Source organism: Thiothrix lacustris DSM 21227 (genome assembly GCF_000621325.1).
Lineage (GTDB): Bacteria > Pseudomonadota > Gammaproteobacteria > Thiotrichales > Thiotrichaceae > Thiothrix > Thiothrix lacustris.
The window spans coordinates 1-41,919 of the sequence record NZ_JHYQ01000036.1; the positions used below are offsets into that span (position 1 = coordinate 1).

35 protein-coding genes and 2 pseudogenes are annotated in these 41,919 nt (G+C 48.5%); 18 read left to right on the forward strand and 19 right to left on the reverse strand.

The genetic code is table 11. The features are described 5' to 3' along the window. Window positions 1-320: pseudogene (locus Q394_RS20620) on the reverse strand (hypothetical protein); the annotation flags it as partial. 366 nt (window positions 321-686) lie between these two features. On the opposite strand from Q394_RS20620, the gene Q394_RS0114815 reads away from it, so the two are divergent. Next, window positions 687-2,231 (forward strand): AmpG family muropeptide MFS transporter, encoded by a 1,545-nt coding sequence (locus Q394_RS0114815; RefSeq protein WP_028489945.1) that lies wholly within the window; start codon window positions 687-689, stop codon window positions 2,229-2,231. Here the strand turns inward: Q394_RS0114815 and Q394_RS20625 are convergent, their stop codons facing one another. Then, window positions 2,232-3,311: an EndoU domain-containing protein gene (locus tag Q394_RS20625; RefSeq protein ID WP_169735907.1), complete on the reverse strand. Its 1,080-nt coding sequence runs from the start codon at window positions 3,309-3,311 to the stop codon at window positions 2,232-2,234. A 149-nt stretch (window positions 3,312-3,460) separates the two neighbouring features. On the opposite strand from Q394_RS20625, the gene Q394_RS0114825 reads away from it, so the two are divergent. Continuing rightward, window positions 3,461-5,686, forward strand: a complete 2,226-nt coding sequence (locus Q394_RS0114825; RefSeq protein ID WP_028489946.1) for an NADP-dependent isocitrate dehydrogenase — start codon at window positions 3,461-3,463, stop codon at window positions 5,684-5,686. On the opposite strand, the pseudogene Q394_RS20630 reads toward Q394_RS0114825, so the two are convergent. The 6 genes and pseudogenes from Q394_RS20630 to Q394_RS0114855 form a co-directional block, all read right to left on the reverse strand. Then, window positions 5,683-6,316, reverse strand: a pseudogene (locus Q394_RS20630) (nucleotidyl transferase AbiEii/AbiGii toxin family protein). The gene Q394_RS0114825 and the pseudogene Q394_RS20630 sit on opposite strands and share 4 nt — an antisense overlap. Window positions 6,317-6,414: 98 nt before the next feature. Further along, a complete protein-coding gene (locus Q394_RS0114835; protein WP_051543481.1) occupies window positions 6,415-6,990 on the reverse strand; it encodes a type IV toxin-antitoxin system AbiEi family antitoxin domain-containing protein in 576 nt (191 codons plus the stop codon). A gap of 111 nt (window positions 6,991-7,101) precedes the next feature. Then, window positions 7,102-8,376, reverse strand: coding sequence for an amino-acid N-acetyltransferase (argA, locus tag Q394_RS0114840; protein WP_028489948.1), 1,275 nt, complete (start codon window positions 8,374-8,376; stop codon window positions 7,102-7,104). After that, window positions 8,373-8,966: a phosphoheptose isomerase gene (locus Q394_RS0114845; RefSeq protein WP_028489949.1), complete on the reverse strand. Its 594-nt coding sequence runs from the start codon at window positions 8,964-8,966 to the stop codon at window positions 8,373-8,375. The genes argA and Q394_RS0114845 overlap by 4 nt, the downstream gene beginning before the upstream one ends. 15 nt (window positions 8,967-8,981) lie before the next feature. Next, complete coding sequence (locus Q394_RS0114850; protein WP_028489950.1) at window positions 8,982-9,350, reverse strand: YraN family protein; 369 nt, start codon at window positions 9,348-9,350, stop codon at window positions 8,982-8,984. Next, window positions 9,340-10,848 (reverse strand): penicillin-binding protein activator, encoded by a 1,509-nt coding sequence (locus Q394_RS0114855; RefSeq protein ID WP_028489951.1) that lies wholly within the window; start codon window positions 10,846-10,848, stop codon window positions 9,340-9,342. Before Q394_RS0114855 ends, Q394_RS0114850 begins: the two co-directional genes overlap by 11 nt. Before the next feature lie 286 nt (window positions 10,849-11,134). Between Q394_RS0114855 and Q394_RS0114860 the strand changes: the two genes are divergently transcribed. Together Q394_RS0114860 and rsmI are read left to right on the forward strand one after the other, a co-directional pair. Further along, window positions 11,135-13,153: a sodium-translocating pyrophosphatase gene (locus Q394_RS0114860; RefSeq protein WP_028489952.1), complete on the forward strand. Its 2,019-nt coding sequence runs from the start codon at window positions 11,135-11,137 to the stop codon at window positions 13,151-13,153. Between the two features lie 68 nt (window positions 13,154-13,221). Continuing rightward, complete coding sequence (gene rsmI, locus Q394_RS0114865; protein WP_028489953.1) at window positions 13,222-14,064, forward strand: 16S rRNA (cytidine(1402)-2'-O)-methyltransferase; 843 nt, start codon at window positions 13,222-13,224, stop codon at window positions 14,062-14,064. Here the strand turns inward: rsmI and Q394_RS20635 are convergent. After that, complete coding sequence (locus tag Q394_RS20635; protein WP_051543482.1) at window positions 14,024-14,635, reverse strand: DUF2058 family protein; 612 nt, start codon at window positions 14,633-14,635, stop codon at window positions 14,024-14,026. The genes rsmI and Q394_RS20635 overlap by 41 nt on opposite strands. 103 nt (window positions 14,636-14,738) lie before the next feature. On the opposite strand from Q394_RS20635, the gene ppa reads away from it, so the two are divergent. The 8 genes from ppa (at window position 14,739) to lipB (ending at window position 22,888) form a co-directional block, all read left to right on the forward strand. Beyond that, entirely contained in the window at window positions 14,739-15,293 is a 555-nt protein-coding gene (gene ppa / locus Q394_RS0114875; protein ID WP_028489954.1) for an inorganic diphosphatase, read from the forward strand. A gap of 50 nt (window positions 15,294-15,343) precedes the next feature. After that, window positions 15,344-17,377, forward strand: coding sequence for a penicillin-binding protein 2 (mrdA, locus tag Q394_RS20640; protein ID WP_084260495.1), 2,034 nt, complete (start codon window positions 15,344-15,346; stop codon window positions 17,375-17,377). Then, the gene (gene rodA, locus Q394_RS0114885) at window positions 17,370-18,482 is read left to right on the forward strand and encodes a rod shape-determining protein RodA (RefSeq protein ID WP_028489955.1); all 1,113 of its coding nucleotides are present in this window, start codon (window positions 17,370-17,372) and stop codon (window positions 18,480-18,482) included. The genes mrdA and rodA overlap by 8 nt, the downstream gene beginning before the upstream one ends. A gap of 45 nt (window positions 18,483-18,527) precedes the next feature. Further along, on the forward strand, window positions 18,528-19,748 hold the full coding sequence (gene mltB, locus Q394_RS20645) for a lytic murein transglycosylase B (RefSeq protein ID WP_169735908.1): 1,221 nt from the start codon (window positions 18,528-18,530) through the stop codon (window positions 19,746-19,748). Window positions 19,749-19,819: 71 nt separating this feature from the next. After that, window positions 19,820-20,638: a septal ring lytic transglycosylase RlpA family protein gene (locus Q394_RS0114895; protein WP_245606801.1), complete on the forward strand. Its 819-nt coding sequence runs from the start codon at window positions 19,820-19,822 to the stop codon at window positions 20,636-20,638. A 77-nt stretch (window positions 20,639-20,715) separates the two neighbouring features. Further along, window positions 20,716-21,942: a D-alanyl-D-alanine carboxypeptidase family protein gene (locus tag Q394_RS0114900; RefSeq protein WP_245606802.1), complete on the forward strand. Its 1,227-nt coding sequence runs from the start codon at window positions 20,716-20,718 to the stop codon at window positions 21,940-21,942. A 23-nt stretch (window positions 21,943-21,965) separates the two neighbouring features. Beyond that, window positions 21,966-22,247, forward strand: a complete 282-nt coding sequence (locus Q394_RS0114905) for a YbeD family protein (RefSeq protein ID WP_028489958.1) — start codon at window positions 21,966-21,968, stop codon at window positions 22,245-22,247. A gap of 14 nt (window positions 22,248-22,261) precedes the next feature. Continuing rightward, window positions 22,262-22,888: a lipoyl(octanoyl) transferase LipB gene (gene lipB / locus Q394_RS20650; RefSeq protein ID WP_211248829.1), complete on the forward strand. Its 627-nt coding sequence runs from the start codon at window positions 22,262-22,264 to the stop codon at window positions 22,886-22,888. Here the strand turns inward: lipB and coq7 are convergent. The 5 genes from coq7 to Q394_RS0114935 all read right to left on the reverse strand — a co-directional run bounded on the left by coq7 (window position 22,885) and on the right by Q394_RS0114935 (window position 28,152). Then, window positions 22,885-23,529 carry a 2-polyprenyl-3-methyl-6-methoxy-1,4-benzoquinone monooxygenase gene (coq7, locus tag Q394_RS0114915; protein ID WP_028489959.1) on the reverse strand — a complete coding sequence of 215 codons (645 nt, stop codon included), beginning with the start codon at window positions 23,527-23,529 and terminating at the stop codon, window positions 22,885-22,887. The two genes, lipB and coq7, sit on opposite strands and share 4 nt — an antisense overlap. A gap of 15 nt (window positions 23,530-23,544) precedes the next feature. Next, window positions 23,545-24,198 (reverse strand): thiol:disulfide interchange protein DsbA/DsbL, encoded by a 654-nt coding sequence (locus tag Q394_RS0114920; protein ID WP_028489960.1) that lies wholly within the window; start codon window positions 24,196-24,198, stop codon window positions 23,545-23,547. A 79-nt stretch (window positions 24,199-24,277) separates the two neighbouring features. Further along, entirely contained in the window at window positions 24,278-25,456 is a 1,179-nt protein-coding gene (gene ccsB / locus Q394_RS0114925) for a c-type cytochrome biogenesis protein CcsB (protein WP_028489961.1), read from the reverse strand. After that, window positions 25,431-27,440 carry a cytochrome c biogenesis protein ResB gene (locus tag Q394_RS0114930; RefSeq protein WP_028489962.1) on the reverse strand — a complete coding sequence of 670 codons (2,010 nt, stop codon included), beginning with the start codon at window positions 27,438-27,440 and terminating at the stop codon, window positions 25,431-25,433. The genes ccsB and Q394_RS0114930 overlap by 26 nt, the downstream gene beginning before the upstream one ends. A 100-nt stretch (window positions 27,441-27,540) precedes the next feature. After that, window positions 27,541-28,152, reverse strand: coding sequence for a c-type cytochrome (locus Q394_RS0114935; RefSeq protein ID WP_028489963.1), 612 nt, complete (start codon window positions 28,150-28,152; stop codon window positions 27,541-27,543). A 304-nt stretch (window positions 28,153-28,456) separates the two neighbouring features. Here Q394_RS0114935 and yihA point away from each other — a divergent pair, with 304 nt between their 5' ends. Then, the gene (gene yihA / locus Q394_RS0114940; protein WP_028489964.1) at window positions 28,457-29,077 is read left to right on the forward strand and encodes a ribosome biogenesis GTP-binding protein YihA/YsxC; all 621 of its coding nucleotides are present in this window, start codon (window positions 28,457-28,459) and stop codon (window positions 29,075-29,077) included. A 335-nt stretch (window positions 29,078-29,412) separates the two neighbouring features. Here yihA and Q394_RS0114945 read toward each other — a convergent pair whose 3' ends face one another. The 4 genes from Q394_RS0114945 to Q394_RS0114960 form a co-directional block, all read right to left on the reverse strand. Beyond that, window positions 29,413-30,579: a Do family serine endopeptidase gene (locus Q394_RS0114945; protein WP_028489965.1), complete on the reverse strand. Its 1,167-nt coding sequence runs from the start codon at window positions 30,577-30,579 to the stop codon at window positions 29,413-29,415. Between the two features lie 66 nt (window positions 30,580-30,645). Beyond that, window positions 30,646-31,554 carry a DnaJ C-terminal domain-containing protein gene (locus Q394_RS0114950; RefSeq protein ID WP_028489966.1) on the reverse strand — a complete coding sequence of 303 codons (909 nt, stop codon included), beginning with the start codon at window positions 31,552-31,554 and terminating at the stop codon, window positions 30,646-30,648. Between the two features lie 5 nt (window positions 31,555-31,559). Further along, window positions 31,560-32,426, reverse strand: a complete 867-nt coding sequence (locus tag Q394_RS0114955; protein WP_028489967.1) for a YicC/YloC family endoribonuclease — start codon at window positions 32,424-32,426, stop codon at window positions 31,560-31,562. Window positions 32,427-32,551: 125 nt separating this feature from the next. Continuing rightward, entirely contained in the window at window positions 32,552-33,343 is a 792-nt protein-coding gene (locus Q394_RS0114960) for an enoyl-ACP reductase FabI (RefSeq protein ID WP_028489968.1), read from the reverse strand. 88 nt (window positions 33,344-33,431) lie between these two features. Between Q394_RS0114960 and Q394_RS0114965 the strand changes: the two genes are divergently transcribed. From Q394_RS0114965 to Q394_RS0114980, 4 genes are all read left to right on the forward strand, one after another. Then, window positions 33,432-35,285 (forward strand): peptide-binding protein, encoded by a 1,854-nt coding sequence (locus Q394_RS0114965; protein WP_028489969.1) that lies wholly within the window; start codon window positions 33,432-33,434, stop codon window positions 35,283-35,285. 135 nt (window positions 35,286-35,420) lie between these two features. After that, on the forward strand, window positions 35,421-37,169 hold the full coding sequence (locus Q394_RS0114970; RefSeq protein WP_156946891.1) for a FecR domain-containing protein: 1,749 nt from the start codon (window positions 35,421-35,423) through the stop codon (window positions 37,167-37,169). Window positions 37,170-37,198: 29 nt separating this feature from the next. Beyond that, a complete protein-coding gene (locus Q394_RS0114975; RefSeq protein WP_028489971.1) occupies window positions 37,199-39,166 on the forward strand; it encodes a CHASE2 domain-containing protein in 1,968 nt (655 codons plus the stop codon). Next, window positions 39,156-40,490: a tetratricopeptide repeat protein gene (locus Q394_RS0114980; protein ID WP_156946892.1), complete on the forward strand. Its 1,335-nt coding sequence runs from the start codon at window positions 39,156-39,158 to the stop codon at window positions 40,488-40,490. The genes Q394_RS0114975 and Q394_RS0114980 overlap by 11 nt, the downstream gene beginning before the upstream one ends. 17 nt (window positions 40,491-40,507) lie before the next feature. Here the strand turns inward: Q394_RS0114980 and Q394_RS0114985 are convergent, their stop codons facing one another. Next, complete coding sequence (locus Q394_RS0114985) at window positions 40,508-41,197, reverse strand: Crp/Fnr family transcriptional regulator (RefSeq protein ID WP_028489973.1); 690 nt, start codon at window positions 41,195-41,197, stop codon at window positions 40,508-40,510. Window positions 41,198-41,632: 435 nt separating this feature from the next. On the opposite strand from Q394_RS0114985, the gene Q394_RS0114990 reads away from it, so the two are divergent. Continuing rightward, window positions 41,633-41,919: Ig-like domain-containing protein (locus tag Q394_RS0114990; protein WP_028489974.1), on the forward strand; the 287-nt coding region annotated here is incomplete at its 3' end.

Sequence of the window (41,919 nt, forward strand, 5' to 3'; positions counted from 1 at the left end):
CCAGTGCCGTTGGAACCACCAGTGCCGTTGGAACCACCAGTGCCGCAGCTGCCGCAATCACCTTTGCCACCGCTGTTGCCTTGGTTGCCTTGGTTGCCGCTGTCATCTTTCATGCTTTGCAGTAATTGCATGATGAGTTGCAGGAGGGTCATCATCAATTGAGAGCTGTCACCGCCCAAGCCAGGCAGGCCGATGCTAGATCCGCCCAGGCTGCTGCCGAGACTGGAGGTTGAACCTGTCTTGCTGCTGCCATAGTTGCCGCTGATGACAGAGTTGTTGCTTGTCGTATCAGGAAGATTGCTGATGTTGAGATTAAGCATTTCATGCTCCTTTACTTTTTGACTAGTCGTGGCTGAAGTCATTTCAGCCGCTCTTTATTATTCCGTGGCTAACAGCCCATGCTTGGGCGTATACAAACTTGCCAGAAAATCCATATCAGGCGTATCTGCACTCTGCGTCGCCAGGAATAAATTTGTCCACGCTGGGTTGGGGTTTTTGCGCCTTGCGTGATGTTCCGAAGTATGTGTCAAGGCTTTTGAAATGGTGCGGGGAGGAAGGATGAAAGTTGCAAACTCACTTACGAGCGGTTAAGGCGGAGGTGTTTGTTGGGCGTTTACAACGGTGAACGATTCGCCGATGATGCTGTCTTGATCATTTATACATAACAAGCTAAGGGTATCTGCATCATGACTGAAACCTCTCCGCCGCAGCCGATGGGCTGGTCTGAATCGTTGCGGGCGTTCCTGCATCCTAGGGTTATCACTATGTTGTTTCTAGGTTTTTCGGCGGGAATTCCACTCCTGTTGATCTTTTCTTCGCTGTCGTTATGGCTGGGGGAGGCGGGGGTTGAGCGTAAAACGGTGACGTTTTTCAGTTGGGCGGCACTGGGGTATTCGTTCAAGTTTGTCTGGGCACCGTTGATCGACAAACTGCCGCTGCCGGTATTGACCCGCCTGTTGGGGAAGCGTCGGGCGTGGTTGTTAGTGGCGCAATTATTGATCATGTTGGCGATTGTGTTGATGGGCAGTATAGACCCGGTGCTGGGCGAAACGCAGTTAAAATGGATGGCGTGGGCGGCGGTTTTGCTGGGTTTTTCATCGGCGACGCAGGACGTTGTGATCGATGCTTACCGGATTGAGGCGGCGGAAACCCGTTTGCAGGCGATGATGTCGTCAACTTATATCGCCGGTTATCGGCTGGGGATGATCGTGGCGGGAGCAGGGGCGTTGTTCATGGCATCGTGGCTGGGGTCGGAAAAGGCACATTATGTGTACGCCGCGTGGCAGTGGACGTATTGGGCGATGGCTGGAATGATGTTGGTAGGCGTGATTACCACGCTGCTGATCCCGGAGCCGGAGCATCAGCGGGCTGAACGGCATCATTACGCGGCAATGGATTACACTCGGTTGTTGCTGGTATTTGCCTTGGCGGTAGCGGGGTTTGTGACTACCTTTGCCATCAGTAGTGCCTTGTTTGAGGATTTGCAAACGGCTGTGGGTGGGGATGCTTTCGTCGGTTTTGGGCTGGAAACGTTGCATTTGTCCTTGTCGATTGCGGTGGCAGTGCTGATTGGCTGGGTATTGGTGCAGGTGGGCGCGGTGAATCAGGCGATGGCGCGGGATACCTGGATTGAGCCGATTGCGGAGTTTTTCCGCCGTTATGGGGTGAAAACAGCGTTGTTGTTGCTGGCCTTGATTGGTTTGTACCGGATCACAGATATTGTGCCGGGGGTGATTTCCAATGTGTTCTATCAGGATTTGGGTTTCAGTAAGCCGGAAATTGCGACTGCTGTGAAGACCTTTGGGGTGGTGGTGAGTATTGCGGGTGGCTTCATGGGCGGGTTGTTCGCGACCCGTTATGGGGTGATGCGTACCCTTATGTTAGGGGCGGTGCTGACGGCTTTTACCAATCTGGTGTTCGTGTGGCTGGCGTATTCAGGGCATAACGTGCCGGTGATGTATACCGCCGTGACGGCGGATAATCTGGCGGCGGGCTTTGCGAGTGCGGCGTTTGTGGCCTTCCTGTCATCGCTGACCAGCGTGTCGTTTACGGCGGTGCAATACGCGATTTTCAGTTCCTTGATGACACTCTTGCCGAAAACCATTGGTGGGTATTCCGGCACGATTGTGGATAGCATTGGCTACCCCGGCTTTTTCACCTTCACTACCTTGATCGGGATTCCGGTGCTGTGGCTGGTATGGGCAGCCGGTAAGCATCTGAAAGTGGAGTGATTATCCCGCCAGATTGAGCGCGGCGCTGCATTTTGGGTCGTTGGCGGCGGGTGTCGCATCCGGGTAAAAGGTGCGGATACCGTTGGCGCGGCGCACGAATACGGTGGTGAAGTGAGCGCCGTCATCGGTAACAGGCAACAAGCAAGCGGTACTTTCAGCGCTATTGGTGGGGTTGTCAGCAAAGGCACGGGTGGCAGCTTTGAGGATGTCTTCAGCATTCAAGGTCAGGCCGTAGCCTTTGATGGAAGAGCGGGCAATGCCACCGTTGGCCGCCTTCATCGTTGCGCCCATTGAATACAGCACGCCCGGCACAACTTCATTCTGGCGGAAGTTGCTCATGCGACAGGCATCACCGCTGGCTTGCAATTGCACGTAGCGCCCGTAGAAATGCAGACCACCGATGGCGCTGCCTGCTTTGGGTTCGCCGCAGAAAATGTGGTCGAACGCTTTGAGGTTAAACCACGCATCACTCAAATCCTGCAAATAGGCTTCGCTGGAAGCAGGCGCGGGGCGGTTGGCGTACACCCGGTTTTGGGTGAAGGCTTGCAGGCGTTGCAATACATCGGGGTGTTTGCGTAACAGGGTTTGGAATTCGTTGACAGACACGACTTTGCCGGGTGCGCCACAGGTGTCGTTGACAGCAAGGTCGAAAGCGTTGAGTGCCGGAGCGGGCGGGGTGATGTCTGCATTGCCGCCGACGTTGATCTTCACCGGGTTGTCGATATTGTCGAAAAACGGCAAGCAGGCGGTATCGGTGTTGGCGGGGGTTTCTGGTGCAGGCGCGGCGGCAGCATGGGTGGCGTAATGCCCACAACTTAACGCGACCCATTTGTTTTCAGCACCCACCGTGATGGCGGCATGGGTGGCATCGGGCTGTTTGTTTTCAGCGGTGGCGCGGTAGGTTTTGCCCACTTCCAGCGTGACCGGATAGCTTTTTTTACGCAGTGAAGTGTAAGCCTCGCAAGGCTGCTCCACCACAAAGGCGCGGGGTTGCGGTAGTGTTACCTGTGCGAAAGCGGTTGTTAGCCCACTTAGGGTAAGAGTGATGCACACTGCGGTTTTCCAAAGAAGGTGTTTCAAGTTGAAGCCTGTGTTGGTGGGTAAATTAATGTGGGTGCGTCTATCCCTAAAGTAATAGATGGCATGGTATAATGAAGCGCCAATTTTTTATACCAGAGCTGCATCTTGTACGAAAAGCAGCCTGATTACCACCAAAGTAGGGAAACATAATGTCTGTGCAGAACCCAACAATTATCTATACCTTGACTGATGAAGCGCCTTTGCTGGCGACGTGTTCGTTATTGCCTATTATCAAGACGTTTACGGCAACGGCGGGCATTGAGGTGACCCAAAGTGATATTTCCGTGGCTACCCGTATTTTAGCAGAGTTCCCGGATTATTTGAGTGAAGCGCAACGTGTGCCGGATAATCTGGCGGAATTAGGGCGTCTGACGCATGAGTCGGATACCAATATTATCAAATTGCCCAATATCAGCGCTTCTGTGCCGCAATTGAAAGCGGCTGTCAGCGAGTTGCGTGCCAAGGGCTTCATGATTCCCAAATACCCGGAAAACCCGCAAACCGAGGCTGAGCTGCAATTGGCTAGCCGTTACTCGAAAATCTTAGGGAGTGCGGTTAACCCGGTGTTACGTGAGGGCAATTCTGACCGGCGTGCGCCGCCTGCGGTTAAGCGTTATGCACAAAAGAACCCGCATTCAATGGGCAAATGGAGCCCCGCGTCACGTACTCACGTGTCCTACATGCGCCGTGGTGATTTCTATTCCAGTGAACAGTCTGTCGTGATGGAACAGGATGGCGCGGTGCGGATGGAATTGGTCACGCCGGATGGTGAAGTGCAAGTGCTCAAAACTATCCCGCTGCTGGCTGGCGAAATTATCGACAGCATGTACATGAGCAAACAAGCCCTGTGCGCTTTCTATGCTGAACAATTGGCCGATGCTAAGGACAGTGGGATTTTGTTCTCCCTGCACGTCAAGGCGACCATGATGAAGGTGTCGCATCCGATTGTATTTGGTCACGCGGTTAAGGTGTTTTTCAAGGAGTTGTTTACCAAGTACGGCGAGTTGTTTGAACAGTTAGGGGTGAATCCGAACAACGGCATGAGCAGTGTGCTCGAAAAGATTCAGAGCTTGCCCGCAGAGATTCGCGTCGAGATTGAGAAAGAGATTGCCGATTGTTATACCCAGCAGCCGGAGTTGGCGATGGTGGATTCCGATAAGGGCATCACCAATTTGCACGCGCCGAATGACGTGATTGTGGATGCTTCCATGCCTGCGATGATTCGCAACGGCGGCAAAATGTGGGGTGTGGATGGCAAGCTCAAGGAAACCAAAGCGGTGATCCCGGAAAGTACCTTTGCGCGGATTTATCAGGAAATGATTGGTTTTTGCAAAACCAATGGGGCTTTCGACCCGACCACGATGGGCTCTGTCCCTAATGTGGGTTTGATGGCGCAGAAAGCCGAAGAATACGGTTCACACGACAAAACCTTTGAAATCACCACACCGGGCACGGCGCGGGTAGTGGATGAGCAAGGCAAAGTGCTGATGCAGCATCAGGTCGAAACCGGCGACATCTGGCGTACTTGCCAAACCAAAGATGCAGCGGTGCGTGATTGGGTGAAATTGGCGGTGAAACGTGCTCGCTTGTCGAATACGCCTGCGGTGTTTTGGCTTGACCCTTACCGTCCACACGAAGCGCAACTGATTCAGAAGGTCGAGCTATACCTGCAAGATCATGACCTGAACGGGGTGGAAATCCACATTATGTCGCAAGTGCGAGCCATGCGTTTCACGCTGGAGCGGATTATCAGGGGCATGGACACGATTTCTGTGACGGGCAATATTTTGCGTGATTACCTGACTGACCTGTTCCCGATCATGGAGCTGGGGACTAGTGCGAAAATGCTGTCCATCGTGCCGATGATGGAGGGCGGCAGCATGTTTGAAACCGGGGCAGGTGGTTCCGCCCCTAAACATGTGCAGCAATTGGTGGCAGAAAACCACTTGCGTTGGGATTCGTTGGGTGAGTTTCTGGCAATGGCTTCTTCACTGGAAGAGGTCAGTATCAAGACCGGCAACCCGCAAGCCCAGATTCTGGCGACTACGCTGGATCAGGCCACCGGCAAATTGCTGGATAACCGCAAATCGCCAGCCGCCAGAGTCGGGCAGTTGGATACACGCGGCAGCCATTTCTATCTGGCGCTGTATTGGGCGGAAGCACTGGCTGCACAGACGCAAGATGCTGGGTTGGCGGCACGTTTTGCGCCGCTGGCAACAGCCCTTGCCGACAATGAGCAGGTGATTATTGCTGAGTTGAATGCGGTGCAAGGCCAGCCAGTGGATCTGGATGGGTATTACTGTGCTGACATGGATAAAATGACGGCAGTGATGCGGCCTAGTGCGACCTTTAATGCGGTGTTAGCTACCGTTTAATAATGCCATGCACCGGGGGCTATCCAGATGGCATTTGTCTGGATAGCTGCTGGTTGGGTAACAGGTAGTAAAAATTGCTCCAAAAATGCCATGATTTCAGCAAATTGAATCGGCACATGGGGTTGGTGCAAACGCTTGTGAAAAGCCAGCCATTGGACTTGTTTGTTGGCAATGAAGGTTTGACCAAATGACCATCTGTCGAGTTGTGCCGTACCCCGTTGCTTGAAAGTCTTTTCAATCGCCAGACCCAATTCTTGTGCCTTGAAATTGTATAGTCGTGCTAACAGCCAAATGTCGTAAAAATCCTTCATACGGCTGTTCAATACACCTAACTTGACCATTGCTTCAAATTTTTCGGCAATGGCACTTTCACGGCTGTAGCACAGTAATTCCGGTTCGGGGAATTTCAGTAGTATCAAATGCCATGCCGTCATCATTAACTGCTATACCTAGCACTTCAGTGATTTGCGCAAGAATAGCGGTACTATCGTTGTCAGTTATGCCCAGCATGTCGATGTCCATTGTTGGGCGAGTTTCAGGGGCTTGCCAGACGCGCAACATCAACGCCCCTTTGAGAATGAACCGTTGGTTATGTGGTGATTGGCTTAGCCGATAGAGGAAGCGTTCCATCGCATAATATTGTAGTAATTCAGCAAAAGGTCGTTGGTCTTGCCGTGCCTTGTTGAGTAATCGTTGCTGTATCGAAGCGGCAATATTGCTGGGGTTTTTCACAGGATTGCTTCCAGATAGGGACGCATGACTTTCTCTACCCGGCAAATAGAGGCGTAGCGCAAGAGTGCTGGCAGGTTGAGGTGTTTACGGCGGCGATACAGTTGCAAGGCTTCTATCACTACATCCATGCCGATTTTATTGCGGAATTTGAAGCAATCCACCAAGGTTTTTTCGGCATTGTAAATTCGGATAGTGATGCTGTCGATGTTGATTTTTTCAACACCAGCATTAAAAGCAGGTGTCGCAAAACGGTACGCCTTGATGGGAGGATAATCCAGCACGGGTAGGCGGGTATTTGGGGGAACTGCTACGGTGACAGCGTGAGGGATTTGGGTAGTCATCTCGTGCCAAGCTAATGCGGATACCAGACAAATCACTGCGTTTGGGTAGCGTAGTGCGATAGTGACCAAATCTGGATTGCTGATGGTTGGTAGTTCTGTTAGCCGATAAATACCACGGCTGACAACTTCGATGATGCCTTCATCCCGCAGTTGGTATAGGCGGTAACGGCTGATTCCCAGTGTCAGGGCATCACTCATGCGCAACTGACCACCATGAGTGCGAAATAGCATGATTGGGGATGCGTTATTCAAGTTGTTATCAGACAAAATGTCACCACTTTTTAATAAGTAATAACATTTTGTCTGATTTTGGTGGGGTGATCAATAGGATATAAACAGCTTTTACAGCGTTTTAAACAACACCTGCGAGTTGCGCTGGTAGTTGTACAGCGATTTCTTGTTGGGTGGCAATTCATCGACGCTGCCTTTGATAAAGCCGCGTTCGCGAAACCAGTCGGTGGTCTGAGTCGTCAGCACCAGTAGGCGGGCTGTGCCTTGGGTTTTCGCCAGTTGGGCAATGTGTCGGAGCAGTTTGTCGCCGCGATTGCCGCTACGATAGTCGGTGTGTACCGCAAGGCAGGCAAGCTCGGCAATGTCGGGGTTGTCCGTATGGTAAAGCGCGACGCAGGCAATGATCTTCTGGTCACGCACGGTGACATGGAAGTTGCTGATTTCCAGTTCCAGTTGTTCCCGCGAACGTTTGATCAGCGTTCCTTTGCTTTCCAATGGGCGAATCAGGTCGAGGATGCCGCTGATGTCTTCTACAGTTGCTGCCCGCATTTGCTCGAAGTGTTGGGCTGCAATCAAGCTGCCTACACCATCGCGGGTATACACTTCCAGCAGTAAGGCGCCGTCGGTGGCTGCATTCAGCAGGTGGACGCGTTCACTGTCGCCATCCAGCAGGATGCGGGCGATTTTTTTCAGGAAAGGTGAGGCGTTGGCATCTGCATCAATTTGCCCGGCGGTGATTTCGTGGGGCAGTTGCGCGTCGTTGTCGCTGATGAAAATGATTTTGTCAGCATTCAAGGCTTTGGCGGTGCTGAGGGCGACGTGTTCATAGTCGATGTTGTAGGTTTCGCCGCTGGGGGAGTAGCCGATGGGTGACATCAGCACAATATTGTGGCTGTCGAGTTGTTGCTGGATAAAGCGATGAGCAATGCGGCGGATTTTGCCGGTATGCCCGTAATCGACGCCATCAATGATGCCAAGCGGCTGCGCGGTGATGTAGTTGCCGGAGCTTACGCCGATGCTGGCGTTTTCCAGACCGGGCTGATTGAGGGCGTGGCTGAGCAGGCTTTCGATTTTGATACGCAAATAACCGACGGCTTCTTCCACTAGGGGAATGTCATCCGGGTGCGTGACGCGGATATTGTGGTGGATGTGTGCGACACGCCCAGCCGCTGCAAGCCGTTGGTTGATTTGCGCCCGTGTGCCGTGGACGATAACAATACGGCTGCCCAAGGCGGAAACGGTAGCAATATCCTGAATCAGGCGGCTAAACGTTGGCTGTTCGACCACTTCGCCGGGAAAGGCTATCACAAAGGTTTTATTGCGGTGCTGCTGGATGTAAGGGCTGGCTTCGCGCAGCAGATTGACGCTATTGCTGGGGTCGTTCATGGCGTTTTGGTCAAGAGCATTTGGTCAACAAGGTCGCAAATGCAGTGGATTAACAGTAAATGGGTTTCCTGAATACGGGCGGTGCTGTCGGCGGGGACGCGCAGTTCTACATCACCGTTTTGCAACAAGTCTTTCATGCTGCCGCCTGCTTTGCCGCTGAGGGCAATGACTTGCATCCCGCAGTCGTGCGCGGTTTCAATGGCGCGGTTAACGTTGCTGGAATTGCCGCTGGTGGAAATCGCCAGTAATACGTCACCCTTGCGCCCGAGTGCTTCGATTTGGCGGGCGAATATCCGTTCGTAGCTGTAATCGTTGGCAATGGAGGTGAGGGTGGAAGTGTCTGTGGTCAGCGCAATCGCGGGCAAGCCCCGCCGTTCTTGCTCGAAACGGTTAAGCATTTCGGAGGAAAAATGCTGGGCATCACCTGCTGAACCACCGTTGCCGCAACTGAGGATTTTGCCGTCGCGTTGGATGGCCTCGAAAACCAAACGAGCAGCAGCAAGGATAGGCTCTTGCAACAGCTCTAGTGCTTTTTGCTTAGTTGCAATGCTGGCAGCAAAATGTTGTTGGATGCGTGTTTGTAAATTCATGATGGGGTTAGCCCTTTAGCCCGATTCGAAAGCGTTCTTGATCCAGTTGATGGGATTGTTACCTTCTACCGCTACCACGTCGAAACGCGCTTGGGCGTCTGGGGCGCGGTATTGTAAATAGTGTTGTGCGGTGCGGATGATACGCGCTTGTTTGCGTGGGTCAATACTAAGCAATGCGCCGCCGTAACGTTGGGTTTTACGGTAGCGCACTTCGATAAACACGATGACATTGCCATCGCGCATGATTAGGTCGATTTCACCCATTTTCAGGCGGTAATTCTGGTGCAGCAGTTGCAAACCACTGGCCTGCAAGTATTCGCAGGCCAGTTGTTCGGTGCTGATGCCGCGTATCAGGTGCGGCGCTTGCGGCTGTTTATTGTCCAATGGCTTGTGGTACACCGTTGGCGAAAGTGGCAAACAGCAGGGTGCGTTGGATTTGGCGGTTGCCTGCCACGCGGATATTGCCGGTTTTGCCGTTAACTTGTGCGTTGGGGTTACCACCTATGCTGGGTAGATTTTTGGCGATTAGCAACGCATCCATGCCCAGTGCAAACATGCGTGGGAAGGTGGAATTGTTGAGGCTGCCGTTTTGCAGACTTTCAATGACCCAAGGGATTTCAGTGTAGCGGATACCGTCGAGGTCAGCATCTTTGCCTGGGTCTGTACGTCCAGAGAAAATGTGTGAGGTAGCATATATCGGCAGTGAAGGTGCTTGTGCTGCCAAGAGTGGGCGCATCAGGCGTGCTTGGCTTGGGGATGCGGCTAGGAATACCATGCTGGCACGCCCTTGAGTGGCTGTTAGTGCATTTTGTACGTTTTGTATGTAGGCGTTGGAGGCTGCGTCTGGATATTGTTGGATATTGACTACTTGGCCACCTTTGGCTTGATAGGCACTGCGGAATGCGCCTGCAATTCGATTGCCCCAGCTAGAAGCAGGTGCCATGACGATAGCGGTGCGTAGCCCTTGTGCGGCAGTCGTTTCCGCTACTTGGCGTGCTTCATCTTCTGGTAATAGGCCAAATTGGTACAGTGCGCCGGGGATGTTGCGACTATTAGTCAGGTAATTGAGGCTCAGTAAAGGTTTAGACAGTATTTGGGGTTGCGCTAGCAATTGTGCCAGTGATTCTTTATCTAGTGGGCCAACGACTATATCTGCACCTTCGGCAACCGCTTTTTGATATTGGGCGACTGCGCCACCTGCATTAACGTCGTAGAGTTTTACACTGGTATCGCTAGCAATGCTATTACGTGCGGTTTCAATGCCTCGGTAGATTTCTTGTCCGACACTGCCTAGAGCGCCGGATTGGGGTAGCAGGGCAGCAACATGGTTGACACTGCTAGGAACCATGGCGCGTTGCACGCTTTGTACTGCGGCACTGCCTTTGCCACCGGCTTGAGCACGTTGTTGTATGTGTTTAACTTTTTCGCGTAAAGCGGGGGATATATTATCCAGATTGGTTGGCAAGGTGCGTAATGCTAAGTCTGGGTTGTTTTGTTGTAAGGCCAATAGTGCTTTGACATAGGCTTGTCGAGCACGATTTTCGCCATCTAAAGCGGAAGCGGGGATTTGTGCCAAATAACTATTGGTTAGTTGAGCATCTCCAATCGATGCCGCAATTTCTGCTGCTTGTAAAATAATACGTTCGCGTTGTGGTGTGGGGTAGCGTGCGGCTGCGGCATAGTAAGTTTGTGCAGCTTCCCGCTTTTTTCCTTGATTAAAGAATGCATTGGCTTGTTCAACGCTGGCGTTGCCTTGAGTAGCCGCGCTGCCATCAGTGTCGGGAATACTTGTGGTCGGTGAGCACCCCTGTAATAAAAGTGGAACAACTATTAAGGATAGGGCGCAATATTTCAGGATGCTTTGGTGAAATCTTGGTTGCATGATATGAGTCCTGGTACCTGTTTATGAGGGTATGCTTGCTGAAATATAGCATTTTTTTTTCGGGATACTGAATGTTTGATACGGCAGGCGGTATTTTGTGATGGCTGAGTAGGATAATAAAGCTGATAAACATCAATAAAAGCGGGATAAACAATGCGGTTGGATGCTAAAAATAGGGCTATGCTTGTGTAGGGACTCCTTATTTTGTTTTGCGCTGCCGCTGGCGTAGAGGTATTCCATTTCATTCCACTCGATGATAATAGCAATACGTGATGGAGGTGTTTTGATGTCCACAGGTTTAGCCGTTGCCATTTTGTGTGCGCTTGCCGCGCTCATCTATGGCGTTGTCACGATCCGCTGGGTGCTGGCTCGCCCGCAAGGTGATGCGAAGATGCGCGAGATTGCGCAAGCTATTCAGGAAGGGGCGCAAGCCTACCTGAACCGCCAATACACGACCATTGCAGTGGTGGGGATTCTGCTGTTTGCAGTCATTTTCATTACCTTGGGGTGGAAAACAGCGATTGGCTTTGCGCTGGGTGCGTTGCTATCGGGTGCAGCGGGGTATATCGGCATGAATGTGTCGGTGCGTTCCAACGTGCGCACGGCGGAAGCTGCCAAGCATGGCCTGAATGCAGCGCTGGATGTTGCCTTCAAGGGCGGTGCGATTACTGGCATGTTGGTGGTTGGCTTGGCATTGTTGGGTGTGGCGGGTTATTACGCTGTGCTAACCATGACAGGGACTTCTTCCAGTGATGCAACCCATGCCTTGGTGGGCTTGGCGTTTGGTGGGTCATTGATCTCCATTTTTGCGCGGTTGGGTGGTGGCATCTTTACTAAGGGTGCTGATGTAGGCGCGGATTTGGTGGGTAAGGTCGAAGCAGGTATCCCGGAGGATGATCCGCGTAACCCGGCAGTTATCGCCGATAACGTGGGGGATAACGTCGGTGACTGCGCGGGGATGGCGGCTGATTTGTTTGAAACTTATGCGGTTACCATCATTGCCACCATGTTGCTGGGTGGTTTGCTGATGAATGGTTCGGAAAATGCCATTGTTTACCCCTTGGTGTTGGGCGGCTTTTCGATTTTAGCCTCGATTTTGGGGGTCATGTTCGTCAAAGCCCGCACGGGTGGCAAAATCATGAATGCCCTGTACCGGGGTTTGGCGGTAGCGGGTGCGGCATCTTTGGTGCTGTTTTACCCGGTGACTGACATCATGATGGGTGATAATGCCCTGTATTCAGTGAATGCCTTGTATGGCTCGGCAGTCATTGGCTTGGTGCTGACGGCGGCAATGGTGTGGATTACAGAATATTACACTGCCACCGAGTACAGCCCGGTACAGCATATTGCGCAAGCCTCCACTACTGGGCATGGTACGAATGTCATCGCGGGGTTAGGGGTTTCCATGAAATCTACCGCTGCGCCGGTGTTGGCGGTGTGTCTGGCGATTTGGGGCGCGTATGAACTGGCTGGTTTGTACGGGATTGCGGTTGCGGCAACGTCGATGCTGTCGATGGCGGGGATTATCGTGGCGCTGGATGCTTACGGCCCGATCACTGACAACGCGGGCGGGATTGCGGAAATGGCAGGCTTGCCGGATGAAGTGCGTAACATTACTGACCCGCTGGATGCGGTGGGTAATACCACCAAAGCCGTTACCAAGGGCTATGCTATTGGTTCAGCAGGTTTGGCGGCTTTGGTGCTGTTTGCGGATTACACTCACGCGCTTTCCACCAGTCACCCCGGCTTGACGTTTGATTTGTCGAACCACATGGTCATTATTGGCCTGTTTATTGGTGGTATGGTGCCGTATTTGTTTGCAGCGATGGGGATGGAGGCTGTTGGGCGTGCTGCCGGTTCGGTGGTGGTGGAAGTGCGCCGTCAATTCCGCGACATTCCGGGCATTATGGAAGGCACGGGCAAGCCGGAATACGGCAAGTGCGTGGATATGTTGACCAAAGCGGCGATCAAGGAAATGATTTTGCCTTCGCTGCTACCGGTTGCCGTGCCTGTGGTAGTCGGCTTGGCGCTGGGGCCGCAAGCTCTGGGTGGCGTATTGGTGGGGACGATCATTACCGGAATTTTCGTGGCGATTTCCATGACGACCGGCGGTGGTGCATGGGATAACGCTAAGAAGTATATCGAGGAAGGTAACTTCGGTGGCAAGGGTTCTGAGGCGCACAAGGCTGCCGTGACGGGCGATACTGTCGGCGACCCGTATAAAGATACCGCAGGCCCGGCGGTTAACCCATTGATCAAGATCATCAATATTGTGGCCTTGATGATCGTGCCATTGTTGGCATAATGCAGGGTATTGTTGGTTGAAACCAGAAGCCCGCCCTTTGTGGCGGGCTTCGTTTTTTAGGAAAAGACATGAAGCAAGGTATTTTGTACTGCGTGGCAACGCCGATTGGTAATTTGGCGGATATGACCGAGCGAGGTAAGCGTATCTTGTCGGAAGTCGACAAGGTTTACGCAGAAGATACGCGGGTCACGCGCGGTTTGCTGACCCATTACGGTATCCAGAATACCTTGGCAAGTTTGCATGACCATAATGAAGCGGATCGGGTGGCGAGTATCCGTGCCGAGTTGGATCAGGGGATGCAACTGGCTTTGGTGAGTGATGCGGGCACGCCGTTGATCAGTGACCCCGGTTACAAGTTGGTTCATGCTTTGGGGGAGTCAGGGCATACCGTGGTGCCGATTCCGGGGGCAAGTGCCTTGATTGCGGCATTGTCGGTGGCGGGGTTGCCGACGGATCGTTTTGTGTTTGAAGGATTTCTGCCTGCAAAATCGGTTTCGCGCCGTAAGTTATTGGAAGGGGTGCGCGAAGAGCCGCGTACTTTGGTGTTTTACGAGTCCAGCCATCGGATTGCGGATATGTTGGCGGATGTGGTGGCAACGCTGGGTGAGGAACGCCGGGTGGTGATCTTGCGGGAGTTGACCAAGTTGTTTGAAAGCATTTACCGGGGCAGTGCCGGGGATTTGTTGCAGCAAATGGCAACCGATACCAATATGTCACGCGGTGAGTTTGTGGTGGTGATTGCGGGCAATGTGGTTACGGAGGATCAGGAACAGCTTAGTGCTTTGCGTGCCGACAGTATTCTGGCGGTGTTGCTGGAGGAGTTGCCGGTGAAACAGGCAGCAGCGATTGCTGCCCGTTTGACGGGATTGCCTAAGAATCAGTTGTACAAACAGGCTCTGGCGATGGGGTAAGTGCATCGTCTTCCGGGGCATTGATCACGATCAGTTTGTCGGGGTCTAGTGCCAAAATCTGTTGTGCCGTATCCGCCGGAATCAGGCAGCGTTTGCCACCGAGGAAGGTGACGGCGAGTTTGCCATCCGCGAGTTCTTGCTGTTGGGCTTCGGTGACGTACAGGTATTTGATGTTGTCGCCGATGACAAAATTGTAGCGGATGTCAGCATCGTCGACATTTTTCAGATTGTCGTTGATGAGGGCGGCCACTTGTTCGCGGGTTTGTTTGCGGCGGGCGGCGATTTCGCGCTGGCGTTGTTCGGCCTGCTGGCGTTCTTCGCGTTCGGTCTTGGCGCGGGCTTCATAGAACTGCGCAAGGTCACTTTTTTCCTTGGGAGCAGGCCGAGGCGCTTTGTTTTCGAGGCTTTCAGGGCGTGGAGCTGCCGGAGGTGGGCGATTCTCCCGACGTGGCGGTTTGCTCTTTGCCTGAGGTTGTCGAGGCGTTGTTGGTTTAGGTTGATTGGCTTTTTCAACCTGTGCTTCTGTGACTAGCCCTGCCTTGAGGAGCTGGTCGCGTAATGAGTGTGCCATGCTATTCTCTTGAAATTGTCGACAAGTAGTGGTGGTTAGTTGCTGTGAGAATTCGTAACAGGGGTTATAATACCGTGATTTGTACACAACGGTAGAGTAAACAATGAATATTGATAAAGTTCCTGTAGGGTCTGATGTACCAAACTGCGTAAATGTCATCATCGAAATTCCAGCATTATCCACGCCTGTTAAATATGAGCTGGATAAGGAAAGCGGTGCGTTGTTCGTTGATCGCTTTTTGTCTACGCCAATGTTTTACCCTGCAAATTATGGGTTTATTCCCCATACATTGGCGCAAGATGGCGACCCGACAGATGTGTTGGTCGTTTCACCTACGCCATTGATGCATGGTTGCGTGATTCCTGTGCGTCCGGTCGGGATGCTGAAAATGTCGGATGAGTCCGGGATTGATGCGAAAATTGTAGCTGTTCCAGCTAATAACCTGTCCTCTGGATACCGTGATATCCAATCTTATGAGCAGTTGCCTAAATTGTTGTTAAGCCAAATTCAACATTTCTTTGAGCGTTATAAAGAGTTGGATGCAGGTAAGTGGGTTAAGGTTGATGGTTGGGCTGGTATCGATGAGGCCAAGCAAGAAATTTTGGACAGCATGCAGCGTTATGAGATTGAGCAACCAAAGGAGATTCCCTTTTCATAATCTGATATAGTCGCCCGATTTCAGGCTGGCAGGATGCTCATTAGCAATTTATGAGTGATAGACCAATTAAACTGGAGCGCGATGAGCAGCACATGTTCAATGTGCGTGCTATTGTGGCGGGCATTATTATCTTGTTTGCCTTGTTAGCGATCCTGGGGCGGGTTTACCAGCTCCAGGTTTCGCAGCACGAACAATATTCAGAACTTTCCCGCCAACACTATGAGAAGCGTATTCCCATTCCACCGAATCGCGGTCAAATTTATGATCGTAATGGTGTTCTATTGGCAGATAGTCACACGCAGTATGTTCTCGAAGTGGTGCGAGATAATATTGGTGATGAGAATGGTGATGGCCGTTCAACATTGGCAGATGTTGATGTTTTCATTGCTCGTCTTGGGGCGATTATTCCTTTGCAAGAAAAGGATATTCGCCTGTTCAAAACACAGGTGCGCCGCTTCAAATACCAGCCCATTCCTATTCGTGTCAATCTGACGGAAGAGGAAATTGCTGTATTTGCTGTCAATCGTCCACGCTTTCCAGGCGTCAGTATGGAAGTCCGCATGGAGCGCTATTACCCTTTAATTAATACGGCTAGTCATGTCATTGGTTACGTTGGTCGTATCGATGCGCGTGATTTGGAACGTGTTGATAAGGATGAGTACATTGGTACAACCCATATTGGTAAATCTGGTGTAGAAGCTTCTCATGAAGATCGTTTGCATGGTCAGGCTGGTTATCATCTGATTGAGGTGGATGCGCACGGTAAAAAGCAGTCAGTTATCAGTGAGCAAGAACCTATCGGTGGGCAGGATCTGTTTCTTGGGCTAGATATTAACCTGCAAATTCAAGCAGAGAAGTTATTGGGTGCAGAGCGTGGCGCTATTGTTGCCATGGATCCTAGTAATGGTGAGGTATTAGCATTAGCGAGTATGCCTACCTTTGACCCGAATTTGTTCATCGATGGTATTTCTCAGAAAGATTACACCTCGTTGCGTGATGATCCTGATCGTCCATTATTTAACCGAGCTTTGCAGGGAACGTATCCACCAGGTTCTACGATTAAGCCAATGGTGGGTGTGGCTGGTTTAGCTGAACGAGTGGTTACGCCTGGATCTCGTGTTTATGATCCTGGTTTTTTCCGGTTATCGGGGCAAAAGCATGTGTTTCGTTGTTGGAACAAGCGCGGTCATGGCTCAGTTGACTTGAAATACGCGATTCAACAGTCATGCGATACCTATTTTTATGACTTGGCTTATCGTATGGGTATCGATCGTTTCTCGAGTTTTATGAGTCGTTTTGGTTTTGGTGAGAAGACGGGTATTGACCTTCCTTCTGAGGCAGCTGGCCTTATGCCAAGTAAAGAGTGGAAAGAAAGGCGCTATAAACGTAGTTGGTTTCCTGGTGATACGGTCAATATTGGTATCGGTCAGGGATATTGGATATCTACTCCGTTGCAACTGGCTCATGCTGTATCCATTGTGGCAAATCATGGGATTCGTTTGAAACCGCATGTTTTACGTGGAGTACGTACAACACGCAATGAAGAAGAAAAGCTACTCAAGCCTGAGCCTTTTGCGCCTATTGAAGTCGATCAGCGTTTTTGGAATTTGGCCATACAGGGTATGGAAAACGTTATGCGCCCCGGTGGTACCGCGAGGGCTGCTGGTGCTGGTGCTGCGTATCGAATTGCGGGTAAAACGGGGACAGCGCAAGTGTTTGGCTTGTCTGGTGGTAAATATAATGCGGGACGCTTGGCTAAGCGTTTACGTGACCATGCGTTATTTGTAGGCTTTGCACCAGTAGATAACCCGAAAATTGCGGTTGCCGTTATTGTTGAAAATTCATCGGGAAGTGGTGGACATACTGCCGCTCCGATTGGACGTAAGTTGATGGATGCTTATTTGCTACAGCAATACGGGGAGAATATGTTAAAGCCCGCAGGCGTGGTTGGAGTATCTCCAGAACCTGAGCCAGAACCTGAACCTGTAGTATCAAAAACCGAAAAATCCACGAAGAAAGTGACTAAAAAATCTCAAAGTAAGACGAAAGAAAAGCTAAAAAAAGTAAGGGGTGCGCGTGATTAATGGTCTGTTTCCGTCTTGGCTGGTCGTCGCTTTACAACGAGTCGATGCAGTGTTGTTGGCCGTATTGTCGTTGTTGGTGTTTCTGGGGCTAGCTACTTTGTACAGCGCCAGCGATGCCAATCTAGAACAGGTGCAACGGCAGTCTGTCCATTTTGCGATTGGGTTAGGATTGTTGGTACTGTTCTCACAAATCTCCAGTAAAACACTGCGGCAGTGGGCTGTATGGCTTTACAGTGTCGGTGTGGTATTGCTGATTCTAGTATTGATTGTGGGTGTCACTAAAAAAGGTGCACAGCGTTGGTTGTACATCGGAATGGATATACAGCCATCAGAAATCATGAAGTTAGCTGTGCCGATGATGGTGGCTTATTATTTCTCAGAAAAACCCCTTCCGCCGCGATTTACCGATATTGTGATCGCATTATTGTTGGTGCTAGTGCCTATGTTGCTGGTTATGAAGCAACCCGATTTAGGTACCTCGCTATTGATTGCAACGTCTGGATTTTTTGTCATTTATTTGGCTGGTATGTCTTGGTGGTTGATCGGTGGCGGGGTTATTTTTATCGGTGTGGCCGCTCCGTTGATGTACTTTTTTGGTATGCATGAATATCAACGTCAACGCGTTGAAACTCTTTTCGACCCAGAATCAGATTTATTGGGAACTGGATACCATATTTATCAGTCAAAAATTGCGATTGGTTCTGGTGGGGCATACGGAAAAGGTTGGATGCAAGGGGATCAAGCGCATTTGGACTTCCTGCCAGAACGACACACAGACTTTATCTTTGCCGTATTCGGTGAAGAATTCGGCTTAGTGGGCAACCTGATTTTAATGAGTTTATACTTATTTATTATTTGGCGTGGATTATATCTTGCCAGTAAAGGTGAGGATACCTTTGCCCGTTTGTTGGGTGGAAGCCTGAGTGTGTCATTCTTTTTCTATTTGTTTGTGAATACTGGCATGGTCAGCGGGCTGCTTCCTGTGGTGGGTGTACCACTCCCTTTAGTGAGTTATGGGGGAACCTCTGTGGTTACGTTGATGATGGCTTTCGGTATTATCATGGGCATGAGAAAGCGCAAACGCATTTATCAACGGGATAGCTGAAGACGGATTTTCATGCTCTCCTCAACCGATCAGGAGATGGAGTATATGAGAATCACACGCGATTCAGCCAAATGGAAAAAGCCGCTGGGTCAGATAGCAGGGCTAGTCATTGTTGGAACTTTATTAGGTGGGTGTACGACTGTTAGGCCGCAATGGCCTTGGGTGTTTGCGCCGCCTGGTGCAGTTAGTTATCCCGCTAATAATCAGGGGGGGCAGGCACCTGTCATCAGGCCGCCTGTTGTGACAGCTCCACCCCGAACAACAAACCAACCCTTACCGCAGACCTTGCCACTACCCTCACCTGTGGTCACAACGCCATATCCATCCGTGAATGCTCCTCGTGGCTTGGGAGGAGATTATGCAAATTACCCTGAGTTACGCCAATTTATTGGCAAAATGAATAATCAACATGGTTTTGATATTGCTTTTCTAGAACAGACATTTTCCAGTGTGCAGCGCGACAAAGAGGCATTGACGAAAGCCGGTGCACCTGCTGAAGGGCAGGGCTGGCGTGCGTATCGCCCCATTTTTCTGACCGAAGAGCGTATCAATGGCGGAGTGGATTTCTGGAATCGTCATGCGGCATTGCTGGATAATGCTACTCGTCAGTATGGGGTAGATACGGAGTATCTGGTGGCAATCATTGGGGTAGAAACTCAGTATGGTAAAAATACGGGTAAGCATAATGTGTTACAGGCGTTGACCAGTCTGGGATTCGATTTCCCACGGCGAGCCAGTTTCTACCAAAAAGAGTTGGAACAGTTTTTGCTGTTATCACGTGAGGAAAAAGTAAGGCCGCAGATATTCAATGGCTCTTATGCGGGTGCGATGGGGCTGGGGCAATTCATTTCTAGCAGCTACCGTAGTTACTCTATTGACGGCAACCGTGATGGTAAACGTGATCTGTGGGATCCTCAGGATGCCATTCCAAGTGTGGCGAATTACTTTGCCAAAAATGGTTGGAAGCGTGGTACAGGTGTGGCAGTACCTGCTTATATTTCCGGTAATGGGTATGCTAGTATTGCCGAAACGACTGCAAAAAAACCTGCACGTACCTTGGGTGATTTGGCTGCAAATGGGGTTAGGCCGCAGACTGCTATCAACTCTGCAAAAGTGAGTTTGATTAAGCTGGAAGGCGCAACCGATGAGTATTGGGTTGGTGGTGAAAACTTCTATGCCATTACTCGCTACAATCCTAGTGTTAAGTATGCAATGGCTGTGCATCAACTTGCTCAGGAAATTCGTAAGCGTAAGTTTGGTTTTTAGGGGCTATACTAGCATGACCCCTCATCTTTATTATGGGGTGGGGGGGTAATTGGGAATAAAAGCTGGAAAATATGATGACAATAAACTGGCGATCTTCGGCAATCTTATTGGCCTTGACGGCAACTGGATTAGTCGCTTGTAGTGGGAATAGCACGAAAAATGAAGTAGCGCCTGCTACTGCGGCAAATAATGCCGGAGTTGCTCAGGGGCAAACTGGCTGTGGTAATGATCCGACTTATGCGATTGATGGCAAAACCTATCAAGTATTAAATTCTGCTGCTGGTTACTCGGAACAGGGTACGGCCGCGTGGTATGGTGCTGAATATCAGGGTACAGAAACAGCCGGTTGTGAGGTGTTTGATATGTATGGCTACTCTGCTGCACATCGAACTTTGCCATTGCCTAGTTTTGCAGAGGTTACTAATCGTCAAAATGGTAAGCATATTATTGTGCGGATCAACGATCGTGGGCCGTTTGAGGGAGGGGATCTCATCCAGTTATCCTTTGCGGCGGCGAATGCTTTAGGGGTCAAAGCGCGGACTGGTGTACCGGTTGATGTGGTTGCTATTTCACCGGATCAGCTTCCTCAAGAGGCTCGTGTTGTCCCCAACATCACTAATCAGGTGGCAAAACCGACGACGCCTGTCGATAAGTCGAAGCCTTATTATGTGATTGCAGGAACATGGCCGGATAAAAATACCTCCCTTGATATGTTTGTACGCCTGACGTCGATTGGCCTTGCCAAGACCGAGATGGCCACCGCACAGCAAAATGGGCGTGAAATGTATCAAGTGAGGATTGGCCCCCTGTATAGTCAGGATCAAATTGATAATGTGAAGGATATACTGGAGAGTAACGGCTTGGCGAACTTTAAGGTAGTTGCGCGATAGCGCAAGCTCCGTTACCGTATTATCCATTATGGAAATAATCAGCGTCAGTAAAAGGACTGTTCATGCTTATTAGGATTATGAAATCGTTGTTGCTGGTATGGTTGCTTGTTGGGTGTTTTGCCGTTGCGGCCGAAAAGCCCGCTGCACCATCTGATGGGGGTGAAGCTCCCAGTGACTTATCAACTGCACCTTACAATGACCCTGCCATTCCACCAGAAATCATTGCGATGGCTTCAGGTGTGCCAGAAGTTGAAGCAAAAAACTACTTATTGGTTGATTTCCAAAGTGGTGAAGAGCTTGCTGGTCTTAATCCTGGCTTGCGGATTGAGCCTGCCAGTATTACTAAATTGATGACAGCCTACATCGTCTATCGGGATTTAGATAAGGGTAGGATTAAGCTGGAAGATGAGGTGCTGATTAGCGAGAAAGCCTGGAAGATGGAAGGTTCTCGTATGTTTGTCGAGTTGGGTAAAAAGATTCCATTCGAAAAGCTGTTGAGAGGCATGATTATTCAGTCTGGTAATGATGCTGCAATGGCTTTGGCAGAACATATTGCGGGTACTGAAAGTTCTTTTGTCGAACGTATGAATCAAACAGCTGCCGAACTTGGCATGAAAGATACTCATTACATGAATGTTACGGGTTGGCCAGCCCAAAATCATTACACAACAGCACGTGATATTGTGAAGTTGGTTCATGCCTTGATTACTGAGTTCCCTGAGCGCTATAAACTTTATTCTGAAAAGGAGTTTAGTTATAACAATATCAAGCAGCAAAATCGCAATCGTTTATTATTTCGTGATCCTACTGTTGATGGTTTAAAAACGGGTCATACAGAGTCGGCGGGTTATTGTTTAGTTTCTTCTGCTAAACGCGACAATATGCGTCTTATTTCTGTCGTGTTAGGCACTAAAAGTGATGAAGCGCGTGCAAATGCTAGCCAACAGTTATTGGAATACGGTTTCCGTACTTTTGAAACACATCAGCTCTACAATGCCGGTGCTGTACTGGCTAAAGTGCGTGTTTGGAAGGGTGATCAAACCGAGGTTCCTGCTGGTGTGATTGATGATTTGTTCGTTAGCATTGCTAAGGGACGTTATGATCAGTTGAAAGGTGGAATGCAGCTTGATAAAGGTATTGATGCCCCCATTATGCGTGGTGACAGATTGGGAACAGTGATTATTACTGATCGTGAGCTGGGTAAAATTGTCAAGGAAACCCCGTTGTTGGCGCTGGAAGATGTGGCTGAGGGCGGCTGGTGGCGAGGGATGATGGATAGTATCCAGAAGTTGTTCGCTGATTAGACGGGAACAAGTGAGGACAAGACGTGGAACGTTTTGGAGAACAGGAAGAGTTAATATTGGAATTTCCCTGTGATTTTCCAATTAAGATAGTAGGTCATGCGGATGTTGAGTTTCATCAACGCATTTGCGAGATCGTGTATCGTCATGATGAGGATTTCAATCCAGATGATCGTTTACAGCGACGTAACAGTTCTACGGGGAAATACCATAGCCTAACGGTGAATCTGCGCGCGGTGAGTAAAGAACAAATTAATGCGGTCTATCAGGATTTGAAAGCCTGCGAGTTGGTATTGTGGGCATTGTAGGGCTCACGGAGAGCTTGCATGTGCGGGTGTTGGGGTCTCAGGATTATGTTCCTGTGTGGCAACAGATGCAGGCATTCACTCAAAGTAGGGTGGACAGTACACCCGATGAGCTTTGGTTGGTGGAGCATTCACCGGTATTTACATTAGGACGCAATGGTAAGATGGAACATGTGCTAGCGCCAGGCACTATTCCAGTATTGCCTATTGATCGGGGTGGGCAGGTGACATATCACGGCCCCGGGCAGTTAGTGGTTTACTTACTACTGGATATTCGCCGTAAGGCGCTCGGCGTGCGTGAGTTGGTGATGCAGATTGAGCAATCGGTTATTGATTTGTTAGCGAATCATGGTGTTACAGCTGCTGGTGATCGAGATGCACCGGGTGTGTATGTGGATGGGCGTAAAATTGCCGCTTTGGGGTTACGAGTCGCCAAGGGTTGTACTTATCATGGCTTGAGTCTGAATGTAGATATGGATTTAGAGCCGTTTCAGCGTATTAACCCCTGTGGTTATGCCGGTTTGCAGGTAACGCAGTGTAAGGACCTTGGTATTAGGCAAACACCATTGGCGCTTGCCGGGGAGCTATGTGAATATCTTGCCGCTCGTTTGCAATATCCTGTGCTAGATTGGCGTCAGAATTAAACGTAATACGTACTTTTGGTCATGACTTTCGACATCAGTGGCATGAGCAGCTTGCGTGCTAGAAAGGGCAGTTTGGCTCCACCTGCTTGCATGGCGACATCACCGTGATGCATTTCATCGGCCTTCATCTTTTGTAGGATGGCCATGTCAGTCAAAGCATGGGCAGGAAGTTGGTTGATGTGTTCTTCGAGATGCTTGATGACCTGATCTTCGGTTTCTTTGACGAAACCTAAACTCCACTTATCGCCAACTTTGCCTGCGATAGCGCCAATGGTGAAGGAACCCCAGTAAAACAACGGGTTCAGCAGACTTTTTCTTCCACCTAATTCTTGTAGGCGTTTGTCTGTCCAGTTCAGATGGTCATTTTCTTCCATGGCGGCACGTTCCATCTGTACGCGGATATCTTCGCGTTTGGCTGTTAGTGCCTGCCCTCGGTACAAGCCTTGGGCAGAGACCTCGCCAGTGTGATTAATGCGCATCAGCCTGCTGATCATATCGCGCTCATCTTCGTTGAGAGGAGCACTTTCCTGTACGCCGTTCGCTGGATTAGGGCGTTCGGTAGTCGGTGCGGTGGCATGAACTACTCGCAAAGACTGATCAATTTCATTCAAAATGTTATCCAGCAGGCTGAAATTACGCATATCACACTCTCTGTATTACTTAGACTCGCGTGCCACCAAGTAATTAATTACTTGTAGCAGCTTTTCTTCACTGCCGACCATGCTTGGGCTGGTGCGGTATTTGCCATTAACAATAATGACGGGTACTGAGTCTGCCTTGGATTTTGTGCCAACTTCATCGGCGCGTGCCATCATGGCTTTCATTTCCATGGAGTTTAGGGCATTTTTAACTTGATCAGCACTAAAACCTAGCTCTACAAAAAAACGGGTCATGGCGGCATCATCGTTGATCTGGCGACGCTGTTTTTGTAGTGCTTCAAAAATCTTGGTGTGGACATTCTTCGCACCATCAGGATCGAGCATTTTCCCAACATAGTATAGCTTGGCATGGTATGCCCAACGTGGACTTAGTGTGGCAGGAACACGCTGGAAGACGACGTTATCGGGTTTTTTGCTAAGGAAAGTGTTAATGGTGGGTTCCATTTCATAGCAGTGTGGACAGCCGTACCAAAACAATTCCGTTACTTCAACCTTTCCAGCTGGCACTTCGGTTGGAATAGCCGGTGAAATGGTGACGTACTGGGTACCTTCCTTGAATTCTTCCGCTTGGCTGGATTCAGGAATGCAGCCAGTGAGGGCAAATAGGGCTGCCATCATAAAGCCGAGGGTGTGGCTCAATGTGCGTTTCATTGGTTCAATATCTCCCTTTTGTGTTTGTTTCATTACAGTGTCAGTCAGTTATTGTGATGATTAGACTTGGCTATTAGCTTTAAAGTTCACCATAAGAATGTAAACCAGAGAGAAACATATTAACGCCCAGGAATGCAAACAGGGTAACAAAGAGACCTACAATAGCCCACCATGCCATAGGTTCACCCCTCCAGCCTTTGGAGAAGCGTAAATGCAGCCATGCAGCATAGTTCAGCCAGACAATTAATGCCCATGTTTCTTTGGGATCCCAAGACCAGTAACCGCCCCATGCTTCAGCAGCCCACATAGCACCAAGAATGGTGGCAATGGTAAAGAAGGCGAAGCCTAGTGCAATAGCTTTGTAGGTAACATCATCTAGCATATCCAGTGAGGGAAGACGTTTTGCTAGTAAACCATTAGGATTTTGCCGTTCACCTTTTGATTTAAGCAAATAAGCAACACTAACCATGGCAGCTAAAGCAAATGCACCATAGCCAACAAAATTGGCTGGGACATGGATTTTCATCCAGTAACTTTTCAGAGCAGGGACAAGTGGGAGAATTTTATCAGCGCCACGGCTATAGCTGTACCACAATAGGAAACCCACCGCTGCACTAATCACCAATAGCACAAAACCGCCGAGTGAACGGTTTTTGTAACGACCTTCATAAAACAGGTACAGCAGGCCAGTGATGAGACTGAACAAAATAAAGACTTCATAGAGGTTGCTCACTGGAATATGACCAAACTCTGGATCAACTAAATAAGTCTCATACCAACGTACCATCAGCCCTGTTAAGCCCATAATCAGCGCTGCCCATGTTAGCGCTGTGCCAGTTTTTAGGGTGAATTCGCTGCCTGAGAACAGTCCACCAAGGTAGGTGACGGTAGCCATTACAAACAGTGCGCTCATCCACATGACCGCTGACTGGCTGGAAACGAGATATTTCAGGCCAAATACTACTTCTGCATTGGCGTAATTGTCACCATAAAGCCCAATACCTAATAAGCTGAAAGCGGTAACTGTTAATGCATAAGGTTGAAAAGCCTTCCAATACCAACCTAAACCAATCAAGCTAGGAGCAGTCATGGCGAGAATGCCAATTTCATAGCCGTCCATGATGCTGCCATATTTGGCAAAGACAAAGGCTGTAGCGGCCAGTACTGCCGTAGCCCATAACCAGTCACGCAGCCCTAATTGCTGGAGCAGACTGGGACGTTCAATCAATGATTCAATCGTTTGTTGTGGAACTGACATGTTTCACCTCATGTGCCATGACTTGCTGGAAGATTCCTTGCAAGTGATTAAAATAGCGTTCAAATTCAGGCTGGTTACGGTTGCTGCTGCCTGCCATGACGAGATCTGACTGATTGTCACCTTGCGGCTTGATCCAGATCCATATTCTACGATGGGAGATGTAGAATAGTAAAAATACCCCCAAGACCAGCATGGCGCTGCCAAAATACACCACATCTTTACCCGGTGAGCGGGTGATTTGTAAACCAGATGCCTCAATTTGTTTGAAGCTGCTTAGTTGTACAAGCCACGGTGAGCCATAGGCGGCGATTTTGTCGACAGCCAAAATGCTATCATCAAAGAATAACCAATCTGCTTCGCTAGGTTCGCCCTGACTGCCTTCTTGTTTCAGGGTTTCTAGGTATACGCTGCGTAGTGATGCATTCAGCACTTTCATAAAGGCTTCGGAGGCATTCTCACGTTTCTCTTCTGGGAAGCGTGCAGCAATTTCCTGCATGATGCCATCCGAACCTTTGCTTGAAAATTGCTCTGTTAACCGCACCATTGATTCAATGACTTGATTCTCCATCTCGGCATTTTGCAGGCTATTTTGCTGCATCGAGTTGCGAGTAGTGGCAATAGCGGCTGTTTTTACAAGCTCGTTATTTTGCATATTGGTGAGGAACTTGAAGAAACGATCTTTGCTACCTTTCGGATCCAGTGGAATGTGTAGATAACGAAATGGTTCGCCTGGGCTAGTACGTACTCCACTGATGTAATAATACTGTCCCTTGATACTCACCGGATTCATGTAGTTTTGGTATTCTATCGCTTGTCCGGTAGCATCGCGGAGCTTGAAGGTGATGCTGGGGCCGACATTTTTCTTTGTGACCTTGCCCTCATCTCCTTCCATATCATTGATGTTGAAGAGGCGAAAGTCTTTTAGTTCTAGTGTGTACTGTTGATCGGAACTAGTCAGTTTGTAGTCACCAAAAATTTTCCCATCCAGATCTTGTGCTGCATAGCGTGTGCTAAACGGTTGCAGGCGCAATTTCACTTCCGAGCCACCATCACCAAAGCTCGCTTGATAAATAGCGACATCTTTATAAATGAGTGGGTGATTGACTGAAATAGTGGTTTCTAGCGGTTTTTCCAAATCTTTGTCGTGGATGACAATATCACTCTCAAAGGACTTGGGCATTCCGGTAGAGTAGTGTTCAACACGGAATTCTTTTACTTCTACTGCAAATGGCAGGTGTTGTACGAAATAGCCGTCACGCATCGGCTGGAATAGGATATTGGCGCGGCTACCTTCGGGAATGTCGACTGATCCACGATAAGAGAAGTTGGATGGAGGAAGTTGGCTGATAGCAGGTACGTCACCAGCAGGAATATTACGGGTTTCAGGTTTTAGATTGCCTTGCCATTCAGCAAGCATCAGTGGTAGGCGGCTATCCAGTAGACCGCCAAGGAAAATGACGATCATACCAAGGTGGGTTAACCAATAACCCCAATGGTTCATGCCGCCTTTCATTCCGGCAACGACTGTATGTTGAGCATCGACTTTTTGGCGGGTTTTGAAGCCTTGGCCATGTAGGATGCGGGTTGCAAGAGCTGTTGCTTCTGTATGGCTTTGTGAGGTCGTTAGAGTGCTTTGGTGCTTCATTGCCCGTAGCGATTTTTCTTGCACATTTTCGCGGAAATGGCGAAGTTCTCGTAACATGCCGGGCGTATTGCGGCCAACACAAGTGGCGATAGAAATGACTAGAAATGCAAGGATGCCTAGAAACCACAAGGCGGAATACACATCATAGAGTTCTAGTGACCTGAACAAATCAAACCAAAATGGTCCGAATTTAATCTGATAGTCGGTATAGGGTTGATTCTGTTTGAGGATGGTGCCAATCACAGAAGCAATCGCCACTATCACCAGCAAGCTGATAGCCAGATTCATGGATCCTAGGAAATTGATCAGGCGCGTACTGGAGGTTGGAGAATTTCTCATATCACAAAAATCATATTTACAATGAGGTGAATTAAAACAACAAAGGGTGGCAAATGCCACCCTTTGTTTTACAGTAAGGCGTTACCAAATGGTAATGACATTACTTCAGGCCAGAGATGTACTCGGCAACCGCATCGATTTCTACATCAGTCATACCAGCAGCGATGTTACGCATCATCTTGCCTGCATCATTAGCACGCTCGCCTTTACGGAAGCTATATAGCTGGTTTTTGATGTAGGTGACGTGCTGACCATTCAGCGAGGGGAATTTGGCGGCTGGGTTGCCAGCACCGGTAGGGCCATGGCAGGCAGCACATGCTGAAACGCCTGTCGCATTATTACCACCTTTGTAGACTTGTTCACCCAAGACAGCTTTGGTTTGATCTGCTTCACCCAATTTTTTGGTTTGGGAGGAGAAGTATGCTGCCAGGTCTGCCATGTCTGCATCACTCAATGGTTTTGCCATTGGTGTCATGGATGGGTTAACACGCTCATCATTCTTGAAGTTCATTAATTGCTTCAGAATGTAGCTTGGGTGTTGACCCGCCAGCTTAGGCCATTCAGGGTTGGTGCTGTTGCCGTCTGCACCGTGGCAGGCTGCGCAAGTCGCGGATTTGGTTTTGCCCGCTTCAGCATTGCCACCCTCTGCCCAAGCAGATGCAGCGACGCTAACAGCCAAGCCAGTCAGTACAAGCATGAGTACTTTTTTCATGTCGAAGTGCTCCTAATATCACAAAATCTGTCATGTTTTTTGCGCTGCAGCCAGTGACTCCCCTTGTTCACCGCTTGACGCACTGCCTTAACCGTCTTCTCGCGGTTGCGGCAATTGCTTGCAATCATGTTGGGTGCGCCTTAATCTGCACCCACCCTGACACAGGCATACCATATCCATACGCTCTACAGCCTTTTCAGTCATCCAGTCCACTGTTGTGGGAAGGATATTCTGAAAAAAACGACTGAATTGTACAACATATTCTGCTTACGTTCCGCAAAAAATATTAGAGAATGCTAACATTATGAATCATTATTATCAGCAGGCAAGTTTTTTACAAAGTGCCACTACCCGAAAAACCATGCCGATGGAAAGTGGCTTGGAAATTGCTTTTGCTGGCAGATCAAATGCTGGAAAATCCAGTGTAATCAATCGAGTGTGTTCTCAGAAATCATTAGCGAGAACCAGTAAAACCCCCGGTAGAACGCAGCTAATCAACTTTTTTCAGCTTCCTGATGCCAATTTTTTGGTGGATTTGCCCGGTTATGGCTATGCGAAAGTGCCAGAAGCTATTAAGTTGGAATGGCAAAAATTTATTGAATCTTATCTGACACAGCGCAATACCCTGAGGGGTATGGTGCTAGTGATGGATATTCGCCACCCAATGACGGATTACGATCAGGCTATGTTGCGTTGGGCGCAGAATAGGATGTTGCCCGTGCATGTTCTGCTTAATAAGTCAGATAAGTTGACACGTGGTGCAGGCATGAATGCGTTGTTGCAGGTGCGGAAGATGTTGGCGGAGAGTGGGATAGCTTCGGTACAGATGTTTTCGGCGTTGAAGCAACAAGGATTAGATGAGTGTTGGGATGTTTTAGATAAGTGGTTAGGAAAAGACACTATTACTACACAATCTGAAGTGTAATAGGCGCTTATTCAGGAAGAGTTCATTTCTTTGAGGGTATCCTTCTTCCTGTAGGAAAAAGGAACCCCGGCCAAACAGGGGGTCTAAAAAGCCGGGGTTTAATGAACAGGCTTGGATTGGGGACACCAAACCTGTGTCCGTAAACAGAAGACACCGATGCCGGGCTTAAGCATCATTGTAGCGTATCTTCTGATACTTCACGGAAACTGTGGATTTACTAAAATTCATCAAATCAGTAAATCTGGCTGAATAGTAACGCATTTCTAGCGACTATAAAAATAAAATACTTTGATAGCTAATTGTTGTTTATGGTATGACATTTGCTGATCTCATACCTACCGTATGCCTTTTTCCCAATAGGGTTGATTGGCGGCACTTTTCATATGGTCTTTTGTCTTGGGCATGGAAGATCTAGTGCTACTCGGTTGTTCAATAACGACTTTGATATTTTTTGGTCGACCTGCCCGAAGTATTGTCATCTGAACGGCCGAGCCAACGCGCAAATCACCTATCATATTTTTCACATCAACCGCATTACTCACATTTTTCTCATTAAGTTTGGTAATGATATCGCCTGTTTGTATACCTGCTTTTTCGGCGGGAGATCCGGCAATTACTTGACTGATAATAGCCCCTACATTGCTTTTCATGCCAAAGTCTCGTGCCATTGCTGCATCGAGATCCTGTACTTCAACACCTAGTTGGCCACGCTCAACTTTCCCATATTGAACGATTTGTGTAATGACACCGGCAGCCGTATTAATAGGAACAGCAAAGCCTATACCAAGACTGCCACCACCTTGGTCACCTAGAATGGCTGTATTAATGCCAATTAGTTCACCTTGTAAGTTTACTAATGGGCCACCGGAGTTACCTAGATTGATAGGCGCATCTGTTTGAATGAAGTTTTCGTATTCACTAATACCAGGGTTGCGGTGCAAGGCGCTAATAATACCGGATGTGACCGTTTGACCAATGCTATACGGGTTGCCTATCGCGACTACAAAATCACCTACTCTTAAGCGATCAGAATCACCAAAGCGCATGGCCGTGAGGTGATCAGAGGGGATTTGCAGGACAGCTAAATCAGCACGCGGATCAACACCAACCACATCAGCTAGGTATTTTCGCCCATCTTTTAACGTAACATGTATGGCATCAGCATTTTCGACAACATGAGCATTGGTCAAAACATGTCCGCGTTGGGCATGAATAATAACACCAGAGCCTGTGCCGTTGATCTGACCTTCACCAGATGGGGCATCACCAAAGAATCGTTTGAAAAAAGGGTCGCTCATCAGTGAGTCACTGGCAGGCTGATGGCCTTCTGTTGCAATATTAACGACAGAAGGTGTGACTTTTTCCAACATGGTTGCTAATGAAGGTAATGCTTGTCCATTAACTTCTGTCGGAAGTGCGGCAAAGGCAGTGCTGGGTGCTGCGCCTGAAAAGAGGATCACCGCGAATAACGCTATCTTGCGAGTGAGGGGTAACATGACCATATTGTACTGTTCTCGGTATGTGGCATTCAATGTTTTCAGACAGTTATCTTTAGATAAGGTTCCATGTCATGTTAGATGCTGTCGGGGGTTCCAGGTGAACAGCGCTTTCATCCGCGCATAATACTCTTTTTGTTCGACAGTATCAGCAGGTGGGGTATGAATGTGTAATACAATATACAAATCACCCGGTTCTTGACCTGTTAGCCCCCTGCCTTTCATGCGCATCTTTCTGCCAGATTGTGATCCCGGTGGGATTTTTAGGCTGATTTTACCTGCCAGGGTCGTTACTGTTATGGTTTCGCCGAGTGCTGCTTCCCAGGGGGTAATGGGGAGGTCTAGGTAAATGTCGCTGCCTTCCTGACGGTAGGTTGGGTGTTCATTGACTTTGACCTTTAGGTAAACATCTGAGCCGTGTGGGCCTTTTCCGGGTATCCGAATCTTTGTATCATCAGAAATATCAGGTGGGATGCGTATTTTGACATGACCACCTGAGGGTAATTTTACTGTCTTTATTCCATGGTAAATATCTTCTAGTTCAATTTGCAGCGTGGAGGTGGTTTGTGTTGATGTAGAGGCGTTTTGTGTCCCTGTCGACCCACGCCGGAAGCCACCACCAAATAAACCTTCAAAGAAATCACTGAAACCAGATGACTGTTGAGTGTTAGCACCTCGGCGGGCGATACCTTCAAAAAACGATGAGTCAAATTGTGGTGAGCTTTTGCCCCATCCCGGTGGTGGCTTGAAGTTTTGACCCGCACGCCATTCCGCACCCAGTTGATCATAACGGGCGCGTTTGGTTGTATCGCTTAAAACTTCATTGGCTTCATTAATTTCCTTGAAACGATCTTCGGCACCTTTTTCTTGATTTCGATCAGGGTGGTACTTTGCCGCTAGTCGTCGGAAGGCTTGCTTAATGCTGTCTTGGTCGGCGGTGCGTTCAACCCCTAGAATTTTGTAATAGTCCTTATATTCCATCTCATTTACTCAATATTTTGCACTTGTTCGCGCATCTGTTCGATCATCACCTTGAGGTCGACAGCCGCTTGGGTGGTGTCGGAATCATTGGATTTGGAAGCAAGTGTATTGGCTTCGCGGTTAAGCTCCTGCATAAGGAAGTCAAGGCGACGCCCAACCGGTTCATCACGCTCCAGCACGGCATTGATTTCATCAAGGTGTGCCATTAGGCGGTCAAGTTCTTCTTCCACATCCAGACGTTGAGCGAGGATTACCAGTTCTTGTTCGATGCGGTTGTAATCGGGTGATATTTTTAATTCTTCAATGCGATTCAGAATTTTTTCGCGTTGTCCTGCAATAATACCGGGGCGATGTTTACGAATCCGCACGGTAATTTCTGCAATTTGATCACACCGCTGATAGAGAAATTCAGAGAGGCGCTTGCCTTCACGTTCCCGAGTTTCCAATAAATCATCCAACATATCTTGGAGCAGTGCTTTGGCATGGGCTGCGAGAATATCACGATCAGGCGTGGCATCCTGTGCAACGCCTGGCCAGCGTAGAATATCGACAGCCTTGAGTGGCTCCGGGTTATCGGTAATGGTTTCCAGTTGGCGACAGGCAATAATAAGGGCGCGTGCTAACGGCTCATTGATGCGGATTTCGCTGTTATTGCCCGTCATGGGGGTGAAGCGTAGGGCTGCATCTAACTTGCCGCGTTTCAATGTGCTTTGAATGGTTTCACGGAAACTATTTTCTAGGCTGCGAAATTCTTCTGGAAGACGCAGGCTAATATCGAGATAGCGGTGATTAACCGAACGTGCTTCCCATTGAAGTGTACCGTGTTCGATGGTCAGTTCGCGGTGGGAAAAGGCCGTCATGCTACGAATCATGGGTATTTGTTTCCGATTTCTGTCTGTAAGGCTTAATGGTAATCGATTTGATGAGTGACTTCATGTTTTTACCATGCGAACGGCACTTAGGTGGGAAGAGTCGTTACACCTCCCACCCAGTCAGTTTATTCTTCGCCGATGCCGGACATGCCCAGAATATTCCAGCCGCCATCCACATAGGTTATTTCGCCGGTAATCCCAGATGCGAGGTCTGAGCACAGGAAGGCCGCTACATTACCCACTTCTTCAATAGTGACATTGCGGCGTAGTGGGGCATGTTTCTCGAAATGATCGAGCATTTTACGGAAACCAGCAATGCCGGAAGCCGCCAATGTGCGGATAGGGCCTGCGGAAATTGCATTCACGCGGATACCCTGTGGCCCCAGATCGGCGGCCATGAAACGTACCCCAGCTTCCAGACTGGCTTTAGCCATACCCATGACGTTGTAGTTGGGGATGGCGGCAACCGCACCCAGATAACTCAGTGCCAGCATGGAGCCGTTGCGCCCGGCCATCATCGGCTTGGCGTAACGTGCCAGCGCGAGGAAGCTGTAAGCGCTGATGTCGTGTGCAATTTGTGAACCTTCGCGAGTGGTATTGTCCACAATACTGCCAGAAAGCTGCTCTTTTGGCGCAAATGCGATGGAATGCACCACGATGTCCAGCCCGTCCCAGTGTTCGCCCAATTGCTGAAAGGCGGCTGCGATGCTGGCATCCTCCGCCACTTCGCAGGGGAGCACGATGCTGGAGCCGAATTGCGCTGCGAATTTTTCTACCCGGCCTTTCAGCTTGTCATTCTGGTAGGTGAAAGCCAGCTCAGCGCCTTCGCGGTGCATGGCTTCGGCGATACCGTAAGCGATGGAACGGTCACTTGCGACCCCGGTAATCAGGGCGCGTTTGCCAGTCAGAAAACCCATGTGAACTCCTATTTGTGTAAATGCTGCACCCCGAAGGGGTTAATGATATGCTCTAGAACCCTGAATTATGCAGTAAATGAACAAGCGTATGCAAAAACGATCAAGTGCCACGGGCTGGTTTCTGTATTTGTTAATCACGGTAGTGATTATATTGATCGTGCTGACCATGTACCAGATTGATCGACAGTGGAATAAGTTGGCAGAGGTTCAGGCCACTATGTCAGAACAAGCAAAAGACATACGTGAATTACGCACAGCTCTCAACAGTGGCGTGGTGCACCAATCAGCTAGTGCTGGCACTGAGGCAACTTCCGGTATTTCCCCCGCCTTCCAACGCGCCAAAGCCATGACGCAACAGGCTGATTATGCGCAAGGTGATTGGAGTGTGGATGCTTTTGCGACCAATCTTAAAACCCTGACACCGCTAGTGTCGACCGATGCTTATGCGTCTGAAGTGCAAGGCTATGTGCTGGAAAGCTTGATTACCCGCAATCCAGATACCTTGGAGTGGGAAGGGCTGATTGCCAAAAGTTGGCAAATAAGCCCTGACGGATTGACGATTACCTTCCAAATGCGTGATGACGTCATGTTTTCGGATGGCCAGCCGCTGACGGCGGAAGATGTCGCGTTCAGCTTTAACTTCATTATGACTGACGCGATTCAAGCGCCGCGTGAGCGTGCTTACTATGAAAAGATCAAGGAAGTGCGGGCAAATGGTCAATACGAAGTGGTATTTGTCTACAAGGAGCCATATTTTGAAGCATTGTCGTTAGCGGGAACCTTGAGCATTTTCCCGAAACATTTCTACGAACCTTATTTGAAAACGCCGCAGGCATTCAATGAATCTAAAGGCTTGTTGTTAGGCAGTGGGCCTTACCGTTTGGCAGATCCTAAAGGGTGGCGGCCTGACGCGGGTAGTGTGGAGTTGTTGCGTAATGATCGTTATTGGGGTGAGGTGCAACCATCCTTCAATCGCGTACTGTGGAAGATTATTCAGAATGATAGTGCGCGTCTGACAACTTACCGTAACGGTGAGATTGATGCTTATGGTGCACGTCCCAAGGAATATGCTGGTCTGAAAAATGATAAGCAAATCATGGATAAAAGCCATAATTTTGAGTATATGCCGCCGGTGGCAGGTTATAGTTATATCGGCTGGAATCAGGAGCGTGCAGGTAAGCCGACTCGGTTTGCGGATAAGCGGGTGCGTCAGGCTATGTCTTATCTGACCGATGTACCCCGTATTATTCAAGATATTTTTCTCGGTTATGCAGAACCTGCTGTCAGCCCCTTCAGTAATACTAGCAAGCAGCATGATGCTAACTTGAAGACGTTCTCTTTCAATTTGGAAAAGGCGCAGGCCTTGTTAAAAGAAGCAGGGTATGAGGATCGTAATAAGGATGGTGTGCTGGAGGATAAGGACGGCAAGCCATTTACGTTCAAACTGACGTATTTCGAGTCTAATGAAGATACTCAGCGCATGGTGTTATTGCTAAAAGACTTGTATGCACGGGCGGGTGTGAAAATGGAGCCGTTTCCTCAGGAATGGCCGGTGATGTTGGAGTCTTTGAATAAAAAGGATTTCGATGCGATTACGTTGGGTTGGACGAGTGGGATTGAAACGGACATTTTCCAGATGTTTCACAGTTCACAGGCGAAAACGGATGGTGATAATACCATCAGTTATAAAAATCCTGAGCTGGATAAGCTGATCGATCAGGCGCGTGCTACCGTCGATGAAACAGTGCGGATGCCATTGTGGCAGCAGGCCGAGCGTATTATGGTCGAAGATCAGCCGTATACTTTTCTGATGCGTCGCCAGTCGCTGTCGTTTGTGGATAAGCGTATTCATAACCTGCAAATGACTAAACTTGGTTTAAATCGAGGCAGTTTGCCACTGGAAAACTATGTGCCAGTGGCGATGCAAAAGTATACAAAGTGAGTTTTTCAGTGTTTGAAAACTAAGGTGCTGGCGGGGTGGTGTGAATAATTAATGTGATAGGCATCACATGGGTTTTTTATCATGCCATGGTATTCTTGTTAAGAGCGGTTATTCGGTTTTAACAGGAGGTGTCCAGTGAAACTCATACAAATAATAGTATTTGTCTCGCTGATGTTGTTTGGTGGCTTGGTTGTGGCGTTGCCTGAAACAGGCGAGCAACCCGTTGGCAAAGTCATCTTTTCAACAGGGAATAGTGCCTTACAAACCGAATCTGGCGAACCTATCAAAGGGCTGGCGGAAACATTTGTGTATGTTGGCCAAACACTTTCTACCGCAGCAGGCAGCCACATGCATGTCCAGATGATGGATGGTGCCTTGTTGTTATTGCGTCCAGAATCATCCATTCGCATTGCTTACTACACCGTGGATTTAATTCATCCAGTCAATACTAAAATTTTGCTCGATATGAAAAAAGGGGTGATCCGCTCAGTGACGGGAAAGGGCGGGCAGGGCAATAAACAAGGGTTCCGTTTTAATACACCTGTTGCGGCTATTGGTATTAAGGGAACGGATTTTACGGTGTTAGCCAACCCTGATTTTTCTAGTATTGTTTTGCGGCAAGGTGGGGTTTTCGTCTCGCCTTTCTCGGATGGTTGCCTGCGTTATGCCGTTGGGGCGTGTTCTGGTGGGAATGTGGTTTTATTGACGGCAGCTGACCAACAAATGTTAGCCGAGGTTCGGGCAGCTAAGGCAGTGCGTATTCCTAAAATTAATGCACAGGTTGTTCCTGATAATGTTGCGCCTGCTCATCCGTTAGAAGAAAAAAATATACAAGATTCGAAAATTGCGCCTGTTACCTCGCTTATTAATACGAGCAACGGGAGTGTAATAGCCCCCGTTGTGGCGAGTGCTACAACCAGTGCTCAGCAACCAACGGTTAATGGTAGTAGCACATCCAATACTGCGGTTAATACTTCGCAAGGTGCTAGTACTCAGGCGAGTGCTACTACCCCTAGTGTCGGAAGTGCTACGACATCAGGAACTACCGAGAAAAAAATTACATCAGTGGCTCCTGTTGTTAATGGTACTACGGTTGTTGTAGAGAGTGCCTCTACATTGCCTAGTGTTACGGCTACTAATACTGTCAATAATTCGGCTACGACAGCAAATACTGTGGTGGCTTCCGAGGCCAATGCCTCATCATCAAGTAGTAAGAATACGGTTGTTGCGAGTGGTTCTAAAGCGGAAGTGGCTTCGCTTGCACCGATTACTGCGGAAGTTGGTCCTAAGGAGTCGGTGACCTCTGAGCTTTCTAGCCAAATTGTGTCAGAAAAAACGTTAAGTAATACCGTGGAGGCAGTGTTAACACCAGCGGTGGTGACGCAGACGAAATCTCAGCCGTTTTATTGGGGGCGTTGGGCGGGTTATACCGAAAATCTGGAGCAGATTATCGTTCGAGATCCTGTTGTCAGTAAACAGGTCGTTGCTTCCAATACTGTCTATGTGTTGGGAGACAGTGAAGCAGGTGTGCCTAAGTTGCCTCACAGCGGCAAGATGACGTTTAAGTTAGATAAGAGTGAAGCAGTGGTGCTTGATGGCAAAAGTATTGTGCCTGCATCGGTTAGTGCCGCTTCGTTAGAGGCTGACTTTGATAGTAGTCGTTTTAAAACTGATCTGACAGTGAGTTCTGCTGGGTTGAAGGATGGATCGGTTGATTTGCAAGCTCAGGGAGATTTGTCGCTAGCAACGGGAGGGTTTGTCAGTAATCCGTTGGAATCTACGATGAATGTATCCGGTGAATTCAGTGATAATGCTGAATATGCGGGTTATGAGTTCAATGATCCTGATAATAATATCTCAGGTGTCACCAGCTGGCAGCAGTAATTAGATGACCTATGGTCGATGGGTGAGTTGTGGATGAACGTCTACAGGTAGTTAAACGTTTTGCGTTTGTTGCTCTTATTCTGGTGGCAGTTGTTGTTTATTTGTTTATTCCACCCGCTCAGCGCCCTGCTTTTCTAGAGCGTCTTGAGTATGTGGCTTATGATCAGCGAATGCAGTTGTCTGTTTCATCTGCGACGGTTGATTCAGAAATAGTGGTCATTGATATTGATCAATCAAGTCAGGATCAAAAGGGGCAATGGCCTTGGCCTCGTCATTTGACGGCTGAGATGTTGACGTTACTGTTAACACATTATCAGGTGGCGGGCGTTGGCCTTGATGTGTATTTTCCTGATGAAACAGGTTGCTCGTCTGATTTAGACAGTGAATTGTCTGAGGTCTTACAGGAATATGCCGATAATATTGTGATGGCGCTCAAGTTGACGGATAAGCCGCAAGCTATTCGAAAGAAACGGGGTGATGTCACGGGAGAAGGGGTTTCGTTAGTTGGTATAGATGGCTTGCCTCCCGCTGCACAGTATTTGGGGCATGGCGTTGACTTTAGTGGTAATTTGGCGCGTTTTGTAACCCCGCAATCGGCGATTGGGCATATTATTCCTGTGATAGATACTGATGCTAAAGTCAGACAGTTATTGCCTGTTTATCAATTCGCTGGCCAGTATTTTGATGCGCTGTCTTTGTCTATGTGGCGACAAATATTGGGAGCGGATAGTTTGCAATTGGATACATCCTTGGATCATTGGTGGGATTCTCCCAAATTTAGGTTAATGTTGGGCGGGCAGCCAGTCGGGCAATTGCATATCCCTGTTAATGAGTTTGGCGAGGTTTTGATACCTTTTCATTCAAGGGTGGAAAGTGTCTCCGCTGCTGATGTATTAGATAAGACGATTGATGCTGAGAGTCTTAAAGGAAAGTTTGTCTTAATGGGTTCTTCTGCGAAAGCACAAGGCGATGATTTAGTTGCAACGCCGCTCAAGCCTGAGTTGCCCGGTGTAGAGATTCATGCCGTTATGTTGGGTGCGATGCTTGCACAGATGGATGATGGTGCAGCCCCACGCTTTAAAACTCAGCCCTTGTATGAGAAGTATTTTCAAGTGGCGCTGATGTGCGTCGTGTTGTTGGTATTGTTAGTCGCCCATCAGTTTGGGGTGCGGGCGATGTTGGTCACCGGGCCACTGTTATTGGGGGCTTGGATCGTTAGTAACTATTGGCTATGGGCTGCGCATAATATTGCATTGGAATTGCTACCCTTAGTGGCACTCATTCTGTTGTTGTTGATGTATTTAGTGATTAGTGACTTGTTGGATATTAATGCTAGGCATCGTCATATTCGGCGCATGTTTGGTTATTATTTGCCGGAACCTGTTGTTCAACGATTGGCGATAGAGCGTCAGGGGTCAGATTGGCTTAAGCCTGAGCGTCGCGAGATGACGATTCTGTTTGCGGATATACAAGGTTTCACCGCTATGGCGGAGATGTTACCGCCGGAAGTGGTGGCTAATATAACTAAGCAGTTATTTACCAATCTGACGGGTGTTATCCATGAGCATCAGGGCACGGTGGATAAATACATGGGAGATGCTGTTATGGCATTTTGGGGGGCGCCGTTGTTAGATGATCAACATGCCCTACATGCTGCGAAGGCTGCTTTGGCTATGCAAGTAGTTGTTTCACAATTAAATACTGCGGTCTTTAGTCAGCAGAATATTAATATTCATTTGGGTATTGGTATCAATACCGGTGTGGTCGTTGTGGGCAATTTAGGGTCAGAACAACGTCATGCTTATACCGTCATGGGGGGAGCTGTGAATGCGGCTTCAGCGATTCAACAGCTGACGCGTCATTATCCTTACGATATTTTGGCGGGTGAAGAAACGGCAAGTCAATTGCCTGCCTCCATACAAGTAGACCTTGGGTCTGCGGAAACACGTAAACTGCCCCATAAACTTAGAGTGTTTGCTATCACTGATGCATGTTAAGAAAATCTTTACTCTATTTCTTGGTATGACTGTTTGGCTTCCTGTGGTGGGAGAGGCCGTTAGTTGTCAAAACGATAAATATTTTAAATATGCAAATCAGTTATCTGAGCAAAAAGCTTGTGCTGATGCTGTGGCTGTTTATGAGTCTGTTTTAGTACGTGACCCCTTATGCATGGCGGCGAAAATAGAGTTGGGATTTTGTTACCTTCACTTGGGAAACTACGACAAAGCAACGTTAGCACTTCAAGAGGTTCGGGAGGCGACCTTGTTGGATAATCATACTGGTTCAACTAATGTACGTCAGGTGATTGATGCGCAATTGGCACAAATTCCTCAGATGCGTGTACGTGCTGCGAGTCAGCAGGCCGAAAAGGCCATTGTGATCGAAAGGCATAAGCAAGCGTCTTCACCTCGTGCAAAATTATCGGTAGGCATTGGGGTGAGTGATAACGTTAATGGTGGTGTCCAGTTTGACGAATTAACTTTTGGCCAAGGTGATGAGACGATCACGCGGAAATTGGGGGAGAAAAACAAAGCTCATAATGGGACGTGGTTGGATATTGAGGTTGCTGGACAGCATCGTATTCCTGCTCCCGAGGGGCTGGACGGTAATGCGTATATGATTGCTACTTGGAGAGATGCTTATGATGCTGACTCTTCTAGTGTGGATAATAGTGAGTTTGATTTGGGTACGTTGCGGGGAATGTTGGAAATAAAACCTACGGTTGATTCAGCTGCTTTAGAGCCTCGTTTGGTTCTATCCGGCGGGCGTTTTTTCTTGGATAGTGCCGAATACCGCGATGATCTGGCATTTGGTGGGCGCATTAGTCAGGAAATAGGTGATCGTAAGGTTACGTTAGGTTATCAGTTTGCTGATCATAATTACCAAACAATTGATAATACAGATGGGCGTTACCACCGTGTCAGTATCGCTGTACCTTTAATTCAACCTACGGGTAAGAAAAAACTTAAAATGGGGATTGATGTTGGGCATCAATGGCCAGAATCTGCTGCTCGATTGGGGGAGTATCGTGAAACATCGGCCAAGCTGCGTTTGAGCTTTGAGCCGATGCCGAAATCTGACCTTTCGGTTAGTTATGGGGTTAGTAAACAACAAGACGGTGCTGTTTATAACCCCGAGTTTTTTGGTGATGCGAAGCGCAATATTGAACAGCAGGCACTGAATGTTGGTTGGTCTATGGCTGTTGATAACAATTTGGGTTTTGAAGTGAATCTTCAGCGGCGTCGACGTGATTCCGATGTTAAGTTATTTGAACAAAACGCTACAGACTTAACTGCTGGCTTTTATTGGCAGTTACAGTAAGTGTGACCTTGATTGGGTCATTCATCTTCTAGCAGTTGTCGTAATCCTTCGGTATTTTGTATGTAAAGATTTTTCCCTTCTTTTCTGACCAAGCCTTCTTCATTGAGAAACGTTAAGGCACGGGAGATACTTTCACGCGTGGTTCCCAGTAAAATAGCCATGTCATATTGAACAGGCATGTTTTTTATACAGAAATCTTGGCTGGTGTCCCTGTCATCAGGTAATTGACTCAGCAGGTAAGCGGCGAGGCGATTGGCGATATTCTGTTGTTGTAGCACTTGACGGTGCAAGTTATTTTTGCGGATGACTAATGCTAAGTTCTGCATAATACGCCGCGACACTTGCGGTACATTGTAAATAAGGGTTTCAGCATCTCGAACACCAACAGAGGCTAATTCGCAACGGCAAGTCGCTTGGACTGCTGCTGATCTTGGATAGCCATCAATGACAGATAATTCACCAAAATGTGTCGGGGCATCAATAATAGCAAGGGCAATTTCTTGTCCTTGGCGATTCACATCCAGCATGCGCACTTGTCCGCTTAAGAGAAAGTATAGGCGACGGGATGTGTCATTGCGTTCAATGATATTTTCACCTCTGGCCATTTGCTCGAAACGGCAAGCTTTTGCTAATGAGTCTATCTGTTCTGTAGGAAGCCCTGCTAGTAGCGGAACTTGTGCCAAAAGTTTGATATGTGCTGCTTTCATGTGTTTGCCAACGATTGCGGTGCTGAACAGTATACATAGTAGGGCAAGCATAACATGCTTGTGTATAATAAATTTTATAAGAAAAGCTAAATTCATAAATTTTTTTGATTAATTTTTTAGCATTTCAGTTGAATTTAGTCTATTTTTGGATGATTTTGAAAATCAAAATAGGCTAAATGCATTTGCTGTGATAGATTTTTATGATGGTAATGTGATTATTACTTATTTCTCCCATTGAATATTTTTTCATTAATTATTTCTATTAAATAGAATTTCATTATATACTCAATTCAGAATTTTTTCGTTGAATTGATGAGGTTTTCCATGAAAAGGAATGGGTTATGGGGTTTAGTATTACTCATACTTTCCCTGTATTCGTTTGCAGCTATTGCTCTTACTAATAGTAAGCCTGTCGCAACACCTCAGGCAATTAGCTTGGTTGAAGATAGCAGCAAAGAAATCGTGTTGACGGGTACTGATATTGAAGATGGCAGTGCCGTCACAGCTTTGTTAGGAACGACTAGCGCGTTAAACGGTACCTTGGTGGCGGTTGCGGGCAAATCCAACACCTACCTGTACACCCCTAAAGCCAATTTTAGTGGAAATGCCTCGTTTACGTTTACCGTCAAAGACAGTGCCAATTTAGTATCAACGGCGGTAACGGTGAGTATCGTGGTGCAAGCCGTCGCGGATTCCCCGGTGGCACAAGCGCAAGCGGTCAG

What these genes read in the sequence shown, in the direction of transcription:
- Q394_RS0114895 (WP_245606801.1), top strand. Translation starts at nt 19,820, where the DNA reads ATGATGACAATAAACTGGCGATCTTCGGCAATCTTATTGGCCTTGACG.
- Q394_RS20635 (WP_051543482.1), bottom strand. Translation starts at nt 14,635, where the DNA reads ATGGCACACTCATTACGCGACCAGCTCCTCAAGGCAGGGCTAGTCACA.
- Q394_RS0114985 (WP_028489973.1), bottom strand. Translation starts at nt 41,197, where the DNA reads ATGAAAGCAGCACATATCAAACTTTTGGCACAAGTTCCGCTACTAGCA.
- Q394_RS0114855 (WP_028489951.1), bottom strand. Translation starts at nt 10,848, where the DNA reads ATGCAACCAAGATTTCACCAAAGCATCCTGAAATATTGCGCCCTATCC.
- Q394_RS0114930 (WP_028489962.1), bottom strand. Translation starts at nt 27,440, where the DNA reads ATGAGAAATTCTCCAACCTCCAGTACGCGCCTGATCAATTTCCTAGGA.
- Q394_RS0114935 (WP_028489963.1), bottom strand. Translation starts at nt 28,152, where the DNA reads ATGAAAAAAGTACTCATGCTTGTACTGACTGGCTTGGCTGTTAGCGTC.
- ppa (WP_028489954.1), top strand. Translation starts at nt 14,739, where the DNA reads ATGAATATTGATAAAGTTCCTGTAGGGTCTGATGTACCAAACTGCGTA.
- mltB (WP_169735908.1), top strand. Translation starts at nt 18,528, where the DNA reads ATGAGAATCACACGCGATTCAGCCAAATGGAAAAAGCCGCTGGGTCAG.
- argA (WP_028489948.1), bottom strand. Translation starts at nt 8,376, where the DNA reads ATGAACGACCCCAGCAATAGCGTCAATCTGCTGCGCGAAGCCAGCCCT.
- Q394_RS0114920 (WP_028489960.1), bottom strand. Translation starts at nt 24,198, where the DNA reads ATGAAACGCACATTGAGCCACACCCTCGGCTTTATGATGGCAGCCCTA.
- rsmI (WP_028489953.1), top strand. Translation starts at nt 13,222, where the DNA reads ATGAAGCAAGGTATTTTGTACTGCGTGGCAACGCCGATTGGTAATTTG.
- Q394_RS0114835 (WP_051543481.1), bottom strand. Translation starts at nt 6,990, where the DNA reads ATGCTATTTCGCACTCATGGTGGTCAGTTGCGCATGAGTGATGCCCTG.
- Q394_RS0114945 (WP_028489965.1), bottom strand. Translation starts at nt 30,579, where the DNA reads ATGGTCATGTTACCCCTCACTCGCAAGATAGCGTTATTCGCGGTGATC.
- Q394_RS0114980 (WP_156946892.1), top strand. Translation starts at nt 39,156, where the DNA reads ATGCATGTTAAGAAAATCTTTACTCTATTTCTTGGTATGACTGTTTGG.
- Q394_RS0114845 (WP_028489949.1), bottom strand. Translation starts at nt 8,966, where the DNA reads ATGAATTTACAAACACGCATCCAACAACATTTTGCTGCCAGCATTGCA.
- Q394_RS0114900 (WP_245606802.1), top strand. Translation starts at nt 20,716, where the DNA reads ATGAAATCGTTGTTGCTGGTATGGTTGCTTGTTGGGTGTTTTGCCGTT.
- coq7 (WP_028489959.1), bottom strand. Translation starts at nt 23,529, where the DNA reads ATGCGTAATTTCAGCCTGCTGGATAACATTTTGAATGAAATTGATCAG.
- mrdA (WP_084260495.1), top strand. Translation starts at nt 15,344, where the DNA reads ATGAGTGATAGACCAATTAAACTGGAGCGCGATGAGCAGCACATGTTC.
- Q394_RS0114960 (WP_028489968.1), bottom strand. Translation starts at nt 33,343, where the DNA reads ATGGGTTTTCTGACTGGCAAACGCGCCCTGATTACCGGGGTCGCAAGT.
- Q394_RS0114860 (WP_028489952.1), top strand. Translation starts at nt 11,135, where the DNA reads ATGTCCACAGGTTTAGCCGTTGCCATTTTGTGTGCGCTTGCCGCGCTC.
- Q394_RS0114950 (WP_028489966.1), bottom strand. Translation starts at nt 31,554, where the DNA reads ATGGAATATAAGGACTATTACAAAATTCTAGGGGTTGAACGCACCGCC.
- Q394_RS0114815 (WP_028489945.1), top strand. Translation starts at nt 687, where the DNA reads ATGACTGAAACCTCTCCGCCGCAGCCGATGGGCTGGTCTGAATCGTTG.
- yihA (WP_028489964.1), top strand. Translation starts at nt 28,457, where the DNA reads ATGAATCATTATTATCAGCAGGCAAGTTTTTTACAAAGTGCCACTACC.
- Q394_RS0114965 (WP_028489969.1), top strand. Translation starts at nt 33,432, where the DNA reads ATGCAAAAACGATCAAGTGCCACGGGCTGGTTTCTGTATTTGTTAATC.
- Q394_RS0114825 (WP_028489946.1), top strand. Translation starts at nt 3,461, where the DNA reads ATGTCTGTGCAGAACCCAACAATTATCTATACCTTGACTGATGAAGCG.
- ccsB (WP_028489961.1), bottom strand. Translation starts at nt 25,456, where the DNA reads ATGTCAGTTCCACAACAAACGATTGAATCATTGATTGAACGTCCCAGT.
- Q394_RS0114955 (WP_028489967.1), bottom strand. Translation starts at nt 32,426, where the DNA reads ATGATTCGTAGCATGACGGCCTTTTCCCACCGCGAACTGACCATCGAA.